This is a genomic window from Kitasatospora sp. NPDC059646 (assembly GCF_042734615.1).
Classification (GTDB): Bacteria; Actinomycetota; Actinomycetes; order Streptomycetales; family Streptomycetaceae; genus Kitasatospora.
Window position 1 is genome coordinate 1 of the sequence record NZ_JBHWDS010000067.1, and the last position, 41,362, is coordinate 41,362.

The 41,362-nt window shown below is 74.8% G+C and carries 47 protein-coding genes; 21 read left to right on the forward strand and 26 right to left on the reverse strand.

Going from position 1 to position 41,362, the window contains the following annotated elements:
* Positions 1-49: 49 nt before the first annotated feature.
* The 12 genes from ACFV1L_RS32325 to ACFV1L_RS32380 all read right to left on the reverse strand — a co-directional run bounded on the left by ACFV1L_RS32325 (position 50) and on the right by ACFV1L_RS32380 (position 10,369).
* Entirely contained in the window at positions 50-2,098 is a 2,049-nt protein-coding gene (locus tag ACFV1L_RS32325; RefSeq protein ID WP_380372809.1) for a glycosyl hydrolase family 18 protein, read from the reverse strand.
* A gap of 294 nt (positions 2,099-2,392) precedes the next feature.
* Positions 2,393-3,307 (reverse strand): ABC transporter substrate-binding protein, encoded by a 915-nt coding sequence (locus tag ACFV1L_RS32330; RefSeq protein WP_380372811.1) that lies wholly within the window; start codon positions 3,305-3,307, stop codon positions 2,393-2,395.
* Positions 3,304-4,017, reverse strand: a complete 714-nt coding sequence (locus tag ACFV1L_RS32335) for an ABC transporter permease (protein ID WP_380372814.1) — start codon at positions 4,015-4,017, stop codon at positions 3,304-3,306. Before ACFV1L_RS32335 ends, ACFV1L_RS32330 begins: the two co-directional genes overlap by 4 nt.
* Positions 4,014-4,676 (reverse strand): ABC transporter permease, encoded by a 663-nt coding sequence (locus tag ACFV1L_RS32340; RefSeq protein WP_380372817.1) that lies wholly within the window; start codon positions 4,674-4,676, stop codon positions 4,014-4,016. The genes ACFV1L_RS32335 and ACFV1L_RS32340 overlap by 4 nt, the downstream gene beginning before the upstream one ends.
* Positions 4,663-5,706, reverse strand: a complete 1,044-nt coding sequence (locus ACFV1L_RS32345) for an ABC transporter ATP-binding protein (protein WP_380372819.1) — start codon at positions 5,704-5,706, stop codon at positions 4,663-4,665. Before ACFV1L_RS32345 ends, ACFV1L_RS32340 begins: the two co-directional genes overlap by 14 nt.
* 74 nt (positions 5,707-5,780) lie before the next feature.
* On the reverse strand, positions 5,781-6,179 hold the full coding sequence (locus tag ACFV1L_RS32350) for a rhodanese-like domain-containing protein (protein WP_380372821.1): 399 nt from the start codon (positions 6,177-6,179) through the stop codon (positions 5,781-5,783).
* Entirely contained in the window at positions 6,173-6,673 is a 501-nt protein-coding gene (locus ACFV1L_RS32355) for a cysteine dioxygenase (RefSeq protein WP_380372823.1), read from the reverse strand. Before ACFV1L_RS32355 ends, ACFV1L_RS32350 begins: the two co-directional genes overlap by 7 nt.
* 448 nt (positions 6,674-7,121) lie before the next feature.
* On the reverse strand, positions 7,122-7,322 hold the full coding sequence (locus ACFV1L_RS32360; protein ID WP_380372826.1) for a hypothetical protein: 201 nt from the start codon (positions 7,320-7,322) through the stop codon (positions 7,122-7,124).
* Complete coding sequence (locus tag ACFV1L_RS32365) at positions 7,319-7,702, reverse strand: hypothetical protein (RefSeq protein WP_380372829.1); 384 nt, start codon at positions 7,700-7,702, stop codon at positions 7,319-7,321. Before ACFV1L_RS32365 ends, ACFV1L_RS32360 begins: the two co-directional genes overlap by 4 nt.
* 96 nt (positions 7,703-7,798) lie before the next feature.
* On the reverse strand, positions 7,799-8,107 hold the full coding sequence (locus ACFV1L_RS32370; protein ID WP_380372831.1) for a cupin domain-containing protein: 309 nt from the start codon (positions 8,105-8,107) through the stop codon (positions 7,799-7,801).
* A 58-nt stretch (positions 8,108-8,165) separates the two neighbouring features.
* Positions 8,166-9,671 (reverse strand): sensor histidine kinase, encoded by a 1,506-nt coding sequence (locus tag ACFV1L_RS32375; RefSeq protein ID WP_380372833.1) that lies wholly within the window; start codon positions 9,669-9,671, stop codon positions 8,166-8,168.
* Positions 9,668-10,369, reverse strand: a complete 702-nt coding sequence (locus ACFV1L_RS32380; RefSeq protein WP_380372836.1) for a response regulator transcription factor — start codon at positions 10,367-10,369, stop codon at positions 9,668-9,670. Before ACFV1L_RS32380 ends, ACFV1L_RS32375 begins: the two co-directional genes overlap by 4 nt.
* A gap of 129 nt (positions 10,370-10,498) precedes the next feature.
* Here ACFV1L_RS32380 and ACFV1L_RS32385 point away from each other — a divergent pair, with 129 nt between their 5' ends.
* On the forward strand, positions 10,499-11,014 hold the full coding sequence (locus tag ACFV1L_RS32385; protein ID WP_380372838.1) for a hypothetical protein: 516 nt from the start codon (positions 10,499-10,501) through the stop codon (positions 11,012-11,014).
* Between the two features lie 7 nt (positions 11,015-11,021).
* Here ACFV1L_RS32385 and ACFV1L_RS32390 read toward each other — a convergent pair whose 3' ends face one another.
* Positions 11,022-11,432 (reverse strand): DUF4440 domain-containing protein, encoded by a 411-nt coding sequence (locus tag ACFV1L_RS32390; RefSeq protein WP_380372841.1) that lies wholly within the window; start codon positions 11,430-11,432, stop codon positions 11,022-11,024.
* 112 nt (positions 11,433-11,544) lie between these two features.
* Between ACFV1L_RS32390 and ACFV1L_RS32395 the strand changes: the two genes are divergently transcribed.
* The 4 genes from ACFV1L_RS32395 (at position 11,545) to ACFV1L_RS32410 (ending at position 14,173) form a co-directional block, all read left to right on the forward strand.
* Positions 11,545-11,913: a VOC family protein gene (locus tag ACFV1L_RS32395; protein WP_380372842.1), complete on the forward strand. Its 369-nt coding sequence runs from the start codon at positions 11,545-11,547 to the stop codon at positions 11,911-11,913.
* Positions 11,914-12,108: 195 nt separating this feature from the next.
* Positions 12,109-12,639, forward strand: a complete 531-nt coding sequence (locus tag ACFV1L_RS32400) for an RNA polymerase sigma factor (protein WP_380372845.1) — start codon at positions 12,109-12,111, stop codon at positions 12,637-12,639.
* Positions 12,636-12,893, forward strand: a complete 258-nt coding sequence (locus tag ACFV1L_RS32405) for a hypothetical protein (RefSeq protein WP_380372848.1) — start codon at positions 12,636-12,638, stop codon at positions 12,891-12,893. Before ACFV1L_RS32400 ends, ACFV1L_RS32405 begins: the two co-directional genes overlap by 4 nt.
* 299 nt (positions 12,894-13,192) lie before the next feature.
* Positions 13,193-14,173: a terpene synthase family protein gene (locus tag ACFV1L_RS32410; protein WP_380372851.1), complete on the forward strand. Its 981-nt coding sequence runs from the start codon at positions 13,193-13,195 to the stop codon at positions 14,171-14,173.
* Between the two features lie 7 nt (positions 14,174-14,180).
* Here ACFV1L_RS32410 and ACFV1L_RS32415 read toward each other — a convergent pair whose 3' ends face one another.
* Positions 14,181-14,711: an NUDIX domain-containing protein gene (locus tag ACFV1L_RS32415; RefSeq protein WP_380372852.1), complete on the reverse strand. Its 531-nt coding sequence runs from the start codon at positions 14,709-14,711 to the stop codon at positions 14,181-14,183.
* A 138-nt stretch (positions 14,712-14,849) separates the two neighbouring features.
* Here ACFV1L_RS32415 and ACFV1L_RS32420 point away from each other — a divergent pair, with 138 nt between their 5' ends.
* Positions 14,850-15,116, forward strand: a complete 267-nt coding sequence (locus ACFV1L_RS32420; protein WP_380372855.1) for a GlsB/YeaQ/YmgE family stress response membrane protein — start codon at positions 14,850-14,852, stop codon at positions 15,114-15,116.
* Between the two features lie 7 nt (positions 15,117-15,123).
* Here the strand turns inward: ACFV1L_RS32420 and ACFV1L_RS32425 are convergent, their stop codons facing one another.
* A complete protein-coding gene (locus ACFV1L_RS32425) occupies positions 15,124-16,068 on the reverse strand; it encodes an ADP-ribosylglycohydrolase family protein (protein ID WP_380372858.1) in 945 nt (314 codons plus the stop codon).
* Positions 16,069-16,645: 577 nt separating this feature from the next.
* Here ACFV1L_RS32425 and ACFV1L_RS32430 point away from each other — a divergent pair.
* From ACFV1L_RS32430 to paaE, 6 genes are all read left to right on the forward strand, one after another.
* A complete protein-coding gene (locus ACFV1L_RS32430; RefSeq protein ID WP_380372860.1) occupies positions 16,646-17,890 on the forward strand; it encodes a M20 family metallopeptidase in 1,245 nt (414 codons plus the stop codon).
* 227 nt (positions 17,891-18,117) lie between these two features.
* Positions 18,118-19,101 (forward strand): 1,2-phenylacetyl-CoA epoxidase subunit PaaA, encoded by a 984-nt coding sequence (paaA, locus tag ACFV1L_RS32435; RefSeq protein WP_380372862.1) that lies wholly within the window; start codon positions 18,118-18,120, stop codon positions 19,099-19,101.
* Entirely contained in the window at positions 19,098-19,391 is a 294-nt protein-coding gene (paaB, locus tag ACFV1L_RS32440) for a 1,2-phenylacetyl-CoA epoxidase subunit PaaB (RefSeq protein ID WP_033257582.1), read from the forward strand. Before paaA ends, paaB begins: the two co-directional genes overlap by 4 nt.
* 32 nt (positions 19,392-19,423) lie before the next feature.
* A complete protein-coding gene (paaC, locus tag ACFV1L_RS32445) occupies positions 19,424-20,305 on the forward strand; it encodes a 1,2-phenylacetyl-CoA epoxidase subunit PaaC (protein WP_380372865.1) in 882 nt (293 codons plus the stop codon).
* On the forward strand, positions 20,299-20,799 hold the full coding sequence (gene paaD, locus ACFV1L_RS32450) for a 1,2-phenylacetyl-CoA epoxidase subunit PaaD (RefSeq protein WP_380372868.1): 501 nt from the start codon (positions 20,299-20,301) through the stop codon (positions 20,797-20,799). Before paaC ends, paaD begins: the two co-directional genes overlap by 7 nt.
* The gene (paaE, locus tag ACFV1L_RS32455; protein ID WP_380372870.1) at positions 20,799-21,866 is read left to right on the forward strand and encodes a 1,2-phenylacetyl-CoA epoxidase subunit PaaE; all 1,068 of its coding nucleotides are present in this window, start codon (positions 20,799-20,801) and stop codon (positions 21,864-21,866) included. The genes paaD and paaE overlap by 1 nt, the downstream gene beginning before the upstream one ends.
* Before the next feature lie 6 nt (positions 21,867-21,872).
* Here paaE and ACFV1L_RS32460 read toward each other — a convergent pair whose 3' ends face one another.
* The 3 genes from ACFV1L_RS32460 to ACFV1L_RS32470 all read right to left on the reverse strand — a co-directional run bounded on the left by ACFV1L_RS32460 (position 21,873) and on the right by ACFV1L_RS32470 (position 24,402).
* Positions 21,873-22,991 (reverse strand): NAD(P)-binding domain-containing protein, encoded by a 1,119-nt coding sequence (locus tag ACFV1L_RS32460; RefSeq protein ID WP_380372873.1) that lies wholly within the window; start codon positions 22,989-22,991, stop codon positions 21,873-21,875.
* On the reverse strand, positions 22,988-23,881 hold the full coding sequence (locus ACFV1L_RS32465; RefSeq protein WP_380372875.1) for a RimK family alpha-L-glutamate ligase: 894 nt from the start codon (positions 23,879-23,881) through the stop codon (positions 22,988-22,990). Before ACFV1L_RS32465 ends, ACFV1L_RS32460 begins: the two co-directional genes overlap by 4 nt.
* A gap of 149 nt (positions 23,882-24,030) precedes the next feature.
* Positions 24,031-24,402 (reverse strand): YbjQ family protein, encoded by a 372-nt coding sequence (locus tag ACFV1L_RS32470; RefSeq protein ID WP_380372877.1) that lies wholly within the window; start codon positions 24,400-24,402, stop codon positions 24,031-24,033.
* 144 nt (positions 24,403-24,546) lie between these two features.
* On the opposite strand from ACFV1L_RS32470, the gene ACFV1L_RS32475 reads away from it, so the two are divergent.
* Both ACFV1L_RS32475 and ACFV1L_RS32480 read left to right on the forward strand, forming a co-directional pair.
* Entirely contained in the window at positions 24,547-25,464 is a 918-nt protein-coding gene (locus tag ACFV1L_RS32475) for a hypothetical protein (RefSeq protein WP_380372879.1), read from the forward strand.
* Positions 25,465-25,577: 113 nt separating this feature from the next.
* Positions 25,578-26,276 carry an aminoacyl-tRNA hydrolase gene (locus tag ACFV1L_RS32480; protein ID WP_380372913.1) on the forward strand — a complete coding sequence of 233 codons (699 nt, stop codon included), beginning with the start codon at positions 25,578-25,580 and terminating at the stop codon, positions 26,274-26,276.
* A 284-nt stretch (positions 26,277-26,560) separates the two neighbouring features.
* Here the strand turns inward: ACFV1L_RS32480 and ACFV1L_RS32485 are convergent, their stop codons facing one another.
* From ACFV1L_RS32485 to modA, 5 genes are all read right to left on the reverse strand, one after another.
* Positions 26,561-27,472: a DMT family transporter gene (locus ACFV1L_RS32485; protein ID WP_380372881.1), complete on the reverse strand. Its 912-nt coding sequence runs from the start codon at positions 27,470-27,472 to the stop codon at positions 26,561-26,563.
* 1,392 nt (positions 27,473-28,864) lie between these two features.
* Entirely contained in the window at positions 28,865-29,371 is a 507-nt protein-coding gene (locus ACFV1L_RS32490; protein ID WP_380372884.1) for an SMI1/KNR4 family protein, read from the reverse strand.
* Between the two features lie 15 nt (positions 29,372-29,386).
* On the reverse strand, positions 29,387-30,442 hold the full coding sequence (locus ACFV1L_RS32495) for an ABC transporter ATP-binding protein (RefSeq protein ID WP_380372886.1): 1,056 nt from the start codon (positions 30,440-30,442) through the stop codon (positions 29,387-29,389).
* Positions 30,439-31,278: an ABC transporter permease gene (locus tag ACFV1L_RS32500; RefSeq protein ID WP_380372888.1), complete on the reverse strand. Its 840-nt coding sequence runs from the start codon at positions 31,276-31,278 to the stop codon at positions 30,439-30,441. Before ACFV1L_RS32500 ends, ACFV1L_RS32495 begins: the two co-directional genes overlap by 4 nt.
* Positions 31,275-32,060 (reverse strand): molybdate ABC transporter substrate-binding protein, encoded by a 786-nt coding sequence (gene modA / locus ACFV1L_RS32505; protein WP_380372891.1) that lies wholly within the window; start codon positions 32,058-32,060, stop codon positions 31,275-31,277. Before modA ends, ACFV1L_RS32500 begins: the two co-directional genes overlap by 4 nt.
* A 273-nt stretch (positions 32,061-32,333) precedes the next feature.
* On the opposite strand from modA, the gene ACFV1L_RS32510 reads away from it, so the two are divergent.
* Positions 32,334-33,707, forward strand: a complete 1,374-nt coding sequence (locus ACFV1L_RS32510; protein ID WP_380372893.1) for a cytochrome P450 — start codon at positions 32,334-32,336, stop codon at positions 33,705-33,707.
* 90 nt (positions 33,708-33,797) lie between these two features.
* Here ACFV1L_RS32510 and ACFV1L_RS32515 read toward each other — a convergent pair whose 3' ends face one another.
* A complete protein-coding gene (locus ACFV1L_RS32515) occupies positions 33,798-34,628 on the reverse strand; it encodes a hypothetical protein (protein ID WP_380372895.1) in 831 nt (276 codons plus the stop codon).
* 331 nt (positions 34,629-34,959) lie between these two features.
* On the opposite strand from ACFV1L_RS32515, the gene ACFV1L_RS32520 reads away from it, so the two are divergent.
* The 6 genes from ACFV1L_RS32520 to ACFV1L_RS32545 all read left to right on the forward strand — a co-directional run bounded on the left by ACFV1L_RS32520 (position 34,960) and on the right by ACFV1L_RS32545 (position 40,183).
* Positions 34,960-35,742, forward strand: a complete 783-nt coding sequence (locus tag ACFV1L_RS32520; protein ID WP_380372898.1) for an MHYT domain-containing protein — start codon at positions 34,960-34,962, stop codon at positions 35,740-35,742.
* 60 nt (positions 35,743-35,802) lie between these two features.
* Positions 35,803-38,244 carry a nitrate- and nitrite sensing domain-containing protein gene (locus ACFV1L_RS32525; protein ID WP_380372900.1) on the forward strand — a complete coding sequence of 814 codons (2,442 nt, stop codon included), beginning with the start codon at positions 35,803-35,805 and terminating at the stop codon, positions 38,242-38,244.
* On the forward strand, positions 38,241-38,651 hold the full coding sequence (locus ACFV1L_RS32530) for a roadblock/LC7 domain-containing protein (protein WP_380372903.1): 411 nt from the start codon (positions 38,241-38,243) through the stop codon (positions 38,649-38,651). Before ACFV1L_RS32525 ends, ACFV1L_RS32530 begins: the two co-directional genes overlap by 4 nt.
* A 104-nt stretch (positions 38,652-38,755) precedes the next feature.
* Positions 38,756-39,082, forward strand: coding sequence for a DUF742 domain-containing protein (locus ACFV1L_RS32535; RefSeq protein ID WP_380372916.1), 327 nt, complete (start codon positions 38,756-38,758; stop codon positions 39,080-39,082).
* A complete protein-coding gene (locus ACFV1L_RS32540) occupies positions 39,063-39,653 on the forward strand; it encodes an ATP/GTP-binding protein (protein WP_380372906.1) in 591 nt (196 codons plus the stop codon). Before ACFV1L_RS32535 ends, ACFV1L_RS32540 begins: the two co-directional genes overlap by 20 nt.
* A gap of 104 nt (positions 39,654-39,757) precedes the next feature.
* Complete coding sequence (locus tag ACFV1L_RS32545) at positions 39,758-40,183, forward strand: CBS domain-containing protein (RefSeq protein ID WP_380372919.1); 426 nt, start codon at positions 39,758-39,760, stop codon at positions 40,181-40,183.
* A gap of 33 nt (positions 40,184-40,216) precedes the next feature.
* Here ACFV1L_RS32545 and ACFV1L_RS32550 read toward each other — a convergent pair whose 3' ends face one another.
* Together ACFV1L_RS32550 and cynS are read right to left on the reverse strand one after the other, a co-directional pair.
* Positions 40,217-40,717 carry a nucleoside deaminase gene (locus ACFV1L_RS32550; RefSeq protein ID WP_380372909.1) on the reverse strand — a complete coding sequence of 167 codons (501 nt, stop codon included), beginning with the start codon at positions 40,715-40,717 and terminating at the stop codon, positions 40,217-40,219.
* A gap of 62 nt (positions 40,718-40,779) precedes the next feature.
* Positions 40,780-41,250, reverse strand: coding sequence for a cyanase (gene cynS / locus ACFV1L_RS32555; RefSeq protein ID WP_380372911.1), 471 nt, complete (start codon positions 41,248-41,250; stop codon positions 40,780-40,782).
* Positions 41,251-41,362 lie beyond the last annotated feature (112 nt).

Below are 41,362 nucleotides of genomic sequence, written 5' to 3' on the forward strand. Positions count from 1 at the left end.
CGGTGGCACCTGCCACCGGCCGGGCGTTCGCCGTTCCGCCGGGGTGCGGTCAGGCGATCGAGAAGTCGTCGCCGTAGACGCTGCCCTGGCCGTACCAGCCGTGCAGGTAGACGGTGACGGTGCCGCTGGCGCCCGTGGTGAACGGGACGGTCAGCTTGGTCCAGGACGAGCCGTTGGCCCAGGACGAGGCGGTGGCGCCGCCGCTGACCCCGACGTACGAGTACGGGCCCTGGACCCAGGCGGTCAGGGTGTACGCGTGGTTCGGGGCGAGGGTCACGGTCTGCTCGCACTGGCCGGTGGTGCCGGCGGTCGGGACGACCTGGAGGGCCTTGGAGCCGCCGTGCACGGGGCTGCCGACGACCGCGCCGCCGCTCTGGCAGGTCCACGGGCCGAGGCTGCCGGTCTCGAAGTCGCCGTTGACCAGGCCGCCGGCCGGGGTGGTGCCGGTGACGGTCAGCGCGTAGGTCGCGGTGTGGGTCTTGCCCGCGCCGGTGCCGGTGACGGTCAGGGTGTAGGTGCCGGGGACGGTCGCCGCGGTGGTGGAGACGTTCAGCGTGGCGGAGCCGCCGGCGGTGACGGTGGCCGGGCTGACGGTGGCGGTGACGCCGGCCGGTGCGCCGGAGACGGTCAGGCCGACGGTCGCGGCGGCGCCGGAGGTGACGGCCGTGTTGACGGTGCTGCTGGTGGCGGAGCCGGCCTGCACGCTGCCCGCGCCGGAGGAGAGCGAGAGCGAGAAGTCGGAGGCGGTGGTGCCGCCGGTGACGGTCAGGGTGTAGGTCGCCGAGTGCGAGCCGCTCGCGCCGGTGCCGGTCACGGTCAGCGGGTAACTGCCGTTCGGCACGGCGGAGGTGGTGGAGACGTTCAGGGTGGCGGAGCCGCCGGCGGTCACCGTGGAGGAGCTCAGCGACACGGTCAGGCCGGCCACCGGGGTGCTGGCGACCGACAGGTTGACGGTCTGCGCGGAGCCGGAGGTGACGGCGGTGTTGACGGTGGTCGACGCGGACGCGCCGGCCGTGACCGAGCCGCTGGCCGGGTTCAGCGACACCGAGAAGTCGTTCGCCGGGACGGTGGTGCTGGTGAACTGCGAGAAGATGTGGCTGAAGTCCCACTTGTTCTGCGCGATGCCCGAGCAGTCGTCGCGGGCGCCGGTGCCGGGGCAGTTGCCGTTGTCGCGCTGCAGCGCCCAGAAGGACAGCGTGTTGATGCCCTTGGAGACGGCCCAGTTGTAGACCGCGGTGGCGTTGGCGACGGTGAAGGTCTCGGCGGCGCCGAAGTCGTCGATGCCGGGCATCTCGATGATGCCGACCATGCCCCACAGCTGGGCGGCGGTCTTGGTCGGGTACAGCTTCGCCAGCTGGTTGTAGAGGCCCTGCGCGGCGGTCTGGGTGTCCGCGGCCATGTCGTGCGGCTGGTTGTCGTAGTAGTCGAACGTCATCAGGTTGACGACGTCGATGCGCGCGTTGTTGGTGACGGCGTTCTTCAGCACCGCGAGGCCGCTGGAGGCCAGGCCGCCGGTGGTGGTCGGCAGGGTGTAACTGAACTGTATGTTGCGGCCGTTGGCGGCCGCCCAGTCCTGGACGATCTTGATCGCCTTGTTGCGGCGGTCGATGCCGGCGGTGTTGGTCAGCGAGTTGTCCTCGATGTCCAGGTCGATCCGGGAGACGTCGTAGGTGGTGATGACGTTCTCGAACTGCGCGGCGATCTGGTTGACGTCGGTGCACGAGTCGGCGATCTCGGTGCCCGTGTTGTCGGCGGTGTAGCCGCCGAAGGACGGGATCACGTCGCCGCCGTTGGCGCGGATGGTGGCGATGTCGGCGCCGAAGACCGAGTTGGACACCGGCATCGAGGTGTCGCCGTTCCACAGCGCGGTGCAGCTGCCCTTGGTGGCGGCCTGCAGGAAGGCCATGGTGAGGTGCTTGGCGCCGGACTGGGCGGACAGCGCGGCCGGGCTCTCGCCCGTCCAGGACTCGAAGTACGGGGCGAAGACGCGCTGGGGCAGCGGGGTGGCGGCCTGTGCGGGGGCGGAGATCAGCCCCAGCGAGGCGGCCGCCATCGCGCCCGTGGCGAGCAGCGCTTGGAGTGGTCGGTGAAGGCGCATCGAGGCTCCATCAGGCATGGGTGGACGCCCGCGTGCCGCTCAGCGGGCACGGGGCAGGGGATCGGCCTGGTACAGGGAGTGCCGGGGTGGTGCGGGGCGTTACGACAGCCCCGGCCGGTGGTCACACCCCCACGATGCGTTCCGGTCGGGAAAAACAACGCTCCCATGGTTGGTCTGGACCACTGATCTGTCAAGACTCGCAACTGTCCGTCCCACCAGGCGTCCTGACATGCCGTCGGCCCCGCCCCCGGAGGACCGGGTGCGGGGCCGACGGGCGGCGCGGGAGCGCCGGGGTCAGTTCAGCGCGTTGCTCTTCAGCCACTCCTTGGCGACCGCCGAGGGGTCCTCCTTGTCCACCGCGACGCGCTTCATCAGCGCCGTCAGCCCGGCGGTGTCGAGCTTCGCGGAGACGGCGTTCAGCGCGGCCGTCCCGGTGGCGTCCAGCCCGGCCCGGTTGACCAGCGGGGTGACGTTCTGCGAGCTGAACAGGTTCTTCGGGTCGCCCAGCGACACCAGCTTCAGCTGGACGATCTTCGGGTCGGTGGTGAACACGTTGCCGACCTGGACGGTGCCGTCCTTGAGCGCGTTGGCGGTGGTGTCGGCGGTCGGCTTCCACTCCTTGAAGGTCAGCCCGTACACGTCCTTGAACTGCTGCTCGCGCCGCGACTTGAACTCCGGCGGGCCGCCCACCACCAGGTCCTGCGACTTGCCGGCGAGGTCGGCGATCGACTTCAGGCCGAGCCGGTCGGCGGTGTCCTGGGTGACCGTGAGCGAGTCCTTGTCCTCGGCCGCCGCCGAGTCCAGGATGCCGAGGCCGGCCGGCAGCTTCGCCGCCAGCTCGGCGTTGACCGCGTCCTTGCCGGTCGCCGTCGACTTGGCGTCCAGGTACCCGAGCAGCGCGCCGTTGTACTCCGGCAGCACCGTCAGCGCCCCGGACTGCAACTGCGCGTACAGCACCTCCCGGCTGCCGATGTTGAACTTCTCCTCCACCTTCACGCCCTTGGCCTGCAACGCCTGCGAGTAGATCGACGCCAGCAGCACGTTCTCCGGGAAGTTCGCCGAGCCGACCACCACGGTCTTCCCGGAACCTGCCGCCCCGGCAGTGGTCTTCGCGGCCAGCGGGTCGCCCCCGCCGGAGGAGGAGCAGGCCGCCGCGCCGAGCATCAGCACGGCGGCGGCGACGGCGGTTCGGACCGGACGGGTCGTCATATGGAGTCCTTCGACAGTGCGGGGGAGCCCGCGGGTTCGTCAATGGGGACGGTGCGCGCCGCACGGGGCGACGCGTACCGGATGAGCAGGGCGAACAGCAGTTGGACGGCCACCGCGAGCAGCACCACGAGGAGCGCGCCGCCGACGGTGGTCGGGAAGTCGCGGGTGGCCAGGCCGTCGATGACGTACCGGCCGAGACCGCCGAGGCCCACGTACGCGGCGACCGTGGCGGTGGCGATCACCTGGACGGCCGCGGTGCGGGCGCCCGCGAGCAGGGTCGGCAGCGCGGCGGGCACGCACACCTGGAACAGCGTCTGGGGGTGCGTCAGGCCGATGCCGCGGGCGGCGTCCCGGACGTCCGGGTCGGTGCCGCGGACGCCCTCCGCGGCGGCCACCAGCAGCGACGGCGCGGCCAGCGCCGTCAGCGGCAGCAGCACCGCCGTGTCGCCGACCCCGGCGAGCAGCACGGCCAGGGTGACCAGGCCGAGGGTGGGCAGCGCCCGGGCGACGCCGGTCAGCGCGGTCACCAGGAACAGGCCGCGCCCGGTGTAGCCGATCAGCAGGCCCAGCGGCACCGCGAGCAGCACCGCCAGCGCCAGCGCCGTGGCGGAGAACGCCAGGTGCTCCAGCACCCGGTTCAGGATCGAGTCCGGCCCGGACCGGTGCGCCGGGTCGGTGAAGAAGGTGTTCAGCCAGCCGAGCCAGTTCACCGCGCCACCCCCGTCGCCCACGGCGCGAGCAGCCGGCGGGCCGCCACCAGCAGCAGGTCGCAGACCAGCGCCAGCAGCGCCACCAGCACGATGCCGGCCAGGATCGGGGTCGGGAAGGTCCGCTGGAAGCCGTCCACGAACAGGTAGCCGAGCCCGCCGCGGCCGACCAGCGCGCCGACCGCCGCCAGCGAGATCGACGACACCGCCGCCACCCGAAGACCCGCGATCAGGTACGGCACCGCAGCCGGGAGTTCGACCGCCGCCAGCCGGTGCCACGGCCCGTAGCCCATCGCGGTGGCCGCCTGCCGCACCGGCTCCGGCACCGCCCGCAGCCCGTCCACCGTGGTCGGCAGCAGCACCGCCAGCGCGTAGCAGGTCAGCGGCACCATCACGGTCTCCCGGGTGGCCAGGCCGGTGTACGGGATCAGCACCACGAACACCGCCAGCGACGGCAGCGCGTACACCACGTTGAACACCACCGCCACCGGCTGGTACAGCCGCGGGAAGCGCGTGCAGGCCAGGCCCAGCGGCACCGCCAGCAGCAGGCCGATCAGCACCGGGACCAGCGCGATCACCGCGTGATCGCCCGTCAGGCCGGCCAGGTAGCCCAGGTGGTCGCCCAGCCAGTGCCAGCGGACCAGCGGCTCACCGTCCAGCATGGTTCACCTGCGCCCCGTCGCCGGCCAGCGCCGCCACCACGGCGGCCCGGCTCGCGGTGCCGATCGCCCGGCCGTCCGCGTCCACCGCCACCGCGTGCCCGGACGGCGCGAGCACCGCCGCGTCCAGCGCCGCGCGCAGGGTGTCCCGGGCCGGGGCGAACACCGGCACCGGGTGGCGCCGGCCGTCGCGCAGCCAGTGCTCCGGGCGGCCGTCCTGGTCCAGCGTCAACTTCCAGTCCTCGTAGGCCGGTTCGAGCTTGGCGAGCGGGACGTCGGCGGCCGGGCGCAGGCCCAGGCCGCGCAGGCCCCGGTCGCGGCCCAGGAAGGCGGCCACGCCCGCGTCCGCCGGGGCGGTCAACAGGGTGTGCGGATCGGCGAGCTGGGCGATCTCGCCGTGTTCGCGCAGCACCACCACCCGGTCGCCGAGCCGCACCGCCTCCTCGATGTCGTGCGTCACGAACAGCACCGTCTTGCCCAGCTCGGCCTGGAGCCGCAGCAGTTCCTCCTGCAGGCCGGCGCGCACCAGCGGGTCGACCGCGCTGAACGGCTCGTCCATCAGCAGCACCGGCGGATCGGCCGCCAACGCCCGCGCCACGCCCACCCGTTGCTGCTGGCCGCCGGAGAGCTGCGCCGGATAGCGGCGGGCGGTCTCCGGCGGCAGGCCGACCAGCTCCAGCAGCTCCGCCGCCCGGGCCCGGGCGCGCTTGCGGTCCCAGCCCAGCAGGCGCGGCACCGTCGCCACGTTGTCGATCACCCGGCGGTGCGGGAACAGCCCGGCCTGCTGGATGACGTACCCGATGCCGCGCCGCAGCTGCGCCGCCGGCAGCCGGGCGACGTCCGTGCCGTCCAGCAGCACCCGGCCGCCGGTCGGCACCACCATCCGGTTCACCATCCGCAGGATGGTGGTCTTGCCGCACCCGGACGGGCCGACCAGCACCGTCGTCCGGCCCGCGGGCACGTCGAGGTCCAGGCCTCGGACGGCAACCGTGCCGTCGGGGTGGCGCTTGGCGGCGCCCTCGAATCTGATCACGGAAGTCCTAGCGCTGGACGAGCAAATTTTCGAACACTGATCTGAATACGTCTGTCCGGCTTCCCGCCCCGGTCTCACCGCAAACCTTGATCCACCGAACGGGTGGGCAGCCCGGCGGCGGCCCACGCCACGAACCCGCCGTCCAGGTCCGTCGCCCGGAACAGCCCCAACTCCCGCAGGGACGCGGCCGCGAGGGACGACGCGTAGCCCTCCGAGCAGACCACGATCCAGTGCACGTCGTACCCGGTCGCCTCGGCGATCCGGTGACTGCCCGTCGGATCGAGCCGCCACTCCAGCACGTTCCGTTCGATCACCAGCGCCCCCGGGATCTCACCCTCCCGGGCGCGCTGCGCCGCCGGGCGGATGTCCACCAGTCGGGCCCCGGCCGCCACCGCCGCCCGGGCCTGCTCCGGCCCCGGCCGGTCGACCCCCGCCCGGGCCCGCGCCACCAGCTGGTCCACCGTCGTCACCACTGCTCCGGCCCTTCCGTCGCGGTCCGCACCAGGCCGCCGGCCCGCAGCTCGTAGCGGGACATCTCGTTCAGCGGCGGCGAGTACGCGTGCAGCGTCACCGCCGGGCCCGGCGAGGTGTTGCGCACGTCGTGCAGGTACTGCGGCCCGAACGCCCGCTCGCTGCCGGACGGCAGCCGACGCACCGTCAGCCCGTGCTCCGGTCCCGCCAGCGCCAGCTCCTCCAGCTCGCCCAGCGCCACCGTGAACGCCCCGCGCGAGCCGCCGTGGTCGTGGAACCCGGTGGACTGACCCGGCAGCCAGCTGATCAGCCACACCTCGTAGTCCGCTGCCAGCTCCAGCCGTTCGTACCAGCGGTCCCCGGCGGACAGCCGGACCCGGTGCAGCCACCGGTCGGGCCGCTCGGCGAGATCGCGGACGATCCGGCGCAGCGCGTTCGGCGACAGCGGCGGGCGGGTCGGGGCGTCGAGGACGGGTTCGGCCGGGACGGTGGGCATGGGGCTCCTCCGGGAGTGCCGGGGCGGCCGTCGCCGAGCGCCGCACCGGCCGGCAAGCGGCGGGCGGCGGCAGGCGACCGGCCCCGGCGGGGCGGACGGGACGACGAGGGGGCGCGCCGCCGGACGGGCGGTGCGGGGGTGCGGCGGGAGGTCCGCGCGAAGGGCCCGGGGAGACTCACCGGGAGCGTGCGCGGGTCAGGCGGAGAGCGTCAACAGGCACACATGTCGCTCGCCTGGCGTCGCAGGTCGACGTGCAGGCGGCAGACCAGGAAGGTGCCGGGATTCATGCCGCCGATGCTTCACGACCCGGTGGCGGCGCGTCAAGTTCCGCCACGCCACCGTTCACCTGGTGGACGATCGCGTCTCGCTGCTCGGGAAGCCGCGCTCGGGAAGGCCGACGGCCCGCGCTCCGGGGAGAGCACGGGCCGCCGGAGTTCCGGAGGGCGGTTCAGTTGTCCTGGCCGGCGTTGTCGTCGGCCTGGGCGGCGGCGCTGTCCGCCGCGTCCACCTTCTGCTGCATCTGCTGGACCTGCGCGTCGTCCGGAGCCCCGCCGGACCCGGAGGCCGGCCCGCAGGCCGTCAGCAGGGCCGCCGAGGCCAGCGCGAGCGCCGCCAGGGCAGCGGCCGCGGCGGCCGGGCGGCGGGTCACTTGGCCGCCGCCGGGGCGCTCTTCGCGCACCAGTCCGCGACCGCCTTCAGGTCCGCCTTGCGCGCCTCCAGGGTCGGCACCAGGCCCCGGCGGACCGTCAGCCGGTCGTTCAGGTACTTCTCGATCTCCGCGTGGCCGGCCTTGTGCGCGTTGTCCACCCGCTGCTCCAGCCGCGCGATCGAGCCGCTCTCGGTCGCGTCCCCGTGCAGCCGGTTCAGCGCCTTGTCGATCCGCTCCTGGGTCTTCGGCAGCCGCTTGCAGATCGCCTTCGCCCCGTCGCCCTTCGGCGCCCCGCCGGCCGCCTCCGCGGGCCCCGCCGCCAGCAGCGCCCCCGCCAGTGCGAGCACCCCCGCCGCGGCGACCGTCCGGTTGATCCGCATGACTCTCCCCTTCCCGCTCGGTACCGGGCCGGACTGCTGCCCGGCCCCGAACGGACCGTACGGGCGCTTCTTGTGGAAACCCTGTGGGACGGGAGCTCAGCCCGCGGCGGCCGCCTCGAACAGGACCAGGGTGCCCAGGCTGCCCGGGGCGACGGAGTGCTCGACGCCCGCGCCGACCACGAACAGCTGCCCGGCCCGCACCTCGACCGGGACGCCGCCCGCGACCAGGCGCAGCACCCCGTCCAGCACCAGCAGCGCCTCCGGGGCGTCGTGGCGCTCCGGCGGCAGCGGGCGGCCGTCCATCCGCAGCACCTTCAGTGCGGCCGGGCCGGGCAGGCCGAGGGGGAGCGAACTCCAGGCCTGCGGAAGGGCGTCGGCGGTCTCGGCCAGGTCGATCGGTGTCATGGCAGCACTCCTCGCGGGCCGTCGTTCGGCCCGGTGGCGGTCGGTGGATGCGCCGACGCTACGCCGGATCGGGGCCGGGTTGGTCGACCGTTCGGCAAAATCCGTCGGCGGAAGCGTCCCGGTCGGGCGGCTGCGGGGCCGTCAGCCAGGTCCGCGGGGCGGGGAGTTGGCGACTGGTGCCGTCGTGGAGCAGCGGGAGGCGGATCTCCAGGCGGCAGCCCGGGCCGTCCGGGCGGGCCGTGGCGATGGCGGAACCCCGGTGCAGGGCGGCCTGTTGGGCGACCAGGGTGAGGCCCAGGCCGGAGCCGGGACTGTCCGGGCGGCGGTGGAAGCGGTGGAAGACGGCCGCCCGTTCGGCGGGCGGGATGCCCGGGCCGCGGTCGTCGACGGTGAGGCGGGCGGTGCCGCCGTCGACCCGCAGCCGGACGTCCACCTCGGCGGGACGGCCGGCCGTCCCGCCGTGCACGGCCGCGTTGGCCAGCAGGTTGTCGAGCATGATGCGCAGGCCCGCGTCCCAGCCGAACACGACGGCGCCGGGCGGGAGTTCGTGCCGGAAGACGGCCTCCGGGCGGCGCCGGGCGGCCTCCGCGACGGCGGCGTCCACCAGCTCCGCCAGTTCCACCGGACCGAACGCGGACACCTCGACCAGGTCGCCCCGGGCCAGCATCGACAGGGCGCCCAGCAGATCGACCGCACGGGCGTGGTCCTGCTGCAACTCGGCCAGGACCTCCGCGCGTTCCTCCTCCGGCAGGTCCGGGTGCGCCGACAGCACGTCCAGGTTGGTGCGCAGGCTCATCAGCGGGGTGCGCAGCTCGTGCGAGGCCGCGGAGGAGAACGAGCGCGCCGTGTCCAGCGCCTGGGCGGTGCGGGCCGCCTGCTCGTCGTAGCGAGACAGCAACAGCGCGATCGCGCCCGAGAGTTCGTCCACCTCGGCGGTGCCCGTGCGGGTGTGCGCGAACACCGCGTGGCCGGTGCGCGGGTCCAGCGCCGCCGCCCGGCGGCCCAGTCGGCGCAGCGGCAGGGTCGCGCGCTCGGCGAGCGCGAAGGCGATCAGCCCCGAGAGCGGCGCCGAGAGCAGCGCGACCAGCAGTACCCGCCGCCGCACCGCCCGCAGTTCGTCGGCCGGCGCGTCCGCCGGGGAGAGCACCCACAGTGTGCCGGTGGCCCCGCCGCCGGTCAGCTCCACCGTCAGGACCCGCCAGGCGGCACCGTTCCGGCGGACCGTCACCATGCCGTCGCCCGACGGCAGTTGGGCATCGTCCGGTTGTGAGCCCGCCGACAGCAGGACGGTGCCGTCCGCCGCCGCGACGCGGACGCCGGCGTCCAGCGCCGCGTCGAGGACCTTGCGCTGCTGGTTCTGCTCGGCCTTCGGCCGGCCCTTGGTGTCGGCCGTCAGCAGCGCCCGGGAAGCGGGCAGCAGCGCGGCGGCGCGGTCGTTGAGCCGGGCGTCCTGGCGGCGGTGCAGATCCGTGTCGACGAGCGGGAGGAGCAGGGCGGCGGCCGCCGCGACCAGCAGCGGCACCAGCAGGGCGGCGCCCAGCGCGATCCGGGTCGAGAGCTTCACCGTCCCTCACCCGCCGCGCCGTCGGGGGAGCGGAGGACGAAGCCGACGCCGCGCACGGTGTGGATCAGCCGGGGCCGGCCGGACGCCTCCAGCTTGCGGCGCAGGTAGGAGACGAAGGTGTCGACGGCGTCGCTGCGCACCTCGAAGTCGTAGCCCCAGACCCGGTCCAGCAGCAGTTCCCGGGAGAGCACGATGCCCGGATTGCGGGCGAACTGGGTGAGCAGCTCGAACTCCCGTCGGGTCAGCCGGAGTTCCTCGTCCGCCCAGAACGCCTGCCGGGTCTCCGGATTGATCCGCAACGGCCCCGCCCGCAGCAGGTCGGACGGCTGCGGCGGCCGGCGGCGCAACAGGGCGTGCAGGCGCAGCACCAGCTCCTCCAGTGCGAACGGCTTCACCAGGTAGTCGTCCGCGCCTGCCTGCAATCCCGCCACCCGGTCGGCGAGTTCGTCCAACGCGGACAGCATCAGCACCGGAGTGTCGTCGCCCCGGTCGCGCAGTGCCCGGCACACCTCGGTGCCGGCGAGGCCCGGCAGTCCGACATCGAGCACGAGCACGTCCGGCGGAGTGTCGGCGACGGCTGCGAGCGCCTCCGGCCCGTCCGCCGCGACGGCGACGGCGAAGCCGCTCAGCCGCAGCCCCCGCGACAGGCTCCGCCGGATCGCCGCGTCGTCGTCCACCACCAGCACCCGCCCGGCCACCCGGCCACCTCCGGCTCTCCTCGTCCGCCCTGTCGCGCGGGGACGACTGTGGCACAGCGAGATGAGAGCCGGCTCCCCGCGTCCGGCCTCCGCTGGCCCCCGGCGGCCGGCGCAGGGCAGGATGCGGCCATGACGACGACGGCGGGAGCCCCCGGAGCGGACGGCGAGGCGGCGGTGCGGGAGCTGCGGGAGCTCGCCCACGGGTGGATCGACGGCCAGTACGGCGACCCGGCCCGGTTGGTCGAGGCCGCCGCCCGGGCCGTGGCCGCCGGTGTCGACACGCCGGCGCTGCCGCTCCTCGCCGGGCTCCTGCGGGCCGAACTGGACCAGGTCCCGGAGCTGTTCCGGCAGGTGATGGACGAACTCGGCTTCGGTTTCCACCCGCCCGAGGACTACTGGCAGGGCCGCCTGGCGCTGGCCCGCTGGTACGCCGCCGAGGTGGTCGGCGGCTGGCTCGACCCCTGGGACGGCGCCGAACTCGTCATCGAGAACGTCGCCGAGGCCTACGGCGCGTCCGAGGAGCTGGCCCCCGTGGTGGACGCGGTGCGGGCCCTCCAGGACCCCGGCGGGCCGGACTACCCGTCCGACGTCTCCGCGCACCTGACCCGGGCCGCACGCGAACTGCTGGCCCGGATCCCCGCCTGACCGGCCGTCACGCCCGGTCGTGCCAGGCGAAGGCCGAGATGCGCCAGCCGTCCGGGGTGCGGACGAACTGGAAGGTCTTGGTGCCGGTGCCCTCGTAGGGCTCGCCGTCGAGGACGCCGGACTTGCGGTACTCGCCGATGCGGCAGGCGATGCCGTCGGCGATGTCGGTGTGCTCGCTGGTCTCCCACTCGTGGAAGTCGGTCAACCGGCCGTCGGAGAGCAGCAGTTCGCGGGGTGCGACGAACTCCTCGACGGTGTGGGCGAGGTAGCGCGGACCCGTCACCACGATGACGCCGCCGGGGAGCATCAGCCGGCGGAGGCGGTCGACGTCGGCCCGGCGGCCGTCGCGGTTGTCGAAGGCGGCGAAGAACTCGGCGGTGAGACGGTCGAGTTCGGCTTTCACGGTGGAGTGCGACATGGCCCGAACAGTAACATTGCACTGAGCGGGCGCGGGGCGGCAGGAGCCGGCGGATCGGCGGAGCTCGGGAAACTCGTTGCGGACGCCGGGCGCGGCCGTGAGAATCCGTCGCATGAGCTCTCTGATTCGCCACGTGACCATCGACAGCCTCGACGCCTACGCGCTCGGATCGTTCTGGGCGGAGGCGCTCGGCCAGCCCCTGCACGAGGACGACCACCCGGGCGACCCGGAGGCGCTGATCGAGGGCGCCGGCCTGCTGTTCGTGACGGTGCCGGAGGCGAAGACCGGCAAGAACCGCCTGCACTTCGACCTGCAGCCGCAGGACCGCACCCGCGACGAGGAGGTCACCCGGCTGCTCGGCATCGGCGCGGTGCTGGTGGACGACCGGCGCAGGGAGGACGGCACCGGCTGGGTCGTGCTCGCCGACATCGAGGGGAACGAGTTCTGCGTCGAGCGCAGCAAGGCCGAGCGCGAGGCCTGAGCATCCCCGCCCCGGGCTTCTCCGGGCGGCCCGAATCCTTTTCGGCCGCCGTCCCCTCTTACGGGCACACACCGGCGGACGGCCGCCGGACGGAACAGCTCGGAGGAGACCCCATGGTGCTGGCCATTGCCCTCGGCGCCGGCGCGGTGCTGATCTGCACCTGCACGTTCGTGCTCAAGTCGAAGCGGGGCAAGCGTGGTTGAGACGGCCTGGCCCGCCGAGGAGGTGATCGCCGCGGCCCGCTGCGGCGACCCGGACTCGATCGACGCCCTGGTGGCGGGCGCCCACCCGAAGGTGCGGCGGTTCGCCCACTCGCTGTGCGCCACGCCCGAGGACGCGGAGGACGCGGCCCAGGAGGCGCTGATCATCCTGTACCGGCGGATCGGCATGCTCCGGGCCACCGGCGCGCTCGCCTCCTGGCTGTTCCGGATCGTTCGCAACGAGTGCCTGCGGCGGGTCCGCGCCGTGCCCGCCGCGCCGCCGGCGCCCGCCGAGCCGGCCGACTCCGCCGAACAGGAGGCGCTGCGCCGGCTCGACACCGAGCGGGTCGCGGCGGCGATCGCGGCGCTGCCCGCCGACCAGCGGCGAGTGCTGATCATGCGCGACCTGCAGGGCCTGGGCGGCCGGGCGGTCGCGGAGGCGCTCGGGCTGAGCACCGCCGCGATGAAGTCCCGGCTGCACCGGGCCCGGGCCGCCGTCCGGGCCGAACTCGGGGGTCCGCGATGAGCGGACAGCAGGACTTCGCCAGCCCCACCCTGACGCGTCATCTGCTGCGCGGCGCCCTCGGCTTCGGCGCGATCGCCGCCGCGTTCGCCCTGTGGCCGCTGACCGGACCGGCCTCCCTGCTGCTGGCGCCGCTCGGACTGGTCGCCCTGCGCGGCTGCCCGATGTGCTGGGCGATCGGGCTGGCCCAGACCCTCTCCCGGGGGCGGCTGCGGCGCGAGTGCGAGGACGGGCAGTGCACGCTCAAGCGGGCCTGAAGCGGCGGGCGGTGCCCGCCCGAGCGGGCCCCGGCCGCGTCCGGTGCGAGTCCGGCACGGGCCGGGGCCGCGTCCGGCACGGGCCCGGAGCGGGAGTTGACGGGGGAGGGGCGGTGGTGGGGCGACGGCTGTGATCCGAGCGGCCCGGCTCCTGGACAGGTGGAGCCGGGCCCATGATCGGACCATCGGAGCGGATCGGCCGGGCGGGGGAACGGCCGCCGGTTCTGCACCGTCCGCGCGCGGACGTCCACCAGACTCGTCACGTCGATCGCCCCCGAGCGGCGGAGGAGCCAGCCGTCATGAGCCCAGCCGCCACCGGCCCAGCCACCGCGCAGCTCCGCTCCACCGGGCAACTCCCGTCCGGGGGACCGCTGTCCGAGCTGCTCGCCCGCACCCCCGCCCCGCCGCCGCACCCGCACGCCGACGCGCTGCGCGCCGAGCTCACCCACTGGCTGGCCGGCACCGGCGTCCTGGACGCGGCCGGCACCGCGCGGTTCCTCGACCGGGGCCACCTCGAACTCGCCGCCCGCTGCTGGGGCGACGTCCCCGCCGGGCCCGGCCTGCGGACCGCCGCCAAGTGGCTGCTGCTGGCCGGGATCCTCGACGACCACGTCGAGGACCGCCGGCCGGGCGACCCGACCGGCGCGGCCCGGCACACCATCGGCGCGCTGCACGCGCTGTTCGCCGGCGGCACGCCCACGGCCGCCCCGGGCCACGGGGCCGCGCTGGTGCGGGCGTTCGCAGCGCTCCGCCGCGACGGCGCGGCGCTCACCGGCCCCGACTGGGCGGTCCGCTGCGACGCCGACTTCCGCGCCCACCTGGACAGCTCGCTCGCCCGGCTGAGCGCCGACGGCACCGTCCCGACCGTCCCGCAGTACCTGACCCACCGGGAGCGCGACGGCGCGGCACGCTGCGCGGCCGGCTGGGTGGAACTCGCCCACGGCCTCGACCTGCCCGACCGCCTGCACCGCCACCCGCAGCTCACCGACCTGCTGACGCGCTTTCGGCACCTGGTCCGCTGGATCGACGACCTCGGAGCGGGCCGGACCGCCGCCTCCTCCGGCCGGACCCTGGTGCGCGCCCTGGAGGTCCACCGCGGACTGCCGCCGCGCACCGCCGCCGCCAGGGTCGCCGAGCTGTGCGCCGCCGAACTCACCACCCTGGAGTTCCTCGCCGACGGCATCGCCCGCGGCTCCCACTGGCCCACCCCCGTCCGCCGCCACGCCCGCGGACTGGTCCGCTACGCGCACGCGCTGATCCACTGGACGGCCGACCGCTGACCCGCCGTCAGGCCGCCTCGTCGAGCAGCAGCGCGAGCACGCCCACCAGCGTCGCGCTGCTGACCATCTCGCGCCGGGCCGCCAGGCCGCGCAGCTCCGCGAACGGGACCCAGGCGATCCGGTCGGACTCGTTCCGCTCGGTCGGCGGCCCGGTGAACTCCACCGGCTCGGCGCGGAACACGAAGTGCTCGGCGTCGGTGATGCCCGCGGCCGGCTGCGCGTAGATCAGCGGACGGACGTCCGAGACCCGCCAACCGGTCTCCTCCAGCGCCTCCCGGGCCGCCGCGGCCGCCGGGTCCTCGCCGGGCTCGACCAGGCCCATCGGCAGCTCCCACGCCCAGGTGTCGGTGATGAACCGGTGCCGCCACAGCATCAGCACCTCGCGGCGGTCGTTCACCACCGCCGCGACCGCCAGGCGGCGCAGCTTCACCACATGGTGCTCGAACCGCTGCCCGTCCGGCAGTTCGACGTCCGCGACCCACACGTTCAGCCACGGGTCCCGGTACACCGGACGCTCGCCGTGCACGGTCCACTTCATCCCGGCACCCCCTCCGGCCCCGGACGCTACCGCAGGAAGGCGTCGGGTGGCGGCCGGAACCGGACGGTCCCCGCCGGGCGTCCTGATCAGGGAGAGCACGACGGGGTTGGCCCTCGTGGCGCAGGGCAGGAGAGCGGCATGGGCATTGTCAGTTGGATCATCCTCGGGCTCCTCGCCGGAGCCGTCGCCAAGCTGCTGCTTCCCGGCAAGGACCCGGGCGGCATCGTCATCACCACACTGATCGGCATCGCCGGCTCGTTCATCGGCGGGTGGCTGTCCTCGAAGATCCTGCACAAGTCCATCACCGTGCACTTCTTCGACCTGCCGACCTGGATCTCCGCGATCGCGGGCGCGCTCGCGCTGCTGATCGTCTATCGCCTGCTGTTCGGCAGGTCGCGCGACTGACCCCCCGTCACTCCGATGCCCCGGCCCGCGCGGCCGGGGCATCCGTCGTCCCGCCTCGGAGCGCGGGCAGCGGCTCCTGCGCGGCCGACCAGCCGGCCGGGACGCCCGTCAGGCCGGTGCGGGCCGCGACCACGCCGCCGGCGATCGCGCAGGTGGTGTCCATGTCGCCCCAGCCCGTGAGGGTCTGCCAGAGCGCCTCGGGGAGGTCGTCCGGGTGCCCGGCGGCGGACCAGAGCGCGAACGGGACGGTGTCCTGCGCCGAGACCTGGAACCCCGAGCCGAGCACCACCGCGGCATGCCGGACGCTCGTCCCCGCCGGGAGCGCGGCGGCGATCCGCAGCCCGGAACGGACCTCGGACTCCGGCAGCAGCCCGGCCACCTCCCGCAGGAACTCCGCCCGGGGCGCCGCCGCCCCGCCGCGCGAGCGGACGGCCAGCGCCGCCGCCAGCGCCACCGCGCACGCCCCGGCCGCGGCCTCCGGGTGCGCGTGCGTCGCCGTCGCCGAACGGGCGGCCTGCTCGACGACGACCGCCAGGTCGTCCGCGAACCACGCCCCCAGCGGTGCGACCCGCATCGCCGCCCCGTTGCCGTGCGAGCCCTGCCCGCCGAACAGCGCCCGGGTGACGGCGAGATGGTCCTCGCCCGCGTGCACCGCGCGCATCACCCGGTGCATCGACGGCCCGTACTTGCGGTGCGGCGCCGCCGCGTACTCGGCGGCGAACTCCCGCGCCAGCGAAGCCGGTTCGACCTCGCCGCGGACACGCAGGTGCCGCGCCAGGACGAGCGCCATCGCGGTGTCGTCGGTCCAGTGCCACGGCCCCGGCCGGACCAGCCGGGCCGCGACGTCCGCCGACGCCTCGTCCACCGGGGGGTGGAACCAGCGATCCCCGAAGGAATCGCCCAGCGCCAGGCCGTGCAGGCTGTCGAGGGCGGGCGGCGGGACGGGGAACACGGCGACTCCTCGGGGAACGGTGGATGCCGCCGATTCTGGCGAGCCGGCGGGCGGCCCGTCGAACCGATTTCGGACCGGCGCGGGCGGACGGTCGCGGGCGAGCTCCGGACGGGTGCCACAGGCTGGTCCGGTGTCGTCCCCCCGGAACGGGGTTCGCTCGATCGTGGGCGATTCGCGCTGCCGATTCGCCCTCGCGGGTTCAAGGTGAAGACGGACGCGCTCGGAAGTCCGCGTCCCGCCCGCCGCGCCAGGCCCGGGGCCCGTGCCCGAACCCGGACCGGATCCGACGGGTCGAGCGGACAGGCCACCTCGCAGGGAGACGAACGGATCTCATAGGCTCGCCTCTCGGTCCCTGCCAACGTGCTTGCCGCACCGAGGAACGGAGACCGACGTCCCCGGACCCCGGGCCGAGCCGGGGTCGCGGACCGAGCGAGGAGGACACCGTGTTGCCCAGCCCCAGGTCGCACCGGACGCCACGACCGAGCCCGAGGTCGCAGCAGATTCCCGCGACGCCCGTCCCGGCGATACCTCCCAGTGCTCCGCGCCCCACCGGGGGTGCACAGTGAGTCCCCATACCGTGGCCCCCGAGCCGCAACCCGCCCCGCCCGCCGCCCCGGCCACCGCCGGAGAACCACCCGCCACCGCACCGGTGTTGGCCACCGCCGCACTGCCGGGCCTGCCCCGCACCCTGACCAGTCGGGCCCGCACCCTCACCGCCGCCGTCCGCAAGCGCTGCGCGGACCTCGCCCGGATCGAGACCCCGTCCGGCGACGCGCCCCGATTGAACACCCTCGCCGAGGACATCGCCGCCGGCTACACCGCCACCGGCGCCACCGCGACCCGCGAGAGCTGCGACCACGGCGACCACCTGGTCCTCAACTGGCCCGGACGGCACGAGGACCTGCCGCACCTGCTGGTGGTCGGCCACCACGACACCGTCTGGCCCGTCGGCACCCTCACCGACTGGCCCGTCGAGGAACAGGACGGGTGCCTCACCGGCCCCGGCATCCTCGACATGAAGGGCGGACTCGCCCTGCTGGAAGGCGCGTTCGCGCTCCTCGCCGACCTCGGCCAGCGCCCGCACCGACCCGTGCGGATGGTCGTCGTCTCCGACGAGGAGATCGGCAGCCCGGACGGCCGCCGTCTGGTCGAACAGCACCTGCGCGGCGCGGCCGCCGTCCTCGGACTCGAACCCGCCCACCCCGACGGCCGCCTGAAGACCGCCCGCCGCGGCTCCACCCGGGTCCGGCTCACCGTCACCGGACGCGAGGCGCACGCCGGGAACGACGCCGCACAGGGCGTCTCCGCGATCGACGAACTCGTCGACCAGCTGATCGCCGTCCGCGATCTCACCGGACAGCCCGGCACCGAACTCAACGCCGGACGCATCGAAGGCGGCACCCGCGCGAACGTCGTCGCGGGCCGCGCCGAAGCCGAGATCGGGCTGCGCTTCTCCACCACCGAGGCCCAGCGCCGCACCCTCGACACGCTCGCCCGCCTGACCGCGAACCGGCCCGGCGCGAACGTCCGCACCGAGGTGCTGTCCTCCCGGCCGGCCTGGCCCGAACGCACCGCGAATCCGCTGCTGCGGCACGTCCGCTCGCTCGCCGCGGCGCTCGGCCAGGTCGTCGACGGCGCGCCCGCGGGCGGGGCGGGGGACACGAACCTCGCCGGCGCGCGGGGGCTGCCGACGCTCGACGGCCTCGGCGCGGTGGGCGGCGGGCCGCACGCGCGGCACGAGCACGTGCGGATCGACCAGTTGGGGCCGCGGATCGCCCTGCTGGCGGCGCTGCTGGCGGTGCCGCTGCCGCGGCTGCGCTGACGCGCGGTCCCCGAACGCCGGCGGGCGCGGGAACAGGGACGCGGGGGACCTGCGCGAAGCGGACGGCACCCGCCCGCGGGATCGCTGCGCACGGCGGTGACTCGCACGTGACCGCGACCCCGCGGACGGGCGTCCGGCCGCTCGCGCAGGTCCCCGCGCCCCCGGCCGTGCGCCCTCCGCGGGTGCGCCTGCTGTGTTCTTGTATTCGGCCCCCTCCTGTGTACAGAATGGAACCGACCGAACGGTCAGTCGGGAGGTGGGTGGTGGAGGCGAGCGCGGAAGCGCAGTCGCGGTTCGAGGCGGTGGTCGCCAACGAGCAGCGGGTGGAGCCCCGGGACTGGATGCCGGACGCGTACCGGGCGACGCTGGTGCGGCAGATCGCGCAGCATGCCCACTCGGAGATCATCGGGATGCAGCCGGAGGGCAACTGGCTGACCCGGGCGCCGTCGCTGCGGCGGAAGGCGATCCTGCTGGCGAAGGCGCAGGACGAGGCCGGGCACGGGCTGTACCTGTACGCGGCGGCGGAGACCCTCGGGGTGGACCGGGCCGAGCTGACCGAGAAGCTGATCGACGGGCGGCAGAAGTACTCGTCGATCTTCAACTACCCGACGCTGACCTTCGCCGACGTCGGCGTGATCGGCTGGCTGGTGGACGGCGCGGCGATCTGCAACCAGGTGCCGCTGTGCCGGTGCAGCTACGGGCCGTACGCCCGGGCGATGGTGCGGATCTGCAAGGAGGAGTCCTTCCACCAGCGGCAGGGCTACGAGCTGCTGATGACGCTGATGGCCGGCACGGACGGGCAGCGCCGCATGGTGCAGGACGCGGTGGACCGCTGGTGGTGGCCGTCGCTGATGATGTTCGGCCCGCCGGACGGCGCCTCGCCGAACAGCGAGCGGTCGATGGCGTGGCGCATCAAGCGGCACAGCAACGACGAACTCCGCCAGCGCTTCGTGGACATGACGGTCCCGCAGGCCCGGATCCTCGGGGTGACGCTGCCGGACCCGGCGCTCGCCTGGAACGAGGAGCGCGGCAGCTGGGACTTCGGCGAGCCGGACTGGTCGGAGCTGACGCAGGTGATCAAGGGCCAGGGGCCGTGCAACGCGCAGCGGATCGAACGGCGGCGCGCCGCCCACGAGGACGGTGCCTGGGTGCGCGAGGCGGCGTCGGCGTACGCGGCCAAGCACGGGCGACGGAAGGGAAGTGCGGAATGAGCGGGGAGCGGGCGTCCTGGCCGCTGTACGAGGTGTTCGTGCGGCCCCGGCGCGGGCTGAACCACGTGCACGTCGGATCGCTGCACGCGGCCGACGACCGGATGGCGCTGCTCGCGGCCAGGGACCTGTACACCCGGCGCAACGAGGGGGTGAGCCTGTGGGTGGTCCGCTCGGACGCGATCACCGCGTCCAGCCCGGACGAGCAGGACCCGTTCTTCGCGCCCAGCGGGGACAAGGTGTACCGGCACCCGACGTTCTACCCGATCCCCGAGGACGTTCCGCACATCTGACGCTCAGTCACTCATTCAGCAGGGAAGGCGACATGACCGACGACCACGTGTACCTCTCACTGGCCGACGCGGCGGGTGAGCCGGACGGCGAGGCCCGCTGGGCCTACGGCACGGGGTTCGCCGATCCGCTGCTGGGCGTGGACGCCGCGCCGCCGGAGGGCGTCGACCCGGCGGACCTCGCGGCGTACTGCCTGATGCTGGGCGACGACGCGCTGGTGCTGTCCCAGCGGCTGATCCAATGGATCACCCGGGCACCGGAGCTGGAGGAGGAGGTCGCGCTCGCCAACCTCGGACTCGACCTGCTCGGGCAGGCCCGGCGGCTGCTCACCCGGGCCGGCCAGCTCGACGGCACCGGCCGCACCGAGGACGAACTCGCCTACTGGCGCGAGGACTTCGAGTACCGGAACGTGCGCCTGGTGGAGCTGGAGAACGGCGACTTCGCGCAGTGCGTGGCCCGGCTGCTGATGTTCGCCACCGCCCGAGAGGAGCTGTACCGGCGGCTGTCCGGCCACGCCGACCCGGTGCTGGCCGCCGTCGCGGCGCTCGGCGTCAAGGAGCTGGCGTACCACCGGGAGTACGCGCACTCCTGGGTGGTGCGGCTCGGCGACGGCACGGAGCACTCGCGGCAGCGGATGCAGGCCGCGCTGGACGCCCTGTGGCCGTGGCTGGACGAGCTGTTCACCCCGCACGAGGCCGAGCTGCGGCTCGGCGCCGACCCGTCGGAGCTGCGCGGGACCGTCCTGGCGAGCCTGGCCGAGGTGCTGGCCGAGGCCACCCTGACCGTGCCGGAGGCAGCGCCGCGCGCCTACGTGAACGGCCGCGCCGGGCGGCACGGCGTGCACACCGAGGCGCTCGGCCCGCTGCTCGCGGAACTGCAGGTGGTGGCCAGGGCGCATCCGGGGGCGACGTGGTGAGCACCGTCGAGCGGGCCCGGGAGGTCGCGGCCGCGGTGCCCGACCCCGAACTGCCCATGCTCACCCTGGCCGACCTCGGCATCCTCGCGGACGTCGAGGAGCGCGACGGGACGGTCACCGCCTGGATCACCCCCACCTACTCCGGCTGCCCGGCGGTCGCCGAGATGGCCGGCGACGTGGCCCGGCGGCTGCGCGCGGCCGGGTTCGACCAGGTCGAGGTGCGGCTGCGGATCGACCCGCCGTGGTCCAGCGACCGGATCAGCGCGGACGGCCGCCGCAAGCTCGCCGAGGCGGGCATCGCCCCGCCCGCCCCGGGAGCCCGTCCCGCGCCCGGCGGCCTGCTGTCGCTGGGCCCGACCCGGCTGGCCGTGCACTGCCCGCAGTGCGGCTCCACCGACACCGAGGAGCTCTCCCGGTTCGGCTCCACCGCCTGCAAGTCCCTGTGGCGGTGCCGCAGTTGCCGCGAACCCTTCGACCGGATCAAGGAGATCTGATGGCCGTCCGCCGCCCGCAGTTCCACCCGCTGCCGATCGGCAACCTGGAACGGCTCTGCGAGGACGCCGTCGCGGTGACCTTCGACGTTCCGCCCGCGCTGGCCGAGGAGTTCGCCTTCAAGCCCGGACAGACGCTGACGCTGCGCCGGATCGTCGACGGCGTGGACGAGCGCCGCTCGTACTCGCTGTGCTCGCCGGTCGGCGGGCCGCTGCGGATCGCCGTCCGCGAGGTGCCCGGCGGGCTGTTCTCGCACTGGCTGGTCGGCGAGGCCGCGGTCGGCGAGACGGTCGACGTGCTGCCGCCCGGCGGCGCGTTCACCGCCGACCCGACCGAGCCCGGCGAGCACGTGCTGATCGCGGCGGGCTCCGGCATCACCCCGATGCTGTCCATCGCCGGCTCCGTGCTGGCCGGCCACCCCGACGCGCGGGTCACCCTGCTGTACGGCAACCGGCGCAGCGACACGGTGATGTTCGCCGACGAGCTCGCCGACCTGAAGGACCGTCACCTGGGCCGCTTCCAGCTGGTCCACGTGCTGTCCCGGGAGAGCCGGGACGCCGAACTGCTCAGCGGCCGGCTCGACCCCGACCGGGTGAAGGCGCTGCTGGAGGCGCTGGTCGACGTCCCCGAGGTCGACCACTGGTGGCTCTGCGGGCCGCTGGGCCTGGTGGCCGGCGCCAAGGAACTGCTGGCCGAACTCGGCGTCCCCGCCGGGCGGGTGCACCAGGAGCTGTTCCACGCCGAGGACGAGATCGCCGAGGAACGGCACCCGGAGCCCGTCCCCGACGCCGCCGCCAGCGAGGTCACGCTCGTCCTGGACGGCCGCTCCAGCACCCTCGCCCTGCCGCGCGACCGCTCGATCCTCGACGGCGCCCAACGGGCCCGCCCCGACCTGCCGTTCGCCTGCAAGGGCGGTGTCTGCGGCACCTGCCGGGCGCTGCTGTGCGAGGGCAAGGTCGAGATGCGCCGCAACTTCGCACTGGAGGAGTCGGAGCTGGCCGCCGGCTACGTCCTCACCTGCCAGGCCCGCCCCGTCTCCGACCAGGTCACCGTCGACTACGACCGCTGACCGCCGTCAGACGGCGGCCGGCTCCGGCTGCCGGTCGCGCAGCAGGTGGACGATCTCGTTGACCGCTGCGCGGCCCGCCCGGTTGGCGCCGACCGTGGACGCCGACGGGCCGTAGCCGAGCAGGTGGATGCGCGGATCGTCGGCGACCCGGGTGCCGGCCATCCGGATGCCGCCGCCGGGGCCGCGCAGCCCGAGCGGCGCCAGGTGCGTCAGCTCGGCGCGGAAGCCCGTCGCCCAGATGATCGCGTCCACCGCCAACTCCTGGTCGCCCCAGGCGACTCCGTGCTCGGTCAGCCGGTCGAACATCGGGCGGCGGTGCAGCACGCCCAGCTCCTCGGCGCGGCGGTAGGCGACGCTCGGGCCGAGGCCGGTCACCGAGACGACGCTGCGCACCGGCAGCCCCGCCCGGACCCGCTCCTCCACCTTGGCGACCACCTCGCGCCCGAACTCCGGGGTGAACGGCCCCTGGTGGACCACCGGCGGGGTGCGCGTCACCCACACCGTCTCGGCGACCGCGCCGACCTCGGACAGCACCTGGACCGCCGACGCCCCGCCGCCCACCACCAGGACGCGCCGCCCGGCGAACTCGGCCGGGCCCCGGTAGTCCGCGTAGTGCAGCTGACGGCCCGTGAAGTGCCCGGGGTAGCGCGGCAGGAACGGCCGCGTCCAGGTGCCGGTGGCGTTCAGCAGCGCCCAGGTGATCCACGCGCCGGAGTCGGTCTCCACCAGCAGCCGCCCGTCCGGCCGGTCGCGCACCGCCAGCACCTTCACCGGCCGCACCACCGGCAGCGCGTGCCGGGCCTCGTACGCCGCGAAGTAGCCGGGCACGGCGACCCGGGCCTCGGTGGCCGGGTCGGTGGCCGGGAGTTCGAAGTCCGGCAGGTCGTGGAAGCCGTGCACGGTGGCCATGGTGAGCGACGGCGAGCGGTGCGCCCAGGCGCCGCCCGGGGCGTCGTCCGCGTCCAGCACCACGAAGCCGGTGTACGGGGCGAAGCCGCGCCGGTGCAGGTGGTAGGCGGCGGACAGGCCGGCCTGGCCCGCGCCGATCACCAGCGCGTCCACCTCGCGCGCCGGGCCGGGGCCGGGCGCGGCCGGGCCGTCGATGGTTGCACCCTGAACAGTCACGCCCGTGAAACATCGCCCCGCGGCCGGGTGTTCCCGGGCAGCAGGCGCAGGGCCGCGGCGACCAGGGCCTCGGGGCCGCCGGGGCGCAGGCCCAGGAACAGCCGGGGCTCGGTGAGCTCCAGCTCGATCAGGACGGGCGAGCCGTCCGGCAGCCGGACCAGGTCGACCCGGGCGTAGAGCAGCTCCGCGCACTGCGGGATCGCCGCCAGCACCTGCTCGGCGAGCGCGAGTTGGTCGGCGTCCGGCTCGCGGGCGACGTCCTCGAAGCCGCCGCCGAGCATCGGGCCGCGGCGCACCGCGTGGCTGAACCCGCCGTCCAGGTACAGCAGGGAGGTCTCGCCCTCGTCCTCCACCATCGGCAGGTACGGCTGCACCATCGCGGTGCGGCCGGCCGCGCCGAGCGCGGCGACGTGGGCCAGCGCCTCGGCACGGTCGGTGGTGCGCAGGGTGTCCCGGGCGCCGGAGGAGACGGTGGGCTTGACCACCAGCTCCGGCCAGTCGGCGCCGGCGAGTTCCTCGCCCGGGGCGACCCAGACGGTGGGCACGATCGGCACCCCGGCCTCGGCCAGCTCGCGCAGGTAGGTCTTGTCGGTGTTGCGCTCCAGCACCGGCACCGGGTTCGCCAGCCTGGTCAGCGCGGCCGTCCGGCGGGCCCAGGCGAGGAAAGCGTCGCGGTGCAGGATGTAGTCCCAGACGCTGCGGATCAGCACCAGCTGGTACGCGCTCCAGTCGACCGACGGGTCGTCCCAGATCACCGCCTCGGCGCTCACCCCGGCCCGGGCGAACGCGGCCAGCACGGGAAGCATCTCCACGTCCTCCACACCCCGACAGGTGGCGTACGCGACCCGGGGGCCGGGCGTCGGGAGGACGGAGTGCAGAGGGGTGCTCACGGGTGCTCCTGGCGGTGCGCGGGACGGTCCGCGACAGAGGCTTCTACGCACCCGTGAGCAGTGTCAACCGGAATTACCGACTGTCGGACAATGTGATCGTGTCGTGGTCGAAGCGGTGCTCAGTCGCTCTCAGCCGCTCTCAATCACTCTCAGCCGATCGGGGCGATGACCGCCGCGGTGCCGTACGCGCACACCTCGGTGCCGACGTCGGCGGCCTCCGTCACGTCGAAGCGCATCATCAGCACCGCGTTGCCGCCGCGCGCCTTGGTCTGCTCGACCAGCCGCTCCATCGCCTGGTTCCGCGTTTCCACCAAGGTCTTGGTGAGGCCCTTCAACTCGCCGCCCATCAGCGACTTCAGGCCCGCGCCGATCTGCGAGCCGATGTGCCGCGAACGCACCGTCAGCCCGAAGACCTCGCCGATCACCCGCTCGACCCGGTAGCCCGGCACGTCGTTGGTGGTGACGACCAGCACACCGCCGGCCGGGTCCTGCCCGCCACCGAAATCGTTCAGTTCACTCATGGCCCCACCTTCCGCCACCGCCGGGCCCGAACACCAGCACGGCACGCCGGGAAATCGCTTTCCGCACCACCCCGGCAGGCCCCTCCGGCAGCCGGATTCCGAGAGCTGCTGGACGCCGGACCCCGGGTTTGTCAACCTTGTCGCATGGGCGAGCGAAACGATCATCCACAGGGCCCCGACGCGGCGGAGGACTCCGGCGCGCAGGAGATCGAGGCCACGGTGGTGCTGGGCATCCGGATCACCGACTGGCCCGCACTGCGGGCCGCCGCACGCGCGGCCGTCGAGGACCTGGACTTCGCCGGCATCGACCCCGAGGGCCAGCGCGGCCAGCTGCTGCGCGAAGTCTCCGAAGACGCCAACGCCGCCCTCGGCGCGCTGCTCCACCCCGACCGGCTGGTCGCCGCCATCCCCGGCATCGAAGCCCTCGGCGGCACCCTGGAGATCAGCGTCACCGACGACTTCGGCCCCGACTTCGCCGAACTCTTCCCGCTCGACGACGACAGCGACACCGGCGACTGGACCCTCACCCCGCGCACCGCCTGCCTGCTCCACACCCAGCTCATCGGCCTCTCCGACGCCGCCTACGAAGACCTCGACGAACACGGCGACGACCCCGTCACCGTCGCCGACGAAGCCGACTGGTCGGTCTTCGGCCGCCTCCAGCAGCGCACCTGGAACCTCCACCGCGGCTGGCGGCGCGCCTTCGCCCGGGCCTTCGACGACCTCGCCGACGACCTCGCCCTCGGCGAATGGCCGCTGCCCCGCTGCCTCGCCGAGGACGTCGCGCTGCGCCTCGCCCTCGCCGACGCCCGCGCCCTGCTCGGCTCCCAGCCCGAGTCCGTGGCCGACATGATGGGCGACCTGCCCGCCGACCTGTACGACTACGACTGGGACGGCTGCGCCGACGAACTCTTCGGCGTCTACGGCCCCGAGGAGACCGACGACGACCTCGACGCGGGGCGGCGGATCGACCGGCTGCTCGCCGCCACCCACCCCGAGGGCTGGTTCCTCAGCTACGAGGACGCCGAGGAGCGCGACCCCGGCCGGGGCTACCGGCGCTGAACTGGCATGCTGGGAGGGTGAGCTCACCCATCGACGCGCCGAACGAGACGTCCACGTCCGCCCCCGCGACCGCCGCGACCGCCGAGCCGGCGACCGCCGAGCCGGCGACCGCCGTGCCCGCGGTGGGCGGCGACGCCGAGGAGCGGGACGCCCGCGACCAGTACGTGCTGCCGCTGGTGGTCCGCCTGGAGCGGACCGACCCGCCGGGCCGGACGGACGCCCTGGAGACCTCGGCGCGGGCCGTGCTCACCCTGCTGTCCGACCCGCGGGTCACCGCCGCCGACGGCGAGTGGGCGGAGCGCGTCAGGGCCTGGGAGGACGCCCGGATCCGCAAGGTGGTCCGGCGCGCCCGCGGCGGCGAGTGGCGCAGGGCCGGCGAGCTGCCGGGGATCACCGTCACCGGGGAGAGCGCCGAGGTGCGGGTGTTCCCGCCGATCCCGCTGGACGGCTGGCCCAAGGAACTCGCCAAGCTCCAGGTCTCCGGCACCGAGCTCGACGACCCGGCCCCGCCCGGCCCCGCACCCGAAGGCGTCCCCGTGCTGTGGCTCAACCCGGAGCTGGAGATGAGCGCCGGCAAGACCATGGCGCAGACCGGCCACGCCGCGCAGCTCGCCTGGTGGGAGCTGGACGAGGCGGCGCGCAAGGAGTGGGCGGAAAGCGGTTTCCGACTGGCCGTCAGGAAGGCCTCCGCCGCCGACTGGCCCGCCCTCACCGACGGCCGCTTCCCGGTCGTCCGCGACGCCGGCTTCACCGAGATCGCCCCCGGCAGCTGCACCGTCGTCGCCGAGCACCCGGCCCTGCGCACCCGCTGACGCCCGGTCGGGAACCGGCCCGGGCCGGGACCCGCCCGGGCCGGGGAGGCGACTCGGGGGCGCGACCCGGGGCGATGTCGGAGGCGGCCCGGGGCGCAGTGGATGGGCCGCGCGGCGGGGACCAGGGCCAGAGCCGGCCGCAGGCCCAGTCGTCGCCGTGGCAACCGCGAACCCGACGCCCCGGCCGCCCGGTCGCCCGGGCAGCCGGTGACCGGCCGGACCGGGCGGCCGCACGGTCGCCGACCGACCGAGCGACCGGGCCGGGCAGCGGGGTTGATGCGCCGTCAGGAGTCGCGCAGCTCCGTGCGGGCCAGGGCCGTCACCGAGAGCAGGAGCAGCGCCGTGCCGACCAGCGCCGACGGGGTGAGCGGCTCGTCCAGCACGGCGGCCGCGATCGCCGTCGCGCTGAGCGGCTCGATCAGGGCCACCACGGAGGCCGTCGCGGCGCGGATCACCGCCGCGCCCGCGAAGTACAGGGCGTACGCGAGCGCGGTCGGGACGGTCGCCAGGTAGCCGAGCAGCAGGAGCGTGGACGGCAGGGCGTGCGCCGACGGGAACAGGCCCTCGGCGGAGGCGAACGGGGCCAGGCAGAGCGCGCAGATCGTGAACGACCACAGCGTGGTGGTCGCCGGGTCGTCCGCGACGCCCGTGCGGGCCCAGTGGCGGGTGGCGACCGTGATCGCCGCGTAGCCGGCCGCCGAGGCCAGCGCCCAGACCAGGCCGAGCGGTTCGACGCCCGCGTCCCGGCCGCCGCCGAGGACCAGCACCGCGAGGCCCGCCAGCGCCCCCGCGATCGCCGACAGCCCGGCGCGGCCCAGCCGTTCACCCATCAGCAGCCGCCCGCCGAACGCCACCATCACCGGCGCGGAGCCGAGCGTGACGACGGTGGCCACGGCCAGCCCCGTGTACCGCACCGCGAGGAAGTACGCGGCCTGGAAGAGCGTCAGCCCCAGCCCGTTCAGCAGCATGCGGGTCGGGGAGGGCGTGGAGCGCGCGGTGCCGCCGCGGAACAGGCGCAGTGCCAGCAGGATCCCGGCGCCGCCGAGCGAACGCCAGAACGTCAGGGCCAGCGGCCCCAGCCCGCTCTGCCGGAACAGCAGCGCGGCCGCCGCCCCGGCCGTACCCCAGGCCGTTGCGGCGAGCGCGACGTACAGCAGGCCCCGCCGCGCGGGCAGGGCGGTGTGCAGTGAGAACACGGGTGGACTCCCGAAATGCCGTCATGGTCAATGGCCACGGAAGCGGGCAGCACCCATCGCCCCGGGTCGACCGCCGTCGAACGGCAGCCCCGGGAACGGCCTCAGGAACCGGCCGGCCGCCCGCTCAGACGACGGGAGGCGGCAGCACACCACGATGCATGACCGCCACTCTAGGCCCTGCCGGACCCGCGCCGGTCGCCGACGCGGCGAAGATCTCGGCTCGCGCCAACGGAGGTGATGGGAGAGTGAGTTGGAGGGGGCGGGCATGCGGCGACGACTGGTGGCGGTGGTCCTCGGCGGCCGCGCGCTGTTCACCGTCGGGGCGGTCGGGCGGGGTGTGGTGGCGCTGACGCGGGATCACACTCCGCGGGTGACGGACGCGGTGAGGGCGGAGCGGCCGGCGGGGTTGGCGCGCCGACCAGCATCCGGGGAAGGGCCGGTACTACCTGCCGGCGGCGGCGGTGCTGGTCCGGCAGGCGGACGGAAGCGCCGTCGGGTACCTGCACCACCGGCTGGGCGGGGGCGACGACGTCAACGTGGACGATTTCCCGGGTGCCTACGACTTGGGCCGGCCCGGTGGGCCGGTGCCGATCCCGGAGGACCTGCGGGCTGCCCTGCCCGGTGAGGAGCCGGACGAGGCCGCGGCCGTACCGGGGCGGGAGGTGTTCGTGGTGCGCACGGAAGACGGACCGCTGGCCGAGTCGGGTGAGGTGCCGGGCGGTCCGCCGGCGAGCCAGGAGGCGAGGGCGGGGAGGAAGCGCGTCCGGGCGAGCGTGATCAGCAGCCAGGAGGTGAGGTGCAGCGGGGCGAGGGGCGCGGGGAGGCGTCGCCCGGCGAGCCAGACCCGGTTGCGGGCGGTGCAGCGGTCGTGGACGGCGTGCCGGGCGGGGACGTCCTCGGGTGCTGGAGGACCAGGGGCGGGTCGTCGTGGATGGTCCGGCCGTCGTCGACCGGCCGCCGGGCGAGGTCGGTCTCCTCGTGCCCGGAGCGGAACCCGCCCGCCCACAGGCCGGTCCGCGCAGCATCGGCGCCGACCGGGCGTGCCCGCCGCCGAGGAACGCGGTGACCTGTCCGGCCCGCATCGGGCCGGACACTCGGAGGCGGGGGACGTGGCGGCGCTGCGTCTCGCCGTGCCCGTCCGCGATCCGGAGCGCGACGATTCCCGACCGCGGTCGGCGGCGTACCGTTCGGCGACCCGGCGGAACGCGTCGTCGGCGATCAGCAGCCCGTCGTCGTCCAGTTCGACCACCGCGTCGATGTCGCCGGCGTCCAGCAGGGCGGCGAGTTCACGCGGGCGGTCGCCCGGGGGGGGCGATCACGACGCCGATCCGTGGTGCGTCCGTCAGCCGGCTTCCGGCGCGGGGAGAACGGGTCGGGCCGAGTCGCCGGCGCTCAGTCGATGCCGATGTCGATGTCGATGTCGAACGACTGTGCGGCGGTGAGGCGTTCGAGGAAGGTGCGCAGGTCGGGGGCGAGGGTGAAGTCGGTGCCGTCCTCGGCGTCGAGCCAGGCGACGGAGGGTTCGGCGGAGGGGCCGCCGGTGCGGTAGTCGAGGGCGATCCACCAGTGGCCGTCGCCGGAGAGGAGGACGACGGGGGAGGGGAGGTCCCACTCGGCGACCAGGTAGGGGGTGTCGAGGAGGGAGAGGGAGCCGTCGCGGTGGCCGATGCCGAACAGTTCGTCGAACGGGACGTGGTCGGGGGCCCAGGAGGTGGGCCGGTCGGTCGGGAAGGCCGCGAACGCGTCCGCGACGATGCCGCCGTTGCGGTGCCGGAGCAGGGTGAGCAGGTCGGCGGGGAGGGTGACGCCGAGCAGGCGCTGCGCCTCGGCGACGGCGTCCTCGGTGAGCGGGGCGTGGGTGGCGGGCCGGGTGTCGTCCCAGAGGCGGGTGGGGTCCATGGTGGGTCCAGGATGTCAGGCCGGGTAGGCGTGCGTCTGGGTGGCCTTGACGGCGGCCCAGACGCGGGTGCCGGGGGTGAGGTCGAGTTCGGCGGCGGCGGTGGGGGTGAGGTCGGCGGCGAGGGGGAGCGGGCCGGTGAGGTCGACGCGGAAGCGGTCGCCGTGCAGGTCGAGCCCGGCGACGGTGCAGGGGAACAGGTTGCGGGCGCTGGTCTCGGGCCGGTGCCGGTGCAGGGTGACCGCGTCGGGCGGGAAGGCCACGAACGCGGGCCCCGTCAACTCCTCGTCGGTGGACAGGACCTGGCCTTCGGGCAGGGTGACGCGGCGGCCGTCGGCGGTGCCCTGGTACAGGTTGAGGCCGACCAGCCGGGCGATGTAGTCGGTGCGCGGCCGGCGGGCGACCTCGGCGGGGCGGCCGGTCTGCACGACCCGGCCGCCCTCGATGACGACGAGGCGGTCGGCGAGCACCATCGCGTCCAGCGGGTCGTGCGTGACGAGCACCGCGACGGCCTCGAACTCGGCGAGGCGGCGGCGGAGTTCGGCGCGGACGTCGAGCCGGGTGCGGGCGTCGAGGGCGGCCAGCGGCTCGTCCAGCAGCAGCAGGCGGGGGCGGACGGCGAGGGCCCGGGCCAGGGCGACGCGCTGGGCCTGGCCGCCGGAGAGCTGCGCGGGGCGGCGCCCGGCGTGCTCGGCGAGGCCCATCCGCGCCAGCCAGGGCAGCGCCCCGGCGCGGGCGGCGGCGCGCCGAAGTCCCTTGCAGCGCAGGCCGAATGCCACGTTGTCGAGCGCGGAGAGGTGCGGGAAGAGCAGGTAGTCCTGGAAGACGACGCCGATCGGGCGCTGTTCGGCGGGGTGGAAGACGCCGTCGGCCGGGGAGTCCAACGGCGTTCCGTCCAGCCGGATGTGACCATCCGTCAGGGGCAGCAGGCCGGCCAGGGCGCGCAGGGCGGTGGACTTGCCGGCGCCGTTCGGGCCGAGCAGGGCGAGTACCTCGCCGGGCTGCGCGGTCAGGGCCGCGTCGAGGGTGAACGGGCCGAGTTCGACGCGCAGTCGGGCGTCCAGGGCGGTCACGGGGCGGACATCCAGCGTTCGCGCAGTCCGGCGAGGACCGCGACGGAGACGGTGAGCAGGACCAGGCTGAGCGCGATCGCCGCCTCCGGGTCGGACTCCATGGCGAGGTAGACGGCGAGCGGCATGGTCCGGGTGCGGCCGGGGAAGTTCCCGGCGAAGGTGATGGTCGCGCCGAACTCGCCCAGGGCGCGCGCCCAGGCGAGCACCGCGCCGGCGCCGATGCCCGGCGCGACCAGCGGCAGGGTGACCCGGCGGAACGCGGTGAGCCGGGACGCGCCGAGCGTCGCGGCGGCCTCCTCGTAGCGCGGGTCGGCGGCGCGCAGCGCGCCCTCCACGCTGATCACCAGGAACGGCATGGCGACGAACGCCTCGGCGACCACCACGCCCGCGGTGGTGAACGGGAGGGTGAGCCCGGTCGCGGAGTCCAGCCAGCGGCCGACGATGCCGTTGCGGCCGAGCACCAGCAGCAGGGCGACGCCGCCGACCACCGGCGGCAGCACCAGCGGCAGGGTGACCAGGGCGCGCAGCAGTCGGCGGCCGGGGAACTCGGTGCGGGCCAGCAGCCAGGCCAGCGGCACGCCGAGCAGCAGCGAGACGCCGGTGGCGGCGGTCGCGGAGACCAGCGACAGCCGCAGCGCCTGCCAGACCTCGGGGCCGGTGAGCAGTTCGGGCAGCGCGCTCCACGGGGCGCGGATCAGCAGGCCGAGCAGCGGCAGGACGAGGAAGGCGAGGCCGAGCAGGGCGGGCAGCAGCAGCGCGGCGGGGGCGCGGGTGGCCCCCCGGGGCCGCCGCCGGCCCCGGGGGTGTGGTGCGGTGGTGGTCCGGGCGGTGCTCACGGGGTCTGGAAGCCGGCCTCGGTGAGCACCCGGCGGGCGTCCGCGGAGCCGACGTAGCCGAGGAACGCCGCGGCGCCGTTGGCGTTGGGCGCCTTGGCGAGGGCGGCGATCGGGTAGTCGTTGACGGCCTGCGCGGCCTCGGGGAAGTCCACGCCGTCGATCTTCGCAGCATCGACCTTCACGTCGGTGCGGTACACCAGCGAGGCGTCCACCTCGCCGAGTTCGACCTTGGTGAGGGCGCCCTTGACGTCCTGCTCGTAGGTGGCCGGGGTGAGCTCGACGCCGGCGGCCTTGAGCGCGGCGGCCGCGGCCGCGCCGCACGGCACCTCCTTGGCGCACAGCGCGGTCTTCACCCCGCCGAGGTCCTTCAGGCCGGTGATGTGCTTCGGGTTGCCCTTGGCGACCGCGATCTCCAGCGTGTTGCGGACGAACACCGTCGGGTCGCCGCCGGTCAGCTTGGCGTCCGTGACGGTCTTCATGGTGGCCGGGCTGGCGGCGGCGAACACGTCCGCCGGCGCGCCGGCCACGATGCTCTGCGCCAGGGCCGAGGAGCCGCCGAAGTTGAAGGTCACCCTGGTGCCCGGGTAGGCGGCCTCGAAGCGCTTGCCGAGCGCGGTGAAGGACTCCTTGAGCGAGGCTGCCGCGAACACCGTCACCGTGCCGTCGACCTTGGGGGCGTTCGGTGCCGCGTTGCTGCGCGGGGTGGAGCCGCTGCACGCGGACAGGCCCGCCGCGAGGGCGAGCACGGCGGTGGCGGCGAGGAGGCTTCTGGCGCTGCGCATGGATGGGTTCCCCTGGTCGTGGTGGGCGGCGGAACGAGGGATTCGGGAGCCAGCCAGCAGATCATACTGTCGCAGCTGCGGGGTGCAAGGGTCGCCCTCCCTCGCAGTAGCGACCTTAAGCACGACTTAAGCGCCGCATGTGCCAGCCTCAAACACCGGAACCGCTCGTCGTCCGCTTTCCCTGCCCCGTCACGCCGCGCGGAGGGATACTGACGGAGTGTCAGCAGACCCCTGCCGCCCGGGGGTCGGCCCACCGACGGAGGGGAACACCGCATGACCGCCACCCGCGTGCCCGGCCCGCCCGGACTGCCGCTGCTCGGCTCGCTGCTCGACCTCAGGCGCGACCCGCTCGGCACCTACCTCGCCGCCCGCCACGAGCACGGCGACGTGGTGCGCTTCCTGATCGGCCCGCCCGGGCTGCGCGGCGAGCTGTACCTGGTCGCCTCGCCCGAGGGCGTCCAGCAGGTGCTGGCCACCGAATCGGCCAACTTCCGCAAGGACAACGTCTTCTACGGCGAGGTCCGGGCCAGCTTCGGCAACGGCCTGCTCACCTCCCAGGACGAGGACTACGTGCGCCAGCGCCGGCTGGTCCAGCCGCTGTTCACCCGCCGCCGGGTCGACCAGTACGCCGACGCGATCGCCACCGAGACCGACGCCCTGGCGGCCCGCTGGGCCGCCGCCCCCGACGGCGTGGTGGACGCCGCCGAGGAGATGTCCCGGTTCGCGCTGCGCACCGTCTCCCGGATCCTGTTCGGCCAGGACGTCGAACAGGCCGTGGGCACCGTCCACGAAGCCTTCCCGGTCCTCGGCGCCTTCGTCCGCAGCCGCGGCTTCGCGCCCGTCCGGCTGCCGCGCGACTGGCCGCTGCCCGCCCACCGCAAGGCGCTGGAGGCCGAACGCGCCCTGTACGCGGTGTGCGACGCCATCATCGCCCGGCGCGCCGCGGAGGGCGTCACGGAGGACCGCGAGGGCGAGGACCTGCTCGGGCTGCTCGCCAAGGCCCGCGACGAGGACGGCAACCGCCTCGACGCCACCGAACTGCGCGAACAGGTGCTGATCTTCCTGCTGGCCGGCCACGAGACCACCGCCACCTCGCTGACCTTCGCCCTGCACCTGCTCGGCAAGCACCCCGAACACCAGCGGCTCGCCCACCGGGAGGCCGCCGCGCTGCTCGCCGACGGCCGCCGCCCCACCGCCGCCGACTACCCGCGACTGCCGTACCTGACCCGGGTGCTGAAGGAGGCGATGCGGCTGTTCCCGGCCGCGCCCGCGGTCGGCCGACGGGCCGTGCACTCCACCGTGGTCGACGGCGTCGAGATCCCCGCCGGCGCGGACGTCCTGATCGCCCCGTACGTGACGCACCGCCACCCCGCCCACTGGGACGACGCCGAGCGCTTCGACCCCGACCGTTTCACCCCCGAACGCGAGGCCGGCCGCCACCGCTACGCCTGGTTCCCGTTCGGCGGCGGGCCGCGCGCCTGCATCGGCCAGCACTTCTCGATGCTGGAGTCGGTGCTCGCCCTCGCCGTCCTGCTGCGCGAGTTCGAGATCACCGCCGTCGACACCGAGATCCCGCTCGGTCAGGGCATCACCCTGGAGGTCCGCGGACCCGCCCGGCTGAGGCTGACCCGCCGTCAGGCGGGCTGACCGCCGCCGGACCGCCGCCCCGTTCGCCGGAGCGCCCGTTCGCCGGGCGCCGGCGGCGGGCGACGGACGGGCGGCCCGGGGCCGGTCGGGTCAGGCGAGCAGGGACGGCGCGACGGACGGCGCGGAGGACGGCTTGGGGATCGTCACCAGGCAGAGCGTGTAGGGGGTCGGGCCCTCCTCGTGGACCAGCCGGCTCTCGCTCGCGGGGAAGGAGTCGCAGGCGCCGGGGGCGGTCGAGGAGGAGCGGCCGACGACCTTGAGGTCGGCGTACTTGTTGCCGCAGTCGACGACGAAGACCAGCGCCCGCGCGGTGCTGCCGAAGTTGTGCGCGCAGTCGCCGGTGGTCGCCAGCGCCGGGTCCTTGCCGATGGGGGAGCGTGACGGTGCGGCGCTCACGCCCGGGCGGTCCGGGGTGAAGCGGACGGCCGCGTCGTCCGGCTCCTGCCCGGCGGAGCGCACGAGCGCGCCGACCACCAGCACCGGCAGCAGCAGGCCGAGCACCTCCGCGCGCCGCCACAGCGGACGGCCCGTCGGCATCGGGGTGCCCGGCGCGCCCGGCAGCGGAGCGGGCAGGCGGCGCAGCGCCAGCCAGGCCCCCAGGTTGGCCAGCATGGTGAGCGGGTTGACCACCAGCGAGGCGACGCTCCACCAGCCCTGCCACATGCTCTGCGCGGTCATCCGGCGCACCGTCGCCGTGCCGCAGTCGCGGCAGAACGGTCCGCGCAGCTTGAGGAAGCGCATCAGCACCAGGAGGCCCTGATGGCCGCGGACGGTGACCTTCGCCGCGGGGGCCGAGCCGCAGAACCGGCAGAGCGGGCCGTCGTACCCGGCGGGCGGGTAGGCCGCGCCGCGGCCGGTGCCGTACTCGGGCTCCCCGCGGTCCTCGGAGACGGTCGGGGCGGACGAAGCGTCGAACGGCATGCGGGTCCTCTGCGGCTGTTTCGGTGACGAAGCAGGCGGAGGGTATCGGCCCCCGGCGACAGTGCGCAGTCGGTTTTTCGTACCGGATGAGTGTCATGGCCGCGGGGCGCGCACGGCGCACGCGGCGGAGCGTGCGGCGGGCACAGGACGCGCGCCCATTCGAGCACACCGCACCCATGACGCGTGGTGCTTTTCACATCTTCCGGTGACCATCTCTCAGGTCTGGGTAGCGTCCAGCGTCCCTGGATCACAACAGCCCTGGAAACCACCGGGCCCTGACCGCACGAGCACGGGCGAGCGCCACACCGGGGGCACTCGCGGGAGGCACCCCATGGGATCGACGGACCACTTCACCTTCGGCTGGCTCACCCCAGTCCTGTCCTACGCGATGGCCTGCGCCGGCGCGGCCCTCGGCCTGCGCTGCACGCTGCGCGCGCTGTCCGCCACCGGCGCCTCCCGGCGCAACTGGCTGCTCACCGCCGCCGCGGCGATCGGCTCCGGGATCTGGACCATGCACTTCGTCGCCATGTTCGGCTTCACCGTCGACGGCACCGAACTGCGCTACGACGTACCGCTGACGGTCCTCAGCCTGCTGGTCGCGATCGCCGTGGTCGGCCTCGGCGTGTTCCTCGTCGGCCACGGCCACCACCGCGGCCGCAGCCTGCTGCTCGGCGGCCTCACCACCGGCGTCGGAGTCGCCGCCATGCACTACCTCGGCATGGCCGCCGTCCGCCTGCACGGCGAACTCCGCTACCAGTTCGGCACCGTGGCCCTGTCCGTACTGATCGCCGTGGCCGCCGCCACCGCCGCGCTCTGGGCCGCCGTCACCATCCGCAACATGTACGCCGCCGCTGCCGCCGCCCTCGTCATGGGCATCGCCGTCAGCTGCATGCACTACACCGGCATGGCCGCCGTGCACGTCCACATGCAGCCCGCCCGCGCCGGACTCGGCGGCGCCACCCCCATGCAGTTCGTCTTCCCGCTGGCCGTCGGGCTCGGCTCCTTCCTGTTCCTCACCGCCGCGTTCGTCGCCCTCTCCCCGACCGCCCAGGAACGCGCCGCCTACCGCGAAGCCGGCGAACTCGCCGTCGAGGACCTCGGCCGCGCCGCCTGACGCCCCGTCAGCCCGCCCCGCCGCCGCCCCGACCGACCGGACCCCCGAAAGGCCGCGCCCATGCGTCCACCCCGAGGCACCTCCCGCAGCGGACCACCCGCCCCCGACACCCCCCGCGGCCCCGCCCGCCACCGGACCGGCGCCCCCCGCCGCGGCGCCCACGCCGGCCCGCCCGCCGACGAGACCCCGCCGCCCGCCGCCCCGCAGGCCCGCCCCGGCCTGCGCCCGCGCACCGTCCGCGCCCGGATCGTCGCCGTCCTGATGGTCCCCGTGGTCGCCCTGATGGCCCTGTGGGCGTTCGCCACCGTCACCACCGCCGGCGACGTCTGGGACCTGCTGCGGATCAAGGACGTCGGCACCACCCTGCGCACCCCCCTCGACCGCACCGTCGCCGCCCTCCAGGCCGAACGCGCCGCCGCCGGACAGCTCCTCGCCACCCCCGACACCGACCCCTCCCGCGACGCCGAACTGCGCACCGCCGCCCAGAACACCGACCGGGCCGCCGCCCCGCTCACCCTCGCCCCCGGCTACAACCGCGCCGACGCCGAAGGACTCGGCGGCGAGACCGCCGACCGCCTCGACACCCTGGCCCGCTCGATCGCCAACCTGCCCGCCCTGCGCCGCCAGATCCTCGGCCACGGCGTCCGCTGGGACGACGCCTACGGCGCCTACACCACCGCCGTCGACAACGCCCTCGCCGTCGCCGGATCGCTCACCGCCCTGCAGGACCACCGGATCGCGGCCGACGCCCGCGCCCTGCTCGAATTCGCCCGCTCCCGCGAACAACTCGCCCGGGAGGACGCCCTGCTGCGCGCCGCCGCCCGGGCCGGCCGGCTCGACGACGCCCAGTACCGCACCGTCCTGCGGGCCGCCTACGCCCGCGCCCAGTTCGAACAGGCCTCCGCACCCGACCTGCGCCCCGCCGACCGCACCGCGCTCGCCGCCGTCACCGCCGGGGACGACTACCGGGAACTGCGCCGCTACGAGGACGCCCTCACCGCCGCCCCCGACCCGGCCGCCGCGCTCGCCGCCGTCCCCGCCGGGCGCTGGAACGCCGTCGCCGCCGCCACCGCCCGCGACCTCGCCGCCGTCGAACAGCAGGCCGGCGCGGCCGCCGCCGACCGCTCCGACCCGTACGCCCTCGGCCTGTTCACCACCTCCGGCGCCACCGTGCTGCTCGGCCTGGCCGCCGTCCTCGCCGCCCTGCTGGTCTCGGTCCACGTCGGCCGCGGCCTGATCGCCGAACTGCACGCCCTGCGCAACTCCGCACTGGAACTCGCCGGCCGCAAACTCCCGGCCACCATGCGGCGGTTGAGGTCCGGCGAGGAGGTCGACCCGGCCGTCGAGGTGCCGGCCGGGCAACACGGCGGCGACGAGATCGGCCAGGTCCACCAGGCCCTGGAGACCGTCCAGCGGGCCGCCGTCACCGCCGCCGTCGAACGCGCCGAAGTGCTCTCCGGCGTCTCCGGCGTCTTCGTCAACCTGGCCCGCCGCAGCCAGGTCCTGGTGCACCGTCAACTCACCCTGCTGGACGCGATGGAACGCCGCACCGAGGACCCCGCCGAACTCGACGACCTGTTCCGGCTCGACCACCTCACCACCCGGATGCGCCGCCACGCCGAAGGCCTGATCATCCTCTCCGGCGCCGCCCCCGGCCGCGCCTGGCGCAGGCCCGTCCCGCTCACCGACGTGGTCCGCGCCGCCGTCGCCGAGGTCGAGGAGTACGCCCGGGTCGACGTCCACCGCCTCCCGCAGGCCGCCGTCACCGGCCCCGCCGTCGCCGACCTCACCCACCTGCTCGCCGAACTCGTCGAGAACGCCACCGGGTTCTCGCCCCCGCACACCAAGGTCCACATCCGCGGCGAACAGGTCGGCACCGGCTACGTGGTCGAGATCGAGGACCGCGGCCTCGGCATGGGCCCCGAGGCCCTCGCCGACGCCAACCGGCGGATCGCCGCCGGCGACCAGGTCGACCTGTTCGACAGCGACCGGCTCGGCCTGTTCGTGGTCAGCCGCCTCGCCCGGCGGCACGGCGTCCGCGTCGCGCTCCGCCCGTCCGCGTACGGCGGCACCACCGCCGTCGTGCTGCTCCCCACCGACCTGCTCGAACTCGACGGGGACGAGCCGGAACGACCCCGCCCGGGGCTCGACGAGCACCGCGAACCCGCCTTCCCCGCACGGCCGTTGGCGCCGCCGCTGATGCCCGGCCGGAGCGCCGTGGCGGCGGCCGCCCCCGCGCCGTCGCTCGCCCCCGCGCCGTCGCCCGCCCGGCCCGCCGACGGCGACGAGCAACTCCCGCGCCGGGTACGGCAGGCCAGCCTCGCACCGCAACTGCGTGAAGCGCCAGAACCGGCCCGGCCCGGGCTGCGCCCCGGCGAACCCGCCGGCCGGGACCCCGAACAGGCCCGCACCGCGATGAGCGCCTTCCAGCACGGCTGGGCCCGCGGCAGCGCCCCCGACACCGACCCCCGCACCCCGGACCGAGGAGAGCCCGCCCGATGATCGGCACCACCTACCACACCGGTGAACTGAACTGGCTGCTCGACGAGTTGGTCGCCCGCACCGCCCGGGTCGAATGCGCCGTGATGCTGTCCGCGGACGGCCTGTCGATGGGCAACTCCACCGGCCTGGCCCGCGAGGACACCGAGCACCTGGCCGCCGTCGCCTCCGGCTTCCACAGCCTCGCCAAGGGCGCGGGGCGGCACTTCGACGCCGGTGAGGTCCGGCAGACCATGGTCGAGCTGGAGCGCGGCTACCTGCTGGTCGCGGCCGCCGGCCAGGGCTCCTGCCTGGCCGTCTTCGCCGGCCCGGACGCCGATCTCGGCCTGGTCGCCTACGAGATGGCCCGTCTGGTGCGCCGGGTCGGCGAGCACCTGCACGCCGCCCCGCGCGGCGCCCAGGAGGGGTGAGCCCGGTGGCCTACCCGCCGCGCCACTACCTGCCCGGCTCCGCGTTCGGCTACCCGCCGCCGCCCGACCGCCCCGTCCAGTGGTACGACGAGGACGCCGGCCCGATGGTCCGCCCGTACGCGGTGACCAAGGGCCGCACCCGTCCCGGCCAGCCGTTCGACCTGATCGCGCTGGTCGTCACCGACGTCCCCGATCCGGCGGTGCTGCCGGTCGGCCCCGAGGCGGCCGCGATCCTCCGGCTGTGCCGGGGCAACGCGCTGTCGGTCGCCGAGATCGCCGCCGAACTCGACCTGCCGCTCGGCGTGGTCCGGGTCCTGCTCGGCGACCTCCTCGACGCCGAGCACGTCCGGGTCAGCCGCCCCGTCCCCCCGGCCCTGCTCCCGCACGAGCACATCCTCCAGGAGGTCATCCATGGACTCCGTGCGCTCTGACACCGACCTCGCCCTGAAGATCCTGGTCGCCGGCGGCTTCGGCGTCGGCAAGACCACGCTGGTCGGCGCCGTCAGCGAGATCAGGCCGCTGCGCACCGAGGAGCAGTTGACCGCCGCGGGCAGCCGGATCGACGACCTCGGCGGGGTCGAGGGCAAGACCACCACCACCGTGGCCATGGACTTCGGCCGGATCACCATCCGCGAGGGCCTGTCCGTCTACCTGTTCGGCACCCCGGGCCAGGACCGCTTCTGGTTCCTGTGGGACGAGCTCGCGCAGGGCGCGCTCGGCGCCGTCGTCCTCGCCGACACCCGCCGCCTCACCGACTGCTTCCCCGCCGTCGACTTCTTCGAGCACCGCGGCATCCCGTTCGTGGTCGCCGTCAACCGCTTCGACGGCACCCGCGCGTTCGGCCCGGAGGAGGTCTCCCGGGCGCTCGACCTGGACGCGGACACTCCCGTCGTGCTGTGCGACGCCCGCGAGCGCGGCTCGGGAAAGGCCGTGCTGATCAACCTCGTCGAGCACGCGGGGAAGGTGCACGCGGCCAGGGTGCTGGCCCGGTCCGGGGTCTGACCTGCTCGAATCGCGGCGACCGGGCCGCGGCGAGAACCTGGACGAGGGGCGCAACACGCATGGCAGACCGCGACCTTCGCGGCTGCGGCAACCAGGAGGACGGCATGACCACGGCCAAGGACATCATGAACCCCGGTGCCCACTGGATCACCAGGAGCGACACCCTCGAACACGCGGCTCGGATGATGCGGGAACTGAACCTGGGCGCGCTGCCCGTCGGGGACGAGGCGCACGAGGAACGGCTGTGCGGGATCATCACCGACCGGGACATCGTCGTGAAGTGCGTCGCGGACGGGCGCAGTCCGGCCGACTGCCGGGCGTCCGACATCATCGAGGGCACGCCGCGCTGGATCGACGCGGACGCCGACATCTCGGACGTGCTCAACGAGATGGAGAGCCACCGCATCCGGCGGCTCCCCGTGATCGAGAACAAGCGGATGGTCGGCATGATCAGCGAGGCGGACCTGGCCCGGCACCTCCCGGACCGGCAGTTCGCCGAGTTCGCCGACCACGTCTACGCGGCGGGCTGACGGACGTCCCCGGCCGGGCCCGTCCCGGCCCTCTCAGCCGGCGGTCGGGGCGCCGGCGACCCGGCGCTCGCCGCCGTTGCGCTGCTGCCAGAAGCGGTAGACCTCGACGGCGTCGGCGCGCTCCTGGTGCCGCATCGGGAGCCGGCGCTCCTGCCACGGCTTGGCGAACTCGTCGTAGAAGGAGGACAGTTCGAAGTACTTGCGGTCGTCGACGTAGTGCGGCTCGTACGCCTCGCGGGTGGTGAGGAAGACCACCTCGTCCGGTGAGCAGTAGTAGAGCGAGCCGAGGCACATCGGGCACGGGTGGGCCAGCACGTAGACGGTGGCGCCGGTGAGGTGCTCGGTGCCGAGCCGGGTGCAGGCCTCGCGGATGGCGAGGATCTCGGCGTGGGCGGTCGGATCGCCGGTCTGGGCGACCCGGTTGGGGCTCTCGGCGAGGATCTCGCCGTCCTTGACGATGACGGTGGCGAAGGGGCGGCCGCCCTCGGCGACGTTGCGGCGCGCGAGGTCGACGGTGTGCCGGGCGAAGTCCATGGTGGTCCTCCGGGAGAGGGGGCGGGCCGGCTTCCCGGCCCGCCCGGTTGGCTGAGCCGGCGTCAGAACGGCTTGGTGGGAAGGTACTTGCCGTCCAGGGTGATGACGGCGCGCTCGCCGCCGTCCGGGTCGGCGACCTTCTGCACGTCGAGCCTGAAGTTGATCGCGGAGATGATGCCGTCGCCGAACTGCTCGTGGACCAGCGCCTTGAGGGTGGTGCCGTAGACCTGGAGCATCTCGTAGAAGCGGTACATGGTCGGGTCGGTGGGGACGCGGTCGGGCATGGAGCCGCGGACCGGGACGGTCTGCAGCAGCCGCGCGTCGTCCGCGTCCAGGTCGAGGAGTCCGGCGACGGCCTCGGCGGAGGCGGCGGGCAGCGGGTGCTGGCCGAGGACGGCGGCGGTGGTGAACGCGACGGACAGGCCGGAGGCGTCGGCGATCTGCTGCCAGGTCAGGTTCTTGCGGATCTTGGCGTCGACGGCCTTCGCGGTCAGGGCCTCGCGGGCGGTGCGGTCGAACTGGGTGTGGATCACGGGGAACCGGTCCTTTCGGGGTCAGGCGGCTCTACCTTCTGAGCCGGGTTGGTCTGGTCATTCGTAGGGTTGGACCACCCAGGGGTGCTGGGTGTGGCTATCAGGCGGCTGC

Coding starts and splice junctions, on each gene's coding strand:
- ACFV1L_RS32325 (WP_380372809.1), bottom strand. CDS start 2,098: ATGCGCCTTCACCGACCACTCCAAGCGCTGCTCGCCACGGGCGCGATG.
- ACFV1L_RS32330 (WP_380372811.1), bottom strand. CDS start 3,307: ATGACGACCCGTCCGGTCCGAACCGCCGTCGCCGCCGCCGTGCTGATG.
- ACFV1L_RS32340 (WP_380372817.1), bottom strand. CDS start 4,676: ATGCTGGACGGTGAGCCGCTGGTCCGCTGGCACTGGCTGGGCGACCAC.
- ACFV1L_RS32355 (WP_380372823.1), bottom strand. CDS start 6,673: ATGCCCACCGTCCCGGCCGAACCCGTCCTCGACGCCCCGACCCGCCCG.
- ACFV1L_RS32365 (WP_380372829.1), bottom strand. CDS start 7,702: ATGCGGATCAACCGGACGGTCGCCGCGGCGGGGGTGCTCGCACTGGCG.
- ACFV1L_RS32370 (WP_380372831.1), bottom strand. CDS start 8,107: ATGACACCGATCGACCTGGCCGAGACCGCCGACGCCCTTCCGCAGGCC.
- ACFV1L_RS32385 (WP_380372838.1), top strand. CDS start 10,499: ATGACGACGACGGCGGGAGCCCCCGGAGCGGACGGCGAGGCGGCGGTG.
- ACFV1L_RS32390 (WP_380372841.1), bottom strand. CDS start 11,432: ATGTCGCACTCCACCGTGAAAGCCGAACTCGACCGTCTCACCGCCGAG.
- ACFV1L_RS32395 (WP_380372842.1), top strand. CDS start 11,545: ATGAGCTCTCTGATTCGCCACGTGACCATCGACAGCCTCGACGCCTAC.
- ACFV1L_RS32405 (WP_380372848.1), top strand. CDS start 12,636: ATGAGCGGACAGCAGGACTTCGCCAGCCCCACCCTGACGCGTCATCTG.
- ACFV1L_RS32410 (WP_380372851.1), top strand. CDS start 13,193: ATGAGCCCAGCCGCCACCGGCCCAGCCACCGCGCAGCTCCGCTCCACC.
- ACFV1L_RS32415 (WP_380372852.1), bottom strand. CDS start 14,711: ATGAAGTGGACCGTGCACGGCGAGCGTCCGGTGTACCGGGACCCGTGG.
- ACFV1L_RS32420 (WP_380372855.1), top strand. CDS start 14,850: ATGGGCATTGTCAGTTGGATCATCCTCGGGCTCCTCGCCGGAGCCGTC.
- paaA (WP_380372862.1), top strand. CDS start 18,118: ATGGAACCGACCGAACGGTCAGTCGGGAGGTGGGTGGTGGAGGCGAGC.
- paaB (WP_033257582.1), top strand. CDS start 19,098: ATGAGCGGGGAGCGGGCGTCCTGGCCGCTGTACGAGGTGTTCGTGCGG.
- paaC (WP_380372865.1), top strand. CDS start 19,424: ATGACCGACGACCACGTGTACCTCTCACTGGCCGACGCGGCGGGTGAG.
- paaE (WP_380372870.1), top strand. CDS start 20,799: ATGGCCGTCCGCCGCCCGCAGTTCCACCCGCTGCCGATCGGCAACCTG.
- ACFV1L_RS32470 (WP_380372877.1), bottom strand. CDS start 24,402: ATGAGTGAACTGAACGATTTCGGTGGCGGGCAGGACCCGGCCGGCGGT.
- ACFV1L_RS32475 (WP_380372879.1), top strand. CDS start 24,547: ATGGGCGAGCGAAACGATCATCCACAGGGCCCCGACGCGGCGGAGGAC.
- ACFV1L_RS32490 (WP_380372884.1), bottom strand. CDS start 29,371: ATGGACCCCACCCGCCTCTGGGACGACACCCGGCCCGCCACCCACGCC.
- modA (WP_380372891.1), bottom strand. CDS start 32,060: ATGCGCAGCGCCAGAAGCCTCCTCGCCGCCACCGCCGTGCTCGCCCTC.
- ACFV1L_RS32510 (WP_380372893.1), top strand. CDS start 32,334: ATGACCGCCACCCGCGTGCCCGGCCCGCCCGGACTGCCGCTGCTCGGC.
- ACFV1L_RS32515 (WP_380372895.1), bottom strand. CDS start 34,628: ATGCCGTTCGACGCTTCGTCCGCCCCGACCGTCTCCGAGGACCGCGGG.
- ACFV1L_RS32520 (WP_380372898.1), top strand. CDS start 34,960: ATGGGATCGACGGACCACTTCACCTTCGGCTGGCTCACCCCAGTCCTG.
- ACFV1L_RS32525 (WP_380372900.1), top strand. CDS start 35,803: ATGCGTCCACCCCGAGGCACCTCCCGCAGCGGACCACCCGCCCCCGAC.
- ACFV1L_RS32530 (WP_380372903.1), top strand. CDS start 38,241: ATGATCGGCACCACCTACCACACCGGTGAACTGAACTGGCTGCTCGAC.
- ACFV1L_RS32535 (WP_380372916.1), top strand. CDS start 38,756: ATGGTCCGCCCGTACGCGGTGACCAAGGGCCGCACCCGTCCCGGCCAG.
- ACFV1L_RS32540 (WP_380372906.1), top strand. CDS start 39,063: ATGGACTCCGTGCGCTCTGACACCGACCTCGCCCTGAAGATCCTGGTC.
- ACFV1L_RS32545 (WP_380372919.1), top strand. CDS start 39,758: ATGACCACGGCCAAGGACATCATGAACCCCGGTGCCCACTGGATCACC.
- ACFV1L_RS32550 (WP_380372909.1), bottom strand. CDS start 40,717: ATGGACTTCGCCCGGCACACCGTCGACCTCGCGCGCCGCAACGTCGCC.